General features: G+C 39.8%; 49 protein-coding genes, 1 tRNA gene, 2 pseudogenes and 1 riboswitch (2 of these 53 only partly in view). Of the genes and pseudogenes, 37 read left to right on the top strand and 15 right to left on the bottom strand.

Annotated elements, in window-relative coordinates; genetic code table 11:
• The 5 genes and pseudogenes from BSM4216_RS13685 to BSM4216_RS17170 all read left to right on the top strand — a co-directional run.
• Positions 1-926 carry the 3' portion of a PTS mannitol transporter subunit IIBC gene (locus BSM4216_RS13685; protein ID WP_048624067.1) on the top strand. Its footprint begins 574 nt before the window's first position, so the window shows 926 of its 1500 coding nt (coding positions 575-1500); its start codon lies beyond the left edge, outside the window; the stop codon is at positions 924-926.
• Positions 927-1095: 169 nt separating this feature from the next.
• A complete protein-coding gene (locus BSM4216_RS13680) occupies positions 1096-3201 on the top strand; it encodes a BglG family transcription antiterminator (RefSeq protein ID WP_048624066.1) in 2106 nt (701 codons plus the stop codon).
• 13 nt (positions 3202-3214) lie between these two features.
• Positions 3215-3652 carry a PTS mannitol transporter subunit IIA gene (locus tag BSM4216_RS13675; RefSeq protein ID WP_048624536.1) on the top strand — a complete coding sequence of 146 codons (438 nt, stop codon included), beginning with the start codon at positions 3215-3217 and terminating at the stop codon, positions 3650-3652.
• A 1-nt stretch (position 3653) separates the two neighbouring features.
• Complete coding sequence (locus tag BSM4216_RS13670) at positions 3654-4817, top strand: mannitol-1-phosphate 5-dehydrogenase (protein ID WP_048624065.1); 1164 nt, start codon at positions 3654-3656, stop codon at positions 4815-4817.
• Positions 4818-5138: 321 nt separating this feature from the next.
• Positions 5139-5252, top strand: a pseudogene (locus tag BSM4216_RS17170) (IS1595 family transposase); the annotation flags it as partial.
• An 87-nt stretch (positions 5253-5339) separates the two neighbouring features.
• Here BSM4216_RS17170 and BSM4216_RS17370 read toward each other — a convergent pair.
• The 4 genes from BSM4216_RS17370 to BSM4216_RS13650 all read right to left on the bottom strand — a co-directional run bounded on the left by BSM4216_RS17370 (position 5340) and on the right by BSM4216_RS13650 (position 8790).
• Positions 5340-5570, bottom strand: coding sequence for a tubby C-terminal domain-like protein (locus BSM4216_RS17370; protein WP_048624064.1), 231 nt, complete (start codon positions 5568-5570; stop codon positions 5340-5342).
• Entirely contained in the window at positions 5567-5857 is a 291-nt protein-coding gene (locus tag BSM4216_RS13660; RefSeq protein WP_048624063.1) for a tubby C-terminal domain-like protein, read from the bottom strand. The genes BSM4216_RS17370 and BSM4216_RS13660 overlap by 4 nt, the downstream gene beginning before the upstream one ends.
• A gap of 283 nt (positions 5858-6140) precedes the next feature.
• Positions 6141-7433 carry an aminotransferase class I/II-fold pyridoxal phosphate-dependent enzyme gene (locus BSM4216_RS13655; RefSeq protein WP_048624062.1) on the bottom strand — a complete coding sequence of 431 codons (1293 nt, stop codon included), beginning with the start codon at positions 7431-7433 and terminating at the stop codon, positions 6141-6143.
• A gap of 313 nt (positions 7434-7746) precedes the next feature.
• Positions 7747-8790, bottom strand: a complete 1044-nt coding sequence (locus tag BSM4216_RS13650) for an IS30 family transposase (RefSeq protein WP_048622401.1) — start codon at positions 8788-8790, stop codon at positions 7747-7749.
• Between the two features lie 444 nt (positions 8791-9234).
• Between BSM4216_RS13650 and BSM4216_RS17365 the strand changes: the two are divergent.
• The 7 genes and pseudogenes from BSM4216_RS17365 to BSM4216_RS13615 all read left to right on the top strand — a co-directional run bounded on the left by BSM4216_RS17365 (position 9235) and on the right by BSM4216_RS13615 (position 17047).
• A pseudogene (locus BSM4216_RS17365) lies at positions 9235-10429 on the top strand (ISL3 family transposase).
• 159 nt (positions 10430-10588) lie between these two features.
• Complete coding sequence (locus BSM4216_RS13640) at positions 10589-11500, top strand: methyl-accepting chemotaxis protein (protein WP_053083258.1); 912 nt, start codon at positions 10589-10591, stop codon at positions 11498-11500.
• Between the two features lie 13 nt (positions 11501-11513).
• On the top strand, positions 11514-11840 hold the full coding sequence (locus BSM4216_RS13635) for an STAS domain-containing protein (RefSeq protein ID WP_048624061.1): 327 nt from the start codon (positions 11514-11516) through the stop codon (positions 11838-11840).
• On the top strand, positions 11833-12678 hold the full coding sequence (locus tag BSM4216_RS13630) for a PP2C family protein-serine/threonine phosphatase (protein WP_048624060.1): 846 nt from the start codon (positions 11833-11835) through the stop codon (positions 12676-12678). Before BSM4216_RS13635 ends, BSM4216_RS13630 begins: the two co-directional genes overlap by 8 nt.
• Positions 12674-14770: a FapA family protein gene (locus BSM4216_RS13625; protein ID WP_307190438.1), complete on the top strand. Its 2097-nt coding sequence runs from the start codon at positions 12674-12676 to the stop codon at positions 14768-14770. Before BSM4216_RS13630 ends, BSM4216_RS13625 begins: the two co-directional genes overlap by 5 nt.
• Positions 14771-14781: 11 nt before the next feature.
• Entirely contained in the window at positions 14782-15093 is a 312-nt protein-coding gene (locus tag BSM4216_RS13620; RefSeq protein WP_048624058.1) for an STAS domain-containing protein, read from the top strand.
• Between the two features lie 436 nt (positions 15094-15529).
• The gene (locus BSM4216_RS13615; RefSeq protein ID WP_048624057.1) at positions 15530-17047 is read left to right on the top strand and encodes a DHA2 family efflux MFS transporter permease subunit; all 1518 of its coding nucleotides are present in this window, start codon (positions 15530-15532) and stop codon (positions 17045-17047) included.
• 767 nt (positions 17048-17814) lie between these two features.
• Here the strand turns inward: BSM4216_RS13615 and BSM4216_RS13610 are convergent.
• A tRNA-Pro gene (locus BSM4216_RS13610) sits at positions 17815-17888 on the bottom strand.
• A gap of 229 nt (positions 17889-18117) precedes the next feature.
• Here BSM4216_RS13610 and BSM4216_RS13605 point away from each other — a divergent pair.
• The 3 genes from BSM4216_RS13605 to BSM4216_RS13595 all read left to right on the top strand — a co-directional run bounded on the left by BSM4216_RS13605 (position 18118) and on the right by BSM4216_RS13595 (position 22612).
• Complete coding sequence (locus tag BSM4216_RS13605) at positions 18118-19671, top strand: multicopper oxidase family protein (RefSeq protein ID WP_048624056.1); 1554 nt, start codon at positions 18118-18120, stop codon at positions 19669-19671.
• A 505-nt stretch (positions 19672-20176) separates the two neighbouring features.
• Positions 20177-21451 carry a GntP family permease gene (locus tag BSM4216_RS13600; RefSeq protein ID WP_048624055.1) on the top strand — a complete coding sequence of 425 codons (1275 nt, stop codon included), beginning with the start codon at positions 20177-20179 and terminating at the stop codon, positions 21449-21451.
• An 18-nt stretch (positions 21452-21469) separates the two neighbouring features.
• The gene (locus BSM4216_RS13595) at positions 21470-22612 is read left to right on the top strand and encodes a glycerate kinase (RefSeq protein ID WP_048624054.1); all 1143 of its coding nucleotides are present in this window, start codon (positions 21470-21472) and stop codon (positions 22610-22612) included.
• A 237-nt stretch (positions 22613-22849) separates the two neighbouring features.
• Here BSM4216_RS13595 and murB read toward each other — a convergent pair whose 3' ends face one another.
• Positions 22850-23794 carry a UDP-N-acetylmuramate dehydrogenase gene (gene murB, locus BSM4216_RS13590; protein WP_048624053.1) on the bottom strand — a complete coding sequence of 315 codons (945 nt, stop codon included), beginning with the start codon at positions 23792-23794 and terminating at the stop codon, positions 22850-22852.
• A 649-nt stretch (positions 23795-24443) separates the two neighbouring features.
• Here murB and BSM4216_RS13585 point away from each other — a divergent pair.
• The 3 genes from BSM4216_RS13585 to BSM4216_RS13575 all read left to right on the top strand — a co-directional run bounded on the left by BSM4216_RS13585 (position 24444) and on the right by BSM4216_RS13575 (position 28658).
• Entirely contained in the window at positions 24444-25553 is a 1110-nt protein-coding gene (locus BSM4216_RS13585) for an AbrB family transcriptional regulator (protein ID WP_048624052.1), read from the top strand.
• A gap of 308 nt (positions 25554-25861) precedes the next feature.
• A complete protein-coding gene (locus tag BSM4216_RS13580) occupies positions 25862-26926 on the top strand; it encodes a tartrate dehydrogenase (RefSeq protein WP_048624051.1) in 1065 nt (354 codons plus the stop codon).
• 313 nt (positions 26927-27239) lie between these two features.
• Positions 27240-28658, top strand: coding sequence for an amino acid permease (locus BSM4216_RS13575; protein ID WP_048624050.1), 1419 nt, complete (start codon positions 27240-27242; stop codon positions 28656-28658).
• Between the two features lie 81 nt (positions 28659-28739).
• Here the strand turns inward: BSM4216_RS13575 and BSM4216_RS13570 are convergent, their stop codons facing one another.
• The 5 genes from BSM4216_RS13570 to BSM4216_RS13550 form a co-directional block, all read right to left on the bottom strand.
• The gene (locus tag BSM4216_RS13570) at positions 28740-30599 is read right to left on the bottom strand and encodes an ATP-binding protein (protein WP_244878014.1); all 1860 of its coding nucleotides are present in this window, start codon (positions 30597-30599) and stop codon (positions 28740-28742) included.
• A 31-nt stretch (positions 30600-30630) separates the two neighbouring features.
• Positions 30631-31038 carry an anti-sigma regulatory factor gene (locus tag BSM4216_RS13565; RefSeq protein ID WP_048624048.1) on the bottom strand — a complete coding sequence of 136 codons (408 nt, stop codon included), beginning with the start codon at positions 31036-31038 and terminating at the stop codon, positions 30631-30633.
• 294 nt (positions 31039-31332) lie between these two features.
• Positions 31333-33156: an APC family permease gene (locus tag BSM4216_RS13560; protein ID WP_048624047.1), complete on the bottom strand. Its 1824-nt coding sequence runs from the start codon at positions 33154-33156 to the stop codon at positions 31333-31335.
• Positions 33157-33274: 118 nt separating this feature from the next.
• Positions 33275-33424, bottom strand: a riboswitch (cyclic di-AMP (ydaO/yuaA leader).
• Between the two features lie 410 nt (positions 33425-33834).
• Positions 33835-35253, bottom strand: a complete 1419-nt coding sequence (gene bcaP / locus BSM4216_RS13555; protein WP_048624046.1) for a branched-chain amino acid transporter BcaP — start codon at positions 35251-35253, stop codon at positions 33835-33837.
• Between the two features lie 188 nt (positions 35254-35441).
• The gene (locus BSM4216_RS13550; protein WP_048624045.1) at positions 35442-35768 is read right to left on the bottom strand and encodes a hypothetical protein; all 327 of its coding nucleotides are present in this window, start codon (positions 35766-35768) and stop codon (positions 35442-35444) included.
• A 411-nt stretch (positions 35769-36179) separates the two neighbouring features.
• On the opposite strand from BSM4216_RS13550, the gene BSM4216_RS17260 reads away from it, so the two are divergent.
• From BSM4216_RS17260 to BSM4216_RS17150, 3 genes are all read left to right on the top strand, one after another.
• The gene (locus tag BSM4216_RS17260; protein ID WP_255287966.1) at positions 36180-36302 is read left to right on the top strand and encodes a hypothetical protein; all 123 of its coding nucleotides are present in this window, start codon (positions 36180-36182) and stop codon (positions 36300-36302) included.
• Positions 36303-36336: 34 nt separating this feature from the next.
• A complete protein-coding gene (locus BSM4216_RS17155; RefSeq protein WP_244878013.1) occupies positions 36337-36477 on the top strand; it encodes a hypothetical protein in 141 nt (46 codons plus the stop codon).
• Positions 36478-36946: 469 nt separating this feature from the next.
• On the top strand, positions 36947-37174 hold the full coding sequence (locus BSM4216_RS17150; protein WP_244878012.1) for a hypothetical protein: 228 nt from the start codon (positions 36947-36949) through the stop codon (positions 37172-37174).
• A gap of 117 nt (positions 37175-37291) precedes the next feature.
• Here the strand turns inward: BSM4216_RS17150 and BSM4216_RS13535 are convergent, their stop codons facing one another.
• On the bottom strand, positions 37292-38566 hold the full coding sequence (locus BSM4216_RS13535; RefSeq protein ID WP_244878011.1) for an MFS transporter: 1275 nt from the start codon (positions 38564-38566) through the stop codon (positions 37292-37294).
• Between the two features lie 423 nt (positions 38567-38989).
• Positions 38990-39178 carry a YjfB family protein gene (locus BSM4216_RS13530; protein ID WP_048624043.1) on the bottom strand — a complete coding sequence of 63 codons (189 nt, stop codon included), beginning with the start codon at positions 39176-39178 and terminating at the stop codon, positions 38990-38992.
• 184 nt (positions 39179-39362) lie between these two features.
• Here BSM4216_RS13530 and hag point away from each other — a divergent pair, with 184 nt between their 5' ends.
• The 16 genes from hag (at position 39363) to pseC (ending at position 55942) form a co-directional block, all read left to right on the top strand.
• Positions 39363-40208 carry a flagellin Hag gene (gene hag, locus BSM4216_RS13525; RefSeq protein WP_048624042.1) on the top strand — a complete coding sequence of 282 codons (846 nt, stop codon included), beginning with the start codon at positions 39363-39365 and terminating at the stop codon, positions 40206-40208.
• Positions 40209-40393: 185 nt separating this feature from the next.
• Positions 40394-40993 (top strand): DUF8042 domain-containing protein, encoded by a 600-nt coding sequence (locus BSM4216_RS13520; RefSeq protein ID WP_048624041.1) that lies wholly within the window; start codon positions 40394-40396, stop codon positions 40991-40993.
• The gene (locus BSM4216_RS13515; RefSeq protein ID WP_048624040.1) at positions 40980-42836 is read left to right on the top strand and encodes a motility associated factor glycosyltransferase family protein; all 1857 of its coding nucleotides are present in this window, start codon (positions 40980-40982) and stop codon (positions 42834-42836) included. Before BSM4216_RS13520 ends, BSM4216_RS13515 begins: the two co-directional genes overlap by 14 nt.
• Positions 42837-43012: 176 nt before the next feature.
• A complete protein-coding gene (gene pseB / locus BSM4216_RS13510; RefSeq protein ID WP_048624039.1) occupies positions 43013-43990 on the top strand; it encodes a UDP-N-acetylglucosamine 4,6-dehydratase (inverting) in 978 nt (325 codons plus the stop codon).
• 69 nt (positions 43991-44059) lie between these two features.
• Positions 44060-44893, top strand: a complete 834-nt coding sequence (locus tag BSM4216_RS13505; protein ID WP_048624038.1) for a glycosyltransferase family protein — start codon at positions 44060-44062, stop codon at positions 44891-44893.
• Positions 44894-45140: 247 nt separating this feature from the next.
• Positions 45141-46310 carry an FkbM family methyltransferase gene (locus BSM4216_RS13500; protein WP_048624037.1) on the top strand — a complete coding sequence of 390 codons (1170 nt, stop codon included), beginning with the start codon at positions 45141-45143 and terminating at the stop codon, positions 46308-46310.
• 84 nt (positions 46311-46394) lie between these two features.
• Positions 46395-47609, top strand: coding sequence for a glycosyltransferase (locus BSM4216_RS13495; RefSeq protein ID WP_048624036.1), 1215 nt, complete (start codon positions 46395-46397; stop codon positions 47607-47609).
• Between the two features lie 68 nt (positions 47610-47677).
• Positions 47678-48844 (top strand): glycosyltransferase, encoded by a 1167-nt coding sequence (locus tag BSM4216_RS13490; RefSeq protein ID WP_082142341.1) that lies wholly within the window; start codon positions 47678-47680, stop codon positions 48842-48844.
• A gap of 139 nt (positions 48845-48983) precedes the next feature.
• Positions 48984-50027, top strand: coding sequence for an IS30 family transposase (locus tag BSM4216_RS13485; RefSeq protein WP_048622401.1), 1044 nt, complete (start codon positions 48984-48986; stop codon positions 50025-50027).
• Positions 50028-50309: 282 nt separating this feature from the next.
• Positions 50310-51251 (top strand): ATP-grasp domain-containing protein, encoded by a 942-nt coding sequence (locus BSM4216_RS13480; protein ID WP_082142340.1) that lies wholly within the window; start codon positions 50310-50312, stop codon positions 51249-51251.
• The gene (locus BSM4216_RS17145; protein WP_048624034.1) at positions 51248-51634 is read left to right on the top strand and encodes an HAD family hydrolase; all 387 of its coding nucleotides are present in this window, start codon (positions 51248-51250) and stop codon (positions 51632-51634) included. The genes BSM4216_RS13480 and BSM4216_RS17145 overlap by 4 nt, the downstream gene beginning before the upstream one ends.
• Positions 51631-51909 carry an HAD family hydrolase gene (locus tag BSM4216_RS17140; protein ID WP_048624033.1) on the top strand — a complete coding sequence of 93 codons (279 nt, stop codon included), beginning with the start codon at positions 51631-51633 and terminating at the stop codon, positions 51907-51909. The genes BSM4216_RS17145 and BSM4216_RS17140 overlap by 4 nt, the downstream gene beginning before the upstream one ends.
• Before the next feature lie 45 nt (positions 51910-51954).
• On the top strand, positions 51955-52677 hold the full coding sequence (locus BSM4216_RS13465; protein ID WP_048624032.1) for a cytidylyltransferase domain-containing protein: 723 nt from the start codon (positions 51955-51957) through the stop codon (positions 52675-52677).
• 8 nt (positions 52678-52685) lie between these two features.
• Positions 52686-53726 carry a UDP-2,4-diacetamido-2,4,6-trideoxy-beta-L-altropyranose hydrolase gene (gene pseG / locus BSM4216_RS13460; RefSeq protein ID WP_048624031.1) on the top strand — a complete coding sequence of 347 codons (1041 nt, stop codon included), beginning with the start codon at positions 52686-52688 and terminating at the stop codon, positions 53724-53726.
• A 10-nt stretch (positions 53727-53736) separates the two neighbouring features.
• Positions 53737-54783, top strand: coding sequence for a pseudaminic acid synthase (gene pseI / locus BSM4216_RS13455; RefSeq protein WP_048624533.1), 1047 nt, complete (start codon positions 53737-53739; stop codon positions 54781-54783).
• Positions 54784-54796: 13 nt separating this feature from the next.
• Positions 54797-55942 (top strand): UDP-4-amino-4,6-dideoxy-N-acetyl-beta-L-altrosamine transaminase, encoded by a 1146-nt coding sequence (gene pseC, locus BSM4216_RS13450; RefSeq protein ID WP_048624030.1) that lies wholly within the window; start codon positions 54797-54799, stop codon positions 55940-55942.
• 404 nt (positions 55943-56346) lie between these two features.
• On the opposite strand, the gene istB is transcribed toward pseC, so the two are convergent.
• A complete protein-coding gene (gene istB / locus BSM4216_RS13445) occupies positions 56347-57111 on the bottom strand; it encodes an IS21-like element helper ATPase IstB (RefSeq protein ID WP_048622405.1) in 765 nt (254 codons plus the stop codon).
• Positions 57108-57671 carry the 3' end of an IS21 family transposase gene (gene istA / locus BSM4216_RS13440; RefSeq protein WP_082142214.1) on the bottom strand. Its footprint extends 699 nt past the window's final position, so 564 of the gene's 1263 nt are visible here — the last part of the coding sequence; its start codon lies beyond the right edge, outside the window — the gene reads right to left on this strand; the stop codon is at positions 57108-57110. Before istA ends, istB begins: the two co-directional genes overlap by 4 nt.

Raw genomic sequence — 57671 nt, 5'->3', positions numbered from 1 at the left:
TGTTGTTCTTAAACAATGCGATCAACCATGGTATCTTAAGCCCGCTTGGAATTGATCAGGCAGCAAAAGCCGGGAAATCAATGTTGTTCTTATTAGAGCCAAACCCAGGTCCTGGGTTGGGAATACTGTTAGCCTACTGTTTATTTGGAAAAGGATCGGCCAAACAATCAGCTCCGGGAGCCGTTATTATTCATTTCTTTGGTGGAATTCATGAGATTTATTTCCCGTATGTATTAATGAAACCGATTCTCATTCTTGCGGCTATTGCAGGAGGAGCAACGGGTGTATTTACTTTCCAATTATTCAATGCTGGTTTAGTGGCGGCACCGTCACCTGGAAGTATTTTTGCACTGATCGCTATGACACCGAAAGGTCATTATTTGGGTGTTATTGCCGGAGTACTTGCAGCAGCTGTTGTATCTTTCTTGATCTCTTCGGTTATCTTAAAAACATCGAAAGAATCCAGTGAAGAGGATTTAGTAAAAGCGACTGAAAAAACTTCTGCGCTGAAAGGAAAAGAAAGCAGAGCTGCCGCTTTAATCAAAACAGGTGAAGCGAATAAGCAAACAGCAGCAGCAGAGCAAACAACGGCAGAAGAGCAAACGGCAGTAAATGAAACAACATCTGTTCAGGATGAACTGCCTGATAAAGTCAACAAAATTATTTTTGCTTGTGATGCAGGGATGGGCTCTAGTGCGATGGGAGCTTCTATCTTAAGAAATAAAGTACAAAAAGCACAATTAAATATCACGGTATCAAATACTTCTATTAATAATCTTCCTGATGATGCCGATATTGTCGTTACGCATAAAGATTTAACGGATCGTGCGAAGGCTAAGCTGCCGAATGCCTATCACATTTCTGTAGAAAACTTTTTAAACAGCCCGAAATATGATGAGCTTGTCGAAAGCTTAAAAAGAAAATAAGCCATTTAATCTTAGCCAGTGAAGAATCTAAACAAGATCTTTAAAAATGGCAACAATACTGCGGACAAAATGATGTTTTTCTATTGTTGTCATCAGTGATGAAATCGTTTTATTTTAATAATGAAAGAAATGGATTGGAATTCACAAAGTTCCTAGTGGAGTGAACATTATGTATGTTTCCGCAAGAGAAAGACTGATACTGGAAATGTTGCTGGAAAAAAAGGAAGAAGTGACGGTCAAGGATCTTGCGAAGGAAATGGATGTAAGCGTGCGCACCATTCATCGAGACTTAAAAGGAGTCGAAGACATTTTAAAGGACTACCATTTGAGTTTAGTTAAAAAATCGGGTGTGGGCATCCAAATTATAGGAGAAGAAGAAAAGATGGAAGAGTTAAAGAGGGCTCTTTTCCATTTAACTAGCCAAGAATATACACCTGATGAACGTCAAACGTTTATTTTATGTACTTTATTAGAATCGCCGGAACCAGTTAAGCTCATTTCTTTGGCCAATGATTTAAATGTGACCATTGCTACCGTCAGCAACGATATTACGAAGCTGGAGGATCACTTAAGGGTTTTCGACTTGTCCATTCTGAGAAAAAGAGGCTACGGTGTTGAATTGATTGGTACTGAAACCGCCAAAAGAAGAGCAATGAGAAGCATTATTGCGGATAATCTCAATGAAGTAGAATTCTTATCCTTGGTGAGAGAGAACATTCAAAAAAAATCAACTCAACAATCGGATATTATCTCTGAAAGATTATTAGGTCTGGTTGAGAAGAAAAAGCTTCTCATTGTGGAGAAAGTCATTGAAGAAATGAAGGATGAACTGCCGTATCAAGTTGCCGACAGCGCCCATATCGGATTAGTCGTCCATTTAGCATTGGCCATTGAGCGTATTTTACAAGGGCAAAACATTCAGATTGATCAAAAGTATTTAGAACGTTTAAAGGCAACCAAGGAATATCGATTAGCGGAGAAAATCATTCGCAGATTGTCCGAAATTTTTAAAGTTCCCATTCCGGCGGCTGAAGTGGGTTATGTCACGATGCATCTGCAAGGAGCAAAATTAAGACATGACAAAGAGTACCCTATAGAAGAGTCCAGTATCAAAGTTGCGATAAAGGCGAAAAGCCTTATACATTTTGTGGAAAATCAATTGCAGGTTGATTTATCGAGTAATGTCTCCCTTTTTCAAGGGCTGGTGATACACTTAAAACCAGCGCTTTATCGAATAAAACAAAATATGGGAATTACCAATCCATTGTTGCCAAAAATTAAAGAAGATTACGAAGATCTATTCATGATCGTTCAAGAAGGAGTAGAGAAAGTTTTTTCGGAATTGTCCGTGCCGGATGAAGAAATCGGTTACTTGGTCATGCATTTTGGCTCAGCCTTATTAGGCAGGAAAGCAAAGGATTTAAGCGCTTTAATTATTTGTTCAAGCGGAATCGGAACATCCAAAATGTTGGCGACAAGGCTTAAACAGGAACTGCCCGAAATCAAAAACTTTCAAATTGCTTCAGTATTTGAATTGAATCAATTGCCAATAGATGATTTTGATTTAGTGATTTCAACGATAGAGCTGCCTAGTTTTCCAAGTGATTATATTGTCGTCAGCCCGATATTGACCAATGAGGAAATGAAAAAGCTTAGGAATTATATCCGTCATCAAATGATGAAGAAGGTTCATAAGGAAACCCCTCAATTGGACAGGCAGTTCCTTGATTCTCAACAGGTGGATAAAACCATTAAAAGAATTGAAAACATATATGAATATTCCGCCGCCATTTCGACGATTTTAAGAGGATTTCAAGTGTTAGCAGTCAATGATCCTCAAACGGTTGAACAAGTTCTAAAGGAAGCTTGCCAGTCCTTATATAAACAAGGGGTCATACAGGATGTTGGATTCATCACACAAGCTTTATTGGAGCGGGAAAAAAGAGGCGGATTAGGCATTCCCAACACAAAGCTCGTATTGTATCACACGAGAAATGAAAGGGTCTTACATCCTTCTTTCACCATCGTCAGTCTGAATAAACCGCTTCAAGTCAAAGCGATGGATCAGTCAGAAATACAAGCAGAGAGCTTCCTTTTGCTGCTGTCGCCTGAGCAGCTGCCAAGCGAAGGGTTAGAGGTCCTAAGCTTTATCAGTACAGTCATTATTGAAAACGAACAAAGTATAAAGATATTTGAATCAAATAATGTTCATTCCGTCTCATCCTATTTGGCCGCTAAGTTCGAGCAGTTTCTTGATGAAAAAATCAAAAAATAAAGGAGTGTACAACATGACTTTGCCTATCTTATCACCAGACAATATTTTATTAAACGCAGAAATTGACAACAAGGAAAGTGCCATTCGATTAACAGGAAGTGTGTTAGCGGAAAATGGGTATGTAGATGATGACTATATTGAAAAAATGCTGGAAAGAGAAGAATTAAGTTCCACTTATATGGGAAACTTTGTTGCGATTCCACATGGAACGGATGATGCAAAAGAATCCGTAAAAGAATCCGGAATTGCCATTATTCAAGTGCCGAATGGTGTAGATTTTGGCAACGGCAATATCGTGAAATTATTAGTTGGAATCGCCGGAAAAGGTGGAGAGCATTTAGAAGTGCTGTCCAAAATCGCCATTGTTCTTTCGGAAGAAGAAAATGTGCAAAAGATTGTCAACGCTTCTTCAAAAGAAGAAATCCTAGCGATCTTTGAAGGAGTGAACTAACATGCTAGCTGTTCATTTTGGAGCAGGAAATATCGGCAGAGGTTTCATCGGCAATCTCTTATATCATTCAGGTTATGAAATTTGTTTTGTGGACGTAAACAGTGAAATTGTTGATTTATTAAATGAAAAACGGGAATACCGCGTAGGGATTGCGGACCATTCCCAAGATGAATTGGTCATCAAAAACGTCCGTGCCATTAATAGCCAAAAAAATATGGATCAAGTGGTAGAGGCCATTGCCCAGGCGGATTTGGTTACAGCAGCTGTAGGTCCGAATATTTTGCCGCATATTGCGGGCGCGATTGCGGAAGGGCTTAGAAAAAGAATTCAAACCACCGATAAGCCACTCAATATCATTGCGTGTGAAAACATGATCGGAGGCAGCACCTTCCTTAAAGAAAAGGTATATGAAAAATTGAACGAAGAAGAAAAAGAATTGTTTAATCAACGATTCGGATTTCCGGATGCGGCCGTTGATCGAATCGTGCCGAATCAATCCCATGAAGACAAATTGAAAGTGACGGTTGAACCGTTTTATGAGTGGGCGGTAGATCAAACAAAAATCGTGGGAGAAAAACCTCCTGTGGAAGGAATTACGTTTGTAGACGACTTAAATCCTTACATTGAAAGAAAACTATTCACTGTTAACACAGGGCATGCTGTGGCCGCCTATTTAGGCTATTATGCCGGAATTTCGACAATAAATGAAGCAATGGAAAAAGAAGAAATCAGGACTCTTGTTGAGAAAACTCTTCAAGAAACAGGAATGCTGCTTGTAAAAAAATACGGTTTCGACATGAAAAAACACCAAGAATATATATCCAAAATTATGAATCGTTTTTCGAACCCTTATATTTCGGATGAAGTAACAAGGGTAGGACGTTCTCCGATTCGTAAGCTTGGTCCGAATGATCGGCTCGTCAGCCCGGCTAAACAATTTGCAAGTGTTGTAGGAGAACGGCCGGTTTACTTAGCCAAAAGCATTGCAGCTGCCCTAATGTATGACTATCCGCAAGATAAGGAAGCTGTTGAAATTCAAGAAAGCATTCAAAAGAATGGGTTAGAATCCACGATCGAACATTATACGAAGATCGACAGAAAATCGGATTTAGCCGCCTTAATCGTGGAACAATACCAGTTATTAAAGAACAAGCAGCTTATATAAAAATTGATTTCTTCAAAAAAATTTCATCATGAAAAAATCATACGCTAAAAGTTTTTTTCTGAACCTCTTTTGCCATCCGGCAAGAGAGGTTTTTTTCCTATTTAGAATTTAACCGCTCAATAGTTCCCATAAAAAATGAGTGAATGAGGCAATACGAGAGATGCAAAAGAGGGAGCGGACTAAAGAAGGGAAAAATTCTTTCCTCCTCTAACGTTCTGCTGTTTTCAATCAAAACTTAAAGGGAGTGAAGTGAGGTCTTTTTAAGATACTATTTCAATTTGGGCTTTATTAAAGAATAATGTTGATATTGCAAATTGTTTAAAAGGAGCGCTGCAAAAATATCTCGACAATTATCTTGCTTGGTTCTTGTTTGTAGTTAATCGCAGTCATGAAAGTACTGAGCAACATATTAAAGAGCTTCTGTTGACATCATAGTGTTTGAAATGCAGAATATGATCGTTTGAGTTGATTTAAATCTTTTTTCGACTATGGGAGTAGATGATTAACAGAATAACTACCCTTTTAGGCACCGTAATAATAAAATGTATGGAACAATACAGCAGAGAGTGAAGCCGTTTCTTCCGTTGTTGAGGCAATGTTAATGGTATCAACCGTCGAAATCTTTACCGAAAAAAGATTAGAAACCCTCGCAATTTCCTTATTATCACATTTTAAGTAACCAGTACCTGTATAATCTTTTTCGAAATAATAATCGTGATCAGCTATTTTAAACGAATACGCTGTTTCAATCAATTGAACTCTTTGGCGTGCAATCGGTACTGTCTGTGAGGATAAATGGTCAGTAATTTATAACGAATTCCAGGAAACGCGCAATCAATGCTATACAGAGGTTTTCCAGATAAATTGGTAATTTTATAAGTATAAGGCAAACCAAAACGTAACGTCGCATTGAAGACATTTGCAGGAAATTTATGTGGCTGTTTTTGCAACAAAAAAATGGTTTTACCTTGTTCGTCTATTATTGGCATTTTTGTTGAAAGAAGCACCGATTTAGGTACTTGATAAGTAAAGTGTTGCACCTTGATACTCCTTACCTTTGTTAACTCAATGTTTCGTTCGTTTGCTATGTTGGTCGCAAATTCTTTATTGCACGTTCAAATCTCTCTTGTTCGCTGATGTCGCGGATATTCACTGTAAATCCAACGATACAGGTATTTAGAATAAAAAAGCTATAGGCAATACGCCAATAGCTTTTTTGAGATGATCAAACCTACAAGAGGTAAATTTCTCATTAGAAACAATGAACAGCCCGGTACAGAATCCAAAGCAATCTCTTCTTTGCTGTTATTGGATCCATCCGTATTAACTCAGATCTTTCGCTGCTTGATAGATCAGTTCAAACAAATCTTCCAGCTGATCTTCTTCTACGCAGGAGAAAGCGATTCTTAAATCGGTGGAATTGATCGAAACCGTACCGACCCCATAGTTTTCCAACAAGTGGATGCGAAGTTTTTCGGCATCGATGTTCTTTAATTTCAGGCACATAAAATAACCGGAATTAAAAGGATAGAAAGACCAAACTTCATTGTATTTCTCGTTATTCAATAAAAATTCTTTAACTTTATTGGCCCGTTTTTTCATAATTTGAAACTTGGCATTTTTTTGCTCAACAAATTGAGGGGATTGGATTGCTTTTAAAATAAAGGTTTGCGAAGGATGCGATGCACTGGAGATCGTCCCGCGAATGATTCCTTTTGTTTTTTCTTCCAGAACTTCCAACACCTTTGGACTGGAGCTTGCATAGGTGATAAAACCTACTCGAAATCCCCATACGAATTCTTCTTTAGTGGCTCCGTCAATTTTGATTGCCAAAACACGATCATGCAAGCCGGCCAGTTTAGCGAAGAGAGATTCTTTAATCGAGTCTTCATAGAACAATTGAAAATACGCATCGTCCGTCATGACGACAAGATTCATTCCTAGGTTAGCGCATTCTTCGATCACCGATACAATTCTTTCTGCTTCTTGCTCGGTAGGAGTATACCCGGTTGGATTATTAGGGAAATTCAACAAAATAACCGCTTTGCCGTGATCTTTTTCTTTCAGAATGGCTTCTCGCAAGGCTTCTGCATGAAAGCGTTGGTTTTCGTCAAATAACGGGTAAGTTTGTATTCTGGCTCCTCTTCTGATGCCAAATACGAATTTGTAATTGCCCCAGTATTTATCCGGTACAATGAGGGGATCATTTTGATCGACAAATAAATCCGCTACAATACTTAATCCATGCGTGAGAGCATTTGTAACGATAGGTTCGCCTATTGATTTCCCTTGTAAAGAAGGGTTTTCGATGATCATTTTGTCTTTCCACGCAGATCGAAGCTCAGGCTTGCCTGCCGGTGGAGCGTATGTATATAAATCTTCAGGTTCATATGCGGAAAGAGTATCTTGAATTACCGGAAGATACATCGGTCTATTGCCTTCCGTTGCGATGCCAATGGTTGCATTATATCGATAAGCCTTTTTTTTGGCTTCAGCAGACTGGCTAAGGATCCCTTTAGGATAATATAAAGATTTGCCCAAGTCAGACAGCATATCGTATACATGTTGATTTTCGGCAATAAGAGCGTTGTTTAACACGTTCGCAGCCTGATCCAATTCAACTCATCCCTTTCTTACTTTTCTCAATATTAACATATCGAACTGCCAAATTCACTACCATTTTACTTGCTGTTTTTAAAAAAATAAAATCTTAAATTGCAATATTAAATGCAACAAGTATTGAAAGACCAGATAACCCATGATTAAGTAGAATCGGGACACTCTGCGCGACTTGACGTGGAGTGGCGGGCATGGTAGCCTGGTTGGCCCAGCCAGTACCGTATACCTGGCTTCATGGCTGGTAGCCATGCCCGCAGAGGCTCTTTGTCAAGTTGCTAAAAACCAACCCTTTGGGTTAGCTGGCTTAAGGTTAAGAAGCTAAGCCAGCTAACTCTATTTGGAAACACTCCTCAGGTGTACGATAATTGAGGATCTTCCTTGGAAGATGGTTACACCAATTTTCAACATAGGTAATGGTTTCGTCTGCCACAGAGGAAATGGGTCTCCCCTTTGGTATGAAGCGCCTAATAAGGCCATTATGACGCTCGTTGGTTCCTCGTTCACAGGATGTGTAAGGGTGTGTAAAATAAACCTCTGTTAGATCTTTTTCAACACTAAGGCCGAGGTCAGCAAATTCAGAACCGTTATCAGCCGTAATGGTTTTAAACACTTTAGAGAACCGATTACCATAAGACACTTTCAACTGAGATATGACTTCTGAAACGGATAGACTATCCTTGGCTGTCACTCTCAAAATTATTTCTTTACGGGTTTTGCGCTCAGTAAGAGTCAATAAGGCCTGATCTTTAGTCTTCTTGCCTATAACCGTATCAATTTCCCAGTGACCAAACTCTTGGCGTTCATTGACTTCAATTGGTCGCTCATCGATACTGCGTCCTAAGATCTTCTTATTCTTCCGGTTACGTTTTTTCTTGGTGTTCAGGGTAATTTTCATAGGTAGGTCAATGTTTTTAACGCCTATAAGTCCTAGATCAATATAGTTATAAAGGGTCTTGGTGCAAACCATTTTGTCTTTGAATTTCCCATCACGTTTGGCTCTCCCACATACCGCATCAGGAGACCATTTCTTATCAAGGATCTGAGTTTCGGCATACTTAATAAACTCGATGGCATCGTCTAGTTTTAGCTTGCGGCCACAGGCTTTCCTGTTTCTCTCATAGAGAAGTTGACCTGTGTCTGGAAAATAGACATGAACAATTTTCCCGTTGCTTTTTCTTTGTGGCACTGTACCTCTTCTTAACTCACGGGAGATGGTGCTTTTGTGACAACCAACATAATCTGCAATCTCCTGTTGAGTCTTACCAGCAGCGTGTAAGGCCGCAATTTTCCCACGGTCATAAGCCGTTAAGTGTTTGAAATGCCGAGCTCCTATGGTAGAATTAGTAATTGCCATAGATAAATCCTCCGTATCGATATTGTTTTAGTCGACTTAATCATACGTGGTTTATCTATGGTTTTTCATTTTTTATGCTTGTTGCATTTGATTATACAACTAGCCAAAAAAATAAAATGGCGATCTTGTTAAAACTTTGTCAGCGAAATCGTTTATTAGGTCGATCACTGTAAGTACAAAACTCTTTATAGCCAAAAAGATTTTATTCGATAGGTTTTAAATATTCTGAATATATTATAAATCCTTATATAAAAGCAAATGAAATTTATCAATTCACAAAAAAGGTAGGTCCCGACTCTTGGATCAAAAAAATGATTGAAAAGAATAACTTTATTAAGGAAGATTCATCATCACATTTTGTGATGTTAGACAAAAAATAAGAAAACACCAACAGATTCCTGGCAATAATGTTAGCGTCACTAAACATAACAGGAGGTTCTGTCAGTGTTTTCCGTATCACTAGAATTACCAGAATTTGAAGTTGTTAATCAAGAAATTTTGCCCACTCATTATCTTGTTCATGTTGAGAAAAAAGATGAGGAGGAACGATGTCCTCATTGTGGGTTTCTCACATCATTTGTTCATGACAGAAGGACAAGGAAAGTTAGAGATTTATCCGTGTTAAATAAACCATTATATTTACTGGTGCTTGTAAAACGTTATCGTTGCCGAAACTGTAACGAAGTCTTTACGTCTTCCTTTGAATCGATTGGTTCTCATCAACACTATACGAAGCGTTTTTTGTCTTTTCCTTTATGAACAGGTTCTCGGCACCACCATTCAAGAGATTCGTCGAAAATACCAGATTCCTTATTCCACGGTGGAGCGAATTTTTTATTCCGTCGCTCATGATAAAGCGAAGGAACATGAATCTGTCATCCAAGAAACTCAAAGCGATCAAGACATGACTTTGAGTATGGACGAAGTCGCTGTTCGAAAAGGACACAGCTATGAAACGGTACTATATGATGCGAACCTCGGTGCTGTCATGGGGATGCATCACAACCGTGATTTCGATTCAACGTTGGAACTTTTATCTTTAAAGGTCCTTCATCCTGAAAAGGTGAAAAACGTGGTCGTAGATATGTGGGATCCCTTTCACAAAGCCGTTCGCAAAGCGTTTCCTCATGCCCGTATGATCGTGGATAAATACCATGTTGTTCAAAAAGTGACTCAGGCGTTCGATCAAGTTCGTAAGAAAATCCCCGGATTAAAAAAAGCACGATTTATCCTACTGAAGGGCTATGAAAATCTGAAAGAAGAGAAACGAGAACGACTAAATGAACTATTAGAAAAACATGAAAACCTAGCCTATGGATATTATCTAAAAGAGCTATTTCGAGACTTTTATCGATCACCAAACTATGAGACAGCAAACCAGTATTGAAAAGAATGGCTTCAACTGGCTTGGAGTAGTCCTTTTCCTTCCTTCCATGAAGTGGCAAAAACGATCGAGAATTGGAAAGACCAGATTCTTCAATACTTTAAAACACCTTACACGAATGGACGAACAGAAGGCACCAACCACAAAATTAAGAACATCAAACGACGAGCTTATGGGTATAGAAATCTTGATCGATTTAGAACACGTGTATTTTTGGAGTGTACAGGAAAAACTTATAAAAAACAGGTGTCCTAGCCTCTCCTTCTTCATCACTTTGATAATCATAGTTGGTGGAAAAGAAGCCGTCAAGGAAAGCACTTGACCGCTTCTTTTCCACCAACTGGCTGGTCTGTAAGATGAAGAAGGAGAGGGTTTGAGTGTCCCCCACTCTAGCTAACTGATTGTCAGAATTCTGTGCTAGTCACAAAAAATGGTGAAGGACTTAAGGAAATTGCTGTTCTTGATCCACGTGTTTTCCAAAATCCTGAATTAGAAACGAAATTATTCCCACCTTTAAAAAAAGTAATCTATGGTAATTACAGTTACAAAGATTCGAAAGATACAAAGATATTAATCGGTATGGAGGAAAATAAATTACAAAAATACCATTATATTGAAAAATATAAAAATGAAAAGATTTATAAATTATTCATTAAAACTAAAGATGGACAAGTCATTTATATAGCCCTAGATTATGGAGCTTTAAGCGGACCACTTTACCGCCATTCAATAATTCTTCTTGTTACAGGTGTAATTTCTTTGATAGTTTTATTTCTACTAACGGCACGATTTTTTAATCGTATATATGAAAATATCCAAAAAATAAAACGTCAGATTCAATCACTAGAAAAGGGAGATTTAACGGCTAAAAGCAATGTAAATGATAGAAGCGAGTTGGAAAACTTATCGCAAAGTACAAATCGAATGGTGGACAAGTTAAATCAGCTTGTCAAGGACACACAAGAACAAGCAACCAAAGCGCAAAAACTTTCTGTATTGTTAGAAGCGGAAACCTCTCAAACGATAGAAAAAATCTATGCTATAACTACCGAAACAACGATGAAATCGAGGGAACAGCTGGACGAAATCATTTCGTTTTTAGATGAACTTGTCAAAACATTACAGCCGTATAAAAAGAATGAACAGGTCCTTCATATCATTGAGAAAGTAGAAGATATGAAACAGATTGCCAATGAACGAACTGCCGCTACTACAGACATGACCATTACTTTGTCGGATTTGATTCATTCTTTGCATGGGCAGTCAAGGGAGTTATCTGAAATTTCGAATGCATTGCTTGAATCTATGAAGAAATTCAAATTATAGGAGTGGGAATGTAATGTCCTTAAAAATTAAAAAAAAAGTAAAAGAAAAAGCTGTGATCCTTCATATAGATGGAATTTTGGATATATCGACCACTCATCTGTTAGAGCTTTATTTAAAAGAGTTGGATGATAATGTGGAAACATTAGTATTTGATTTTACAAATCTGGAGTTTATTGATTCGACCGGCATCGGCTCTATCATGAATGCGATTTATTTATCTCAAGAAAAACATTTTAAACTAAAACTTCAAGGGATTAATGACCTAACGAACCAATTTTTTGAGATGGTTGGATTGTATCAAATATTAGAAGAGATACAGGGGAGTGAGATGGATGTGTAAAAGCGTACAAACTTATACCCATCAACAGCTCCTTGAAGCGAATCCAGAAATGGGGAAAACTTTGCAACGAGAGATCAATTTAGCGAGAAATATTCAAATGCAATTATTAAATGGAAAAACCCCGAAAGTGGAAGGCGGTGAAATTGCCGGCTTTTCCCTTCCCGCACGGCTGATTGGCGGAGATTATTATGACTTTTATCCTTTAAAAAATGGAAAAATCAGAATGGTGATAGGCGATGTCATGGGAAAAGGAATCCCTGCGGCTATGCTGATGATTCTAACAAGAGGCGCTTTTCGAAGTACCGCTGAAAGTACTCGAGGTCCCGCGGAAACACTAACTTCCATAAACCAAGCATTGTATGAAGACTTACGGACATTAAAATCTTTTGTGACGTTGTTTTGCGCTGATTGGGATCCTAAAACAGGAGCTTTTACTTACGCGAATGCGGGTCATCACCTTCCTATTTATATTAGTGGGAAAGATCGAACGGTGAAAGAACTGCCAAAGGTACAGGGAATTATGGTTGGAGGGCTGCCTAAGCAAGTATATAAAGAGGCTTCTGTTCATTTAGTAGACCAGGATACAATATTCTTTTATACGGACGGTATTATCGAAGCCCAAAATAAAAGGGGGGAACAATATAAATTAGAGCGGCTTATTCGAACTTTGATCAAACATCAAGACCAAAACGTCCACGATATTCAGAAAAGTGTTTTAGAATCGGTCAATCGATTTATAGAAGACGTTCCTCAAAAAGATGATATAACAATGGTTCTGCTAAAAGTAAGTCAACCAAAAGCGGATATTTCAAGTTTAAACGCTCCAGTAATCAATTAGGGGGCAGATAGGGCGAAGCGTAGTTTCGAAAGGAAAAAATATAGAAGAAGCCATACAATTAGGATTAAAATTATTGGAAACGAAAAAGGAAGAAGTAGATATTGAAATTATTCAACCCGAAACAAAAGGTTTTTTGGGAATTGGAGCCAGAAAAGCAATTGTCAAACTGACGAAAGTTTACGCTTCCGTTAAAAAATTGAAGGAGAATGATAGGGAGGAAAGTGAAGGACACGATAAAGAAATAAATTCCGAAATGCTTAATGATATAATCAGTGAAACGTCCTCGTCGCAAGAGGAAAACGAGAATCATCCTGTTGCCGATGAAATGGACAAAGAGGGAAAAGTATGGGTGAAATCTGGGAAATTATTTTTTACGACAACGCCAACTTTTTATCCAACTTTGACCATTGGCAAAGGGATTAAATTATATAAGAATAATGAACTTGTTAAAGATAAAAACATCGTTCTTTCAGAAACAGATCGGTATGAAGTAAAGTGTGAGAACGACGTACAAGAAACCAAATGGAATATTTCGATCGATAAGCTGAAATTAAAGGCGCTTCTCCATGTTGAACCTGGTTATAAAATGACAAGACGTATACCGGATATAGAGCCTAGCAAACATATTGAATTAATCGCTGAGGAATTGAAAGAAATTCAAAATACATTAAGCTTCGCAGAGGTCATTGAGGAGTTGGCTTCATTAGGAGTAATCTATGGAATCAATGAAGATCAAATTTTGAAAGCGATCGAATCTCGGCAACCAGGTACATTTGAAATTGCCACAGGTAAAAAAGCCACTCATGGTCATGATGGTTGGATAGAACCCAAAGTTCCTTTAACGATGCAAAATGGTCTAAAAGAAGACGAAGATGGGAAAGTAAATTATCGAGAAATAAGGGCTATTCCGACTGCGGAAAGAGGAGAAGTCATTGCCGTCATTCATCCTCCTGTTCCTGGACAGCCCGGTATTACCATTACAAATGAACCTCTTCCTCCAAAGCCATCCTTTCCTATCAAGCTTCGAGCTGGTAAAGGAGTTGTTGTCGTGGATGATAAAATCGTGGCGATGGAATCGGGAAGACCGCATATTGAACAAAGAGGACAACTCGTTAAAGTAGATATTCTTCCAAAAATAACCCATAGTGGAAACGTGGATTTATCGTCTGGAAATATTCGTTTTGTAGGAGATGTCGATATTTTAGGCGATGTAGATGTTAGGATGACGGTCGAGGCGGCGGGCGCAATCTTTGTTCAAAAAAATGTAAATATGGCGACTTTAACAGCAGCAGGTGCAATTGTTGTTAACGGCAACGTCATAGGTTCTAAACTTTCAGCCGGAAAACATAACAGGCTCATCGCAGAACTGGGGCAATTACTCGAGGAAATGCATGTTCAAGTGAAAGGCATGATCGAGGTCATTACACAACTCATCCATTCTCCTGCATTTAAATCAAGCGACTTTCAACGCGGCGGCATGCAGCCTTTGATTCGCATTTTGTTAGAGAAAAAGTTTAAGAATCTACCTCCGCTTGCTAAAAAATATATAGATACAGTGCAAAAAGGGGAGAAAGACCTCGAAGATGATGACTGGAAAGAAGTAGCTGTCTCTATAAAAAAGACATTTTTATCCTTAACGAAGGAAATCACTTCCCTGGAGCAGATGGAACAGTTAGCCCAAAAAATGAAACAGCTTTCCGAATTTAGCAAAATACCTGTTGAACCCGATTCTTATATTATCATATCTAATGTTTTGAATAGTGAGATTTATTGTAGTGGCGATATTATCGTAAGTGGACAAGGTTGTTTGAATACAAAAATTCATGCAGGAGGAAAATTGGAAATACGCGGAATAATGCGCGGAGGGGAAGTATATGGTAAATTAGGTGTTGAAATCCATGAAGCAGGAGCGGAAAGTGGGACTACAACAATCATCGCTGTGCCGGTTGGCCAAACGATCAAAATCAATAAAGCGCTGGAAGGCACTATCTTAAAAATAGGCAACGTGAAGCATACTTTAAAAGAAAATCAATATTCGATTGTTGCTCGTTTGGACGAGAATAATAGAATGATTTTTGAAAAGAAAGCCTAGGTGAGTGTATCATGATCAAATATTTTTATAACGAAGTAGAGGATCGTTTAGATGTAAAACTAGAAGGAGATTTTGATATTGAAGGAACTGAAGTCGTGGAAGAAGAGTTAATTCCGACTATGCTCAATTATAAAACAGTGAATATTGATTTTGAAAATGTTCCGTTTGTAGACTCATCCGGAATGGGCTTATTGATCGATATAGTGAAAACCCTAAATGATAAAGGAATAAAGGTTACAATTTCAAAAGTAAGACAAGAAGTTTTTGAAGTATTTGAGATCATACAACTACCCGAAATTTTAGGCGAGGAAGTCTTTGTTTAAACCCAATACAACCCGCAAGTTTCCAATACATCTTTGATTAAACTTTAACGCATTAAAGGGGTCTGGCCCCTTTAATGCGTTATACTTGACAAGGACAATGGTGAGCGTATAGACTACAAAACATCATGAAAAAATGTTGCCTGCTCCGATTCGGCTCTTTTTATAAAGTTGATGTTTGAATCACCTTTATTGTGTTCTGGAATAAATAGACTTGTGCCATAAAGTTTTGCCGGTCTTGACACTTTGTGTGCCGATTTTCTAAAAGAAAACAGACTTTTTGAACTCCCGCTTTTAACTGCGGGAATTTTATTTGGCCGAGACGGCTGTGCTTATATGGCAATGCGTTAAGGGATGTTGGTTTTCTTTGTTTCAAATAGATAAAGAAACACGGTTATTAATAGCTGTGTAAAAAATTTTAAGGAGGGGTTGCTGCAGAATGAACGTTGAAAACACATCAGTTCAATCCTATCGGAAAGCTCCTATATTGGGCGTTATGATGATAGGAGCTTTGATCGCGTTTTTAAATCAAACGTTAATTAATGTGGCTGTGCCGCAAATTATGGACCATATGCACGTTTCCGCGGCTACCGTAAACTGGTTAATCACGATCTTTATGCTAGTGAATGGGATCATTATTCCAATCACCGCTTTTTTGATGAATCGATTTACGACAAGGCAATTATATATCTCTTCAATGGGGCTTTTTGCCGTTGGAACTCTTATTTGCGGCATTGCTCCTAGTTTCTCCGTGCTGTTGGTCGGCCGGGTAGTACAGGCGGCTGGAGCGGGCATTTTGTTTCCGTTGATCACGAATGTGATTTTTACGTTATTTCCGCCGGAACGCCGTGGTTTTGCGATGGGGATATTTGGCGTAGCCATGAACTTTGCACCGTCAGTGGGACCGACATTATCGGGATGGATTTTGGAACACCATTCGTGGCGGGTTCTGTTTTTCATTATATTCCCCATTGCTCTTGCTGATTTGATCGTTTCTCTGTTTCTCGTAAAAAATGTGACGGAAACGAGCCGACCAAAACTGGATACCATTGGCGTGATACTATCTACTATTGGCTTTGGCGGGATTCTCTATGCTTTTTCAACAGCAGGAACCAAAAGCTGGGAAAGTCCGGATGTCATGGCGCTTTTGATCGTTGGCGGAATCAGCTTGATTTTGTTCGTATGGCGCCAATTGGTGGTGGATGAACCGATATTGGAGTTCCGTATTTTTCGGTATCCGATTTTTACACTTACCACGATTATTAATATTTTAGTGACGATGGCTATGTTCTCAGGGATGATTTTGATGCCGATTTACATGCAAAATATTCGTGGATTTACTCCGTTGGAATCGGGCTTATTGCTTTTGCCGGGTGGTATAGTCATGGGATTGATGTCGCCTATTACGGGCAAGCTTTTTGACAAATTCGGAGCTAAATGGCTGGCCGTTGTCGGATTGGCGATTACGATCGTCACTACCTATATGCTTACCCGGCTTCAAACGAACACGACTTTTGCTTATGTAGTGGCCGTTTATACTGTACGGATGCTTGGCATTTCCTTAGTGATGATGCCTATTTTTACGGCCGGTTTAAATGAATTGTCGCTAAGTTTGAATAAATATGGAACGGCGATGGTAAACACGCTGCGAATGATCGCAGGCGCTATTGGAATGGCCTTCTTTGTCACGATTATGACGAATGAAGGAAAAGCGCATATACAAAATATTGTCGCTTCTCAACATATTTCTCCTGCCGATAAAGTGCATATGGCGATGGCGATTCACCAAGGAAGTGCGATGGGGATTCAAGATGCCTTCATGGTAGCTACCGGCTTGACCGTCATTGCTTTTGTCTTGTCCTTCTTTATTCGGCGGGTGGAACCAAAAGAAAATAGGATAACGAATCGTATAAGAACGAGAAAAAAACCAATTGCCGATGGAAATTTAGCTAAATAGTTCAGCTATTTATAATGAAAAAAGGCGGGAAATCACTTGCTAAAAGGATTCCCGTCTTTTTTTCGCACATTAATGGACAGCAAATTCTGAAATACAGGGCTGAAAGAAAAGATAAATCTTAAAAGCGCTAGGGATTGAATGGAAGTTTTATACTATTGGCATGAATGAATGGAACAGTAATGGAAGAATAAAAGAGACAGAACGAAAAACTCTCGATTAGTTCCGGAATGTTGATGGCAATTAAGAGATGTAGTGTTTGGTAATTAAGAGTTTGCATAAAATAGTGCATATTCACCGCTTTACATGGAGTGACGGGTCTGATAGGCTAATCTGCCTATAAAAGCCATACGGACCGACACTTTGCGATGAATTATACCCGCGGAGGCTCCATGTCAAGCGACTTCGCTTATGAAAATTTATACAGTGAGATGAATATAATTATTTGCCATTTGATGCATTTTTTGATTGCCAAAAACATCCGTAAAAAATCAGAATTTTCATATTTTATCTAAATGTTAGGAAGAGCGGCACCTAAATCATTTTCATGATGAAATTCAGGTTACTCTCACCATCATCAAAGAGAAAGGAAATACGATCTTTCTCCGCGGTTCTATCATCCTGTGATGAAACATAGTCGAAAATGGGTGGAAAGCGTTTCTCAAATGTTCATACTTAGGAGAAAAATAGAAAAAGCACCTGCAAAAAGCAGATGCTTCAAAAGTAAAATGTCGAGTGAAGGAAGGTTATTGAAAATCTGTATGGAACGATCGGGATGACAGGATTTGAACCTGCGACTCCTAGCACCCCATGCTAGTGCTCTACCAAGCTGAGCTACATCCCGAAAGACACAAGATTATTATAGTACGATTTTTTTCGGGTGACAATAGACATTCCTTCATTTCAAAAAGAAAATGTTTATCGATCTGTCGTTCAAAGATAAAAGCTCCAACATCTGGTGTTCTCTTATCGAAAAATTTTTCATTCAAAAAAGGAAATTCATGAATTGTTTACACTCTCTCCGTTCAATCTGTCATTTTTTATATTATGATATACGGTAGGGAGGTATAAAAATGAAAAAATTGGGGTTCATCATGATTCTATCTATTTTGGTTGTCATCGCTGCCGCTTGCTCAAACGCCAATGATAAAGCGAACAGTCATGATACGTCCAATATGGATAGCAAGAGTACGGAAAACAGTGATCATTCCCAAATGTCCGGTAGTCAAAAAGATTATTCGAATTTGCCTATGACCACTGCTACAAAAGAACTAGCGGGAAATAACATTACCATAACAGCAAAAGAAGCAGTGAATTCATTTGATTCTAAACATAAGTTTCCCGTTTGGACTTTCAACGGTTCTGTACCAGGACCTATTATAAAATTAAAACAAGGTCAAACCGTGAATATCACGCTTAAAAATGAATTGCCACAACCTGTGACCATTCATTGGCATGGGCTTCCGGTTCCTAACAGCCAAGATGGCGTTCCGGGGGTGACCATGAACTCAGTGCAACCCGGCCATTCTTTTACTTATCATTTTACTGCCACTGTACCGGGTACATATTGGTATCATTCCCACCAAGATAGTGTGAATCAAATCGATAAAGGTTTATATGGAGCCATCATCGTGGAGGGGGCAAACGAAGAAAAAGTCGACAAAGACTATACTCTTATGTTGGATGAATGGAATTCATCCGGCATAACGATGGATGAAATGAAGAGCGGCAAGAATCATACGGATATGAACGGCGATAACATGGGAACGTATGATTTGTACACGATCAATGGAAAATCCGGAGATTCCATACCGCCATTAAAGGTTCGCAAGGGCGATAAAGTACGTATTCGATTGATCAACGCCGGATATATCACTCATAATATTCATTTGCATGGCCATGCGTTTAAGGTGGTTGCCACCGATGGAAACCCGATTCATAATCCGCAATTAGTGAAGAATAAGCTCATCCCTGTCGCGCCGGGTGAACGATATGATATTGAATTTACAGCCGATCATCCCGGAACATGGTATATCGATTCTCATGATCACAATAAAGCGGACAAAAACATGGTGGCCAAAATCGTTTATGAAGGGTCAAACCGCCATGCAGATAAGCCGGATTATAAGACTTCATTGCCGCAGTTGGATATAACAAAATACGGCGAAAAGGGACCGTCCAGATTTACTTTGAATCAAAAATATGATGTAAACTACACCATGGATTTAGGCGTAAAAGTGGACAAGAAAGGCACCACGCATTATACCATCAACGGAAAATACTATCCGAAGACGGATCCGATTTATGTAAACAAAGGAGATTTAGTCAAAATCACGTTGCGAAATATTTCAACTGTTGATCATCCGATGCATTTACATGGCCACTCTTTCCAAGTATTAAGTAAAAACGGAAAACCGCTGACAGGATCGCCTTTGATAAAAGATACACTCAATGTCAAGCCGGGAGAAGTATATGTCATCGCTTTTCAAGCGAACAATCCCGGTGATTGGATGTACCATTGCCATGAATTGCATCACGCTGCTGCCGGTATGATGATAGACGTGAAGTATCGAGGATTTAAGCCTTCTTTTAAGGTAGACCCAAATGCCGACAATCGTCCGGAATAAAATGTGAAAATAGATGGCTGATTGGCAAACCCGTTTCCGATTGAAATCGGAAACGGGTTTGCTTTTTTGGCTTTATAAGCATCGGATTGCTGTTTCTTTCGTTTAAGAACGCGAAAAACCCTCGATTTTTAACAAAGAATGGTTTTCAAATGGATAGTGAATCTTTAATATAAAAAGTAGATAAAGTTAGCTTGCTTACGGATTTTTGTGAAAATTCGCTCGGATAACACTGAAGAAATTGAATCTGAAAGGTGAATACAACATTGGCCGTTGACTACATATTTTTGCAGCCCCGTACATATTATTGAAGTTGCCGGCAAGTTGAAAGAAAAGGCAAGTTTACAAGGTTTGGGGTTTCATTGTGAAAAGCATTTAGAACGGTAGATATCCTATCTTCATAAGCTTAACACTTCCTTGGAAGGAAGAAAGGAAGGTTGTTAATACTCATACGGCTTCAAAACGAAACCGAGGCGGCAATTAAAAGGACAATCAAAGGGGGGAGATTATGGGGGTTCAAGTAAGCGCTTTAGGTGCGATCGTCGCTTTAGCGATGGCGATCGTGCTTATTTTGCGCAGAGTTTCACCTGCTTACGGAATGATGGCAGGGGCTTTCATTGGCGGAATCGCTGGAGGAGCCGATGTGACCAATACGGTGGATGTGATGATGGAAGGAGCAGAAGGGATGGTCCCTGCTGTCCTGCGTATTTTAGCCGCAGGGGTGTTGGCAGGAGTGCTGATTGAGTCTGGAGCCGCAGCGTCGATTGCGGAAACGATCGTACGAAAGCTCGGAGAAGCAAGGGCGTTATTAGCGTTGGCTATTGCGACCATGATTTTGACGATGGTTGGTGTGTTTGTGGATGTCGCTGTAATGACGGTTGCGCCCATTGCGCTGGCGATTGCCAGTCGGGCACAGTTATCCAAACCCGCCATTTTATTGGCGATGATTGGCGGAGGAAAAGCGGGGAACATTATGTCGCCTAACCCGAATGCGATCGCTGCCTCAGATTCCTTCCATGTTCCGTTGACGTCTTTAATGGCTGCCGGGGTGCTTCCGGCTTTTTTCGGAATGGTGGTCACTTATCTTTTGGCGAAGAAATTGATGCGAAAAGGGACAATGATTGCGGAACAAACGGAATCAGCCGGCCATGAACAGAAAGAATTGCCCGACTTTTTAGCTGCGATTACGGCTCCCATAGTAACCATTGCGTTGCTGGCGCTGCGCCCGACTTTTCATATGGATATTGATCCTATGATCGCACTTCCGGCCGGTGGAATAGTGGGGGCCATGGCGATGAAACAATCCAAGAAGATCAATGCTTATGCCATTTCCGGTTTATCGAAAATGTCCGGCGTTGCCATTATGTTATTAGGGACAGGAACGTTAGCTGGAGTGATTGCGAACTCGTCGTTAAAAGAGGGGATCATCAGCGGCTTAACTCATTCAGGATTGCCGGCCTATTTATTAGCGCCGATTGCCGGAATCTTTATGTCAGCTGCTACCGCTTCTACAACGGCAGGGACAGCGGTCGCCAGCAGCGTATTTGGAGGCACGATTGTGGGGTTGGGTGTTTCTGCGTTGGCGGGTGCGGCCATGGTTCATGCGGGGGCTACCGTGTTAGACCACTTGCCTCACGGGAGCTTTTTCCATGCGACAGCGGGCAGTGTTCATATGAAAATGAAAGAACGTCTCAAACTGATGCCGTATGAATCGCTTGTTGGAATGACATTAGCGGTCGTATCCACTTTGATTTATGGAGTATTTCACCTTTTCGGATCATAAAGAAACGGAGATGAAATGATGAAAATTGTGATTGCACCTGATTCGTTCAAAGAAAGTTTGTCTGCCTTACAAGCCGCTCGTGCGATCGAAAAAGGATTTCGGGACGTATTTCCGGAAGCGGAGTACGTGTTAATTCCAATGGCAGATGGGGGAGAAGGGACTGTTCAGTCATTAGTGGACGCGACCGGAGGGACCGTCATCGAAAAACGAGTGACAGGACCATTAGGAGAACCGGTAGATGCGTTTTTTGGTTTGCTTGGTGACGGAAAAACAGCGGTCATCGAAATGGCGGCTGCTTCCGGATTACATCTTGTTCCGAACGAAAAACGAAACCCTCTGCTCACAACGACCAGAGGAACGGGAGAATTAATTCGAGCCGCTCTGGATAAGGGTGTAGAACATTTGATCATTGGAGTCGGCGGAAGTGCTACGAACGACGGCGGTGCCGGAATGATTCAAGCGCTGGGAGGCCGGCTTTTGGATCAAAAGAGACAAGAAATTGCCCCGGGGGGAGGGCATTTGTCGGAATTGGCGGAGATTGACCTGTCATCGCTCGATTCAAGGTTGAAAAAGGTGAAAATCGATGTTGCTTGTGACGTCGATAATCCTTTAACGGGCCCGAACGGAGCTTCAGCTGTGTTTGGCCCGCAAAAAGGCGCCACACCGGAAATGGTCCGACAGCTGGACGAAAATTTAAGCCGCTTTGCTGATGTGGTGGAACAAACATTGGAAAAATCGATTCGCCATGTTCCCGGTGCCGGAGCGGCAGGCGGGCTCGGCGCCGGCTTGCTTGCGTTTCTGGATGCGGAATTAAAGCGAGGGGTCGAGATTGTGCTGGAGGCTGTTCAATTTCAAGAGCACGTCAAAGATGCTTCTCTTGTGATTACCGGGGAAGGACGCATAGACGGTCAAACGGTTTCGGGGAAAACGCCTATCGGTGTCGCCAAAGCCGCAAAACAATATGGTATTCCGGTGATCGGCATCGCCGGGTCGTTATCCGAAGACAGCGACATCGTGCTAAAGCACGGAATCGATACCCTTTATAGCATAGTCCCGGGGGTCATCCCGTGGGAAAAAGCCGTTCAACACGCTGAGTTTTACCTTCAACAAACATCCCGCCATATCGCACGGACGATAAAGATGGCTAAGCATATCGATTAGGAAGGATGCATCACATATGGGTATGAAAGAGGTTAAAAATCATCGCGTTAATCATTGATCCATAAAAAAATCAGAGGACTTGGATGACCGTTGTTGATCCAGATCATTGAATAGCACGAAAATGTGAAACCGGCCGGATCATAATGAGTCCAATCCTTCATTGATGTCTTCAAATACTGAAAAAAGGGATCATTCCCCGCTTGAATGGACGGGAAATGATCCCTTTCGCTTTTTGCGTTAGCATTGTTTCGAAGGGTCTGTTAAGTCTTCCCCGATGATTTTGACTTCTCTTTCGAGGTTGACGTTGAATTTCTCTTTGACGGTTTTTTGTACATGGCGAATCAAGGCGATATAGTCGGCTGCAGTAGCATTATCGATATTGACGATAAAGCCGGCATGTTTAGTGGAGACTTCTGCGCCGCCGATCCGTGTGCCTTGAAGTCCGCTGTCTTGGATCAGTTTTCCGGCGTAATAACCGGGCGGCCGTTTAAACACGCTGCCGCAGGACGGATATTCCAAAGGCTGTTTGGACTCGCGGCGCTCTGTTAAGTCATCCATTACTGCTTTGATTTCTTCGTAGTCGCCGGGCTGCAACGCAAAGGCAGCTTCCAGCACAATATAGCCTTTTTCGGCCACATTACTTGTACGGTAAGAAAGATCGAGGTCAGAAGCCGGCAGTTTTAATAAGTTTCCGTCGCGATCCACGACCATCACATAATCGAGCACATCTTTTATTTCTCCGCCGTAGGCACCGGCATTCATAAAAACGGCTCCTCCGACCGTACCCGGTATTCCGCACGCAAATTCCAGGCCGGTTAACCGGTTTTCCAAGGCGTATCTAGAAGCATCGATAATCGCAGCGCCGCTTTGTGCGCGGAGCTGATTTCCTTCCACAACGATTTTGTTCAAGTTTTTTAAACAAAGAACAATGCCGCGTATTCCACCATCTTTCACGATTAAATTGGACCCATTGCCGATCAAAGTGAAAGGAATTTGTTCTTTTTTCGCAAATTGAACCACTGCTTGAACTTCCGCAAAAGTAGTAGGTGTGACAAAAAGGTCCGCTTTACCACCTAACCGTGTATAGGTGTGTTTTTTTAGACATTCGTCTACTTTGATATTGTCTTTCATGACCACTTCTGCTAATTTATCGTAAAATTGCCGATAGTCATCCACTTGCATCATTCCTTTATTCGTAATCTTCGGATGTCGAAATCATCGTTTATCCATCTGTCGACAGATCAGGAGTTTCTATATTGCATTATAGCAGTTTTCGTGTCGTTTCAGAATAAAGAATCTCTAATCGCCAAAAAAGTTTCTTGAAATCCTTGACAAAGAAAATGATAATCATTATCATTGAAAACGAAGGAACTAAATGAGAATCATTTTCGTTGAATGGAGTTTTCGATAGTTTAGAAAACTTTCTCGTTCCTGTTTAGAAATTTCCCCCTCTTTTTCTGCAACATCCTAGATGAAACTGAATTCAGCGGTCTGCTGTGGAAAAACCAGCAGGCCGCAGCTTTTAGTTTATATATTCAAACCGGGCATTAAAAGGAAGCAGACCTAGATCAAGGATAGAGGAAAAACTATTTATACTGTATTTTTCAGAACAAACATTCGCCCACTCCCTTATAAGAGGGATGGGCGAATGTTTCTTTTGGACTGCTTTTTTGTGGGTCAGACACACAAAAGCGAACGGGCATAGCCAATCTTCGAGTACCAATTAAAAGGAACTTCCCTGTTATAATAGAGGAGGCATATGTTGGCTATCATGAGAAATGAAAAGCGATTGGAAAGCAAAGAAGACGGGGACTGAAAGAGGATGGTCGTTATGCAATCAACAAAAAAGATTCTGCAAAACTTATGGTTTATTTTGGTTAGCAGTATCGGCGGATTTTTATTGTCGCGGACGGGAGTTTCCATCGGTTGGATGATCGGATCATTGATGTTAGCCGGCGGGCTGGCCCTTTGGAAACCGGCGTTTGTTTCTTTTCAGCAAGTGGAAATCAAGCTGATGAAACATTGGATGTGGATCGGCCAATTTATATTAGGAATTCAATTGGGACAACAAATGAATTCCACTGTATGGCGTGTCTTTCATGAGGACGGCTTGATTGTGCTTGCCATGCTGCTTTTATCGATCAGTTTTTCGCTATTGTCTGGATTCATTTTATGGCGGTTCAGCTCAACCGATTTCATCACGAGTTTTGTGGGAACGGCTCCCGGAGGGCTTTCCGCCATGCCAGGCATTGCGAGCGAGTTGGGGGCGAATGTAGCGGTTGTCAGCCTTACTCAGATGGTTCGGGTTCTTCTTGTAACGGGGACGGTTCCTTTTTTTGTTTCGATGTGGGCGCTGCATTCTTCACACTTTGTCGGTAAAGGGACGCGAACGATAGCCGTTCTTCAAACGACCGATCCTCATCTAGCTTGGACGGCAGTTTTGGTGGCTGTGGCGGCGGCTGGAGTTTTTGTCGCAAAATGGATCAGAGTCCCCTCTCCTTGGCTTGTTGGAGGAATGATCTTTGTGGCGATCGCGCAAACGTTAGGCGGAGTGCTGAAAGGGCACGATTTGAATGCATGGTGGCCGAGTTGGCTGATGATCGTTGCGCAAATTCTCATGGGAGCAAGCATTGGCTCTTCTTTAAACAAGGAAATGTTTCAAGGTGCACGGCGTATTTTTCTTGTGGGATTGGCCGGATCGGTTGGACTGGTGATGGCTACAACTGTCTGCGCCTATATTGTTTCTCGGTTTACGGATATCGGATTGGCCACTTCGGTTTTGGCATTTGCTCCGGGAGGGATTGCCGAGATGGCCGCGACAGCCGTGATCCTGCACGCGGATTCTACTTTTGTGGTCGCCGTTCAAGTGATCCGCGTCATCATTGTCGTCGCTATCCTGCCATCGTTTTTTAAATGGGTGAACCGCAAATACGCTATGTAAGATCTATCGCTAAGCGAAGAATTCAATAGCAATGATTCAGCAGGGAAGGCACTGCCATAGAGCGGGGCGTTCCTTTTTTTATGACCATGGTTTTTCTTCTGTATCAACCATCATTTGCCCTCATCTTGAAATGGGCGTAAAATTCAGAATAGATGAATATTTTTGCCGAGGAGGATTTGACTTGTCGATTAGATGAAATCAATCATGGGGAAAGCATGCACGGTTCTCAGGTGAAAAAGACGAGTGACATGATTTAGTTTGATCGTTTAAGTCTTATCGGGCCAGAAACAAGGGTAGGAGGGTTCAGGATGAAAACAAAGAAAATAGCCGTGATACCAGGAGATGGGGTCGGCAAAGAAGTAGTTCCGGAAGCATTAAGAGTAATGGAAGCTTTGTCTCAACTGCATGGAGGCCTTTCCTTTTCTTACGATACATATCCCTGGAACTGCGAATATTTTCTGAAGCATGGAAAAATGATGCCGGAAGATGGTTTAAGCCGACTGGCTGACAGCGATGCCATCTTTTTAGGAGCGATTGGCGATCCTCGATTGGTGCCCGACCATGTGTCATTATGGGGGATTCTCATTAAAATCAGGAGAGAGTTTGAGCAGGTGATCAATGTCCGGCCGGCTAAACAATTGAAAGGGATAAAATCGCCTCTGGCTCATCCGGCCGGTTTTGATTTTATCGTCGTTCGCGAAAACAGCGAAGGCGAGTACAGCGAAATCGGCGGAAAAATCCACAGCGGGGAAGACGCGATGGCGATTCAAAACGCCGTGTTTACGAGAAAAGGAATCGAGCGAGCAGCGACATACGCCTTTGAACTCGCAAGAACAAGAAGAAAGCGAGTGGCCAGCGCAACGAAATCGAATGGCATTGTCCATACGATGCCTTTTTGGGATCGCGTCGTTCAAGAAGTTGCGGCGAAATATCCTGATGTCGAAATGAAGTCCTATCACATTGATGCGTTGGCTTCCTTTTTTGTGACTCGACCGCAGGAGTTTGATGTCATTGTCGCGAGCAACTTGTTCGGAGATATTTTGACTGATCTTGGAGCGGCCATCATGGGCAGCATTGGCATCGCTCCGTCAGGAAATATTCATTTAAACGGAAAATACCCGTCCATGTTTGAACCTGTCCATGGCTCCGCGCCGGATATTGCCGGAAAAGGAATTGCCAATCCAATCGGGCAAATTTGGACGGCGAAAATGATGCTGGACCATTTTGGCGAGCAGGAATCGGCTGATTTGCTATTGGAAGCCATTGAGGCGGTGCTGGAAGCAGGAATCAAAACACCGGATTTAGGCGGAAAGAACACGACGAAAGAAGTAACGGATGCGATTATCCGAAAAATGAAGGAACTTGCGGAATGAAGAGAGGCTGTTTCATTTACGCTTAGGAGTTCAATGAATCTATGTTTTCGAATATCGGGGGTCGACTGTAAAGGGCCATGACTATGGCTTGTCAGTCGGCCCCATTTTTTTATGCCTGTTCTCAAGAATATATGGAGGACTTTTGAACGGTGGGATACATTTCCTCTTTCTTTATCATTCTACCACTTTACTAAACTAAAGAACTTGTTGTAAAATAGTAAAGTCAAATCAAGATCCCGATGAAAACGATCGTTTTTTCTTAATAAAGGAAGAAGGATTGGTTTTGAGATAATGAATCAAAAAGGTGAGCAGAATGAACAATAAAAAATGGGGATTATGGATTTTAACCATGTTTGTTGTTGGAAATATGGTAGGAGGCGGTGTTTTTATGCTTCCGACTAATTTGGCCCAAGTGTCCAGTCCGTGGGGGGCCACTCTCGCCTGGATAGCAACCGGGCTGGGGGTTTTTATGATTGCGCTCGTATTTGGAAATTTGTCTATTCGAAAACCGGAGCTGAAAGCGGGGCCGCAAAGCTACGCGCAAGCAATGTTTTCTTCGCCTAATGCCGGACGGGTTGCCGGCTACAGCATGGCGTGGGGTTATTGGGCAGCCAACTGGGCTGCGACCGCTTCAGTCATCATTTCTTTTGCCGGTTATTTAACTACCTTTTTCCCGATCATGCAAAGCAAAAAGCTTTTATGGTCAGCCGGGTCTTTTCAATTGGAAGTCGGCAAACTGATCACCTTTTTAGTGTGTACGGTGATGCTGTGGGGAATTCAATGGATTCTGACTCGCAGCTTTGACGGTGCCGGGAAAATCAATTTAACGGCGACTGTTGCGAAAGTGCTTGGATTTACCTTATTTGTCGTTTTGACTATTTTTGCTTTTGATCAAAGCAATTTGGGAAATGCCAAACATTTTGTGGATTCGACCGGAAAGGCAGTGTCTTTGGGCGGACAAATCAATGGTGCAGCTATTTCCGCGTTGTGGGCTTTTATCGGCATCGAATCGGCCGTAATGCTTTCCAACCGGGCAAAATCGCAAGGAGATGTAAAGAAAGCAACCCTTTTAGGATTGTTGATTTCGATGCTGATTTATATCGCGATTACACTGTTAACGATGGGGGCTCTCTCTCAAGATGAACTGAGAGAATCGCAAAAACCGCTTGTCGATGCTTTAGGGCAAGTGATTGGAAGCGGCGGTACTTATATTATGGCGATTTTAGCCTTAATTTCTTTGTTCGGATCGACTGTGGGCTGGATTGTCGTCAGTTCCGAAGTGCCTTATCAAGCGGCAAAAACGGGCCTATTCCCTGCTTTTTTCGCCAAAACCAATGGAAAGGGAAGTCCAAGAAACTCTTTAACCCTCACCAATTTGATGACGCAGATTTTCTTGTTTTCGACCATATCCCATACGGTGAACCGAGCCTATAACTTTGTCATTGTAGTGGCGACGCTGGCCTATTTGATTCCATATCTTGTGTCTGCCGTCTATCAATTAAAGTTGGTGATTACCGGAGAAACTTATGGCTTAGCGCAAGGAGCACGGAGAACAGACGGCGTGATTACCGTTCTCGCATTGGTGTACTCTATTTGGGTCATTAAAACAGGAACGGCTGATATGAGAACTTTCTTGCTAGGCATCGGTTTATTTGTGGTCGGATTGCTGCTATATCCATTCATTATGAGAAATCCGCAGCCGATCAACAAAGAAGCAGAAAGCCGGTTATAACATTGCCATGAAAGCCGTATAGGAGAAAAGAATGACCGTCATCAGTTGGCGGTCATTCTTTTTAGTGTGATTCCAATTTCTTTATCTTTTTGTTTTCATATGGTTCGAAGCATGTTCAAAGCCAAAGCCGATTTCTTGGAGTGCCTGTTGAAGGTCGGAGCGGGTTTCCAGCCCTTCTCCAATTTCGATGCCGAGTTCGATCATCGTATCGGCGATCTCCGGACTGATTCCGGTTAAGATGGTGGAACATCCCAGCAGTTTAATCCCTCTCACAATTTTAAAAAGATGATTGACGACAGCGGTGTCAACGAATGGAACTCCGGAGACGTCAATGATTAATTTGCGCGCTTTAAACTCTTTCACTTTAAAAAGAGTCTTCTCGCGAATTTTTTTCGCTCGATATGTATCGACAGTGCCCACAATCGGAAGAATACATATTTTATCGGTGATAGGTATAACGGGCACGGACAACTCATCGACGGTCTCGCGCTGGCTTTTCAGCAATTCGTCTTTATATTGAACATAATAAGCTGTGTAGGAGTTAATCATCATATCAATAATATTATTGACTTTCCGTTCGAGTGAAAAAAACTCATCGATGACCAGACTGGTGCCGGTTTGTTGATAAAAGGAATGAATGGCCTCCCAAATCATGCTTCGGGAAGATTGGAAAAATTCCCAAGCCAGATGAATGGGAAAATCGGTTTTGGCCCTTGATGTACCAAGCTCTTTCGACCAGTCCATGATTTCTTCCGCTTTAATTTCCGGAATGCTTCTCACGACGAGGTTGATAAAACGCTTACATTGATTGAACTGTTCCTCTTCCGCGTCTTTGCTTGCGTCAAAGTGATTATAATAGCTTTTATGCTCTTGCAAATATTGAACCCATTGTTTCGCATATTGATCGATGTTTTGGATCAAAAATTCGGTTAATTCTTTTTCTAAAGAAATCGTTTTCGCCATAATATCCCTCCTGGAGAATGGATCTAAATGCCGGATGCCTTTTGGAAAGTGCAAACAAAAAGCAGTCCCTTTTCCTTCTTCGCTTTCTACTTGAACGAATGCATTATTGTTTTGCATGGCTGAAAACACTTGCGCCACTCCCATTCCCGTTCCGTCTTCTTTTAAACTGAAGAAAGGGGTGCCGAGCATTCGTAATTTATCCTTCGGGATGCCGACGCCGGTATCCGCAATTCTAATATGGACTCCCTCATGATCTTCATACTGTTCAATCGTCAAGATTCCGCCTTTGGGCATCGCTTCGATCGCATTTTTCACAATGTTGAAAAGCGCTTTTTTGATTTGGCCCTTTTTCCCCGTAATAACGGCGCTTGGATGTTCCAATTTTTTGACGACTTTAATGTTATAAAGTTGGTTTTGAAACAGCAGCAAAATCGATTCAATTTCAGCGGAGATGGAAAACGTGGTTCGTTTTTCTTGATCAAATTCCGGTTTGGAAACGCTCATGAGCTCATTTAAAATGGTAATCGCCCGTTCCAGTTCGCTTTGAGCAATTTCGATGTACTCTGGTTTATAGGATTGATTCAATAATTGCAAAAATCCTTTTACAGCTGTTAAAGGGTTTCTTACTTCATGAGCGATGCCGGCTGACATCTCACCGATGGAAGTTAATAAGCTCTCATTCCAATTATTGTGATTTTCTACATTCTTCAGCTGATCAAGGCTGAAGATATACAAATAATGACTTGAGGGCGGATGACCAATGCCTTTATGGAACAAAAAAAGATGAGGTCTTGAGTGAACATGAGCGACAAATTGTTCGCAAGTCCCATCCATACAGTCTTGAAGCTTTTTATTGATGTCCGGATGAGCAAAGCACTGAAAAATATTTTTCGGTTCGGACTGGCTTTTATGCCCTATTAATTTCTGGGCCTTATTGTTCATATATTCAATTTGGCCGTCCGGCTTAAGCAGAATCAAACCATAGTGTACTTCTCTAAATTTCAATTGTTTATAAATGATGGTTCCCCTGCCTTTCATTTAACCATTTCACGGCGCGGATTCTCGTTCCAAAGTCTTCTTTGCTGGTTATCTCAAATTCATCCATTAACCGCTGAACTCCTGATAAACCGAGTCCAAGCCCTTTTTTGGAACGAATCTCACTTTTCAGAACTTTTTCGATCTCTTTGATGCCCGGCCCATGGTCGATAGCCAAAATTTCAATTCCGTAGTCAGGAAAGGGAGTAATAAAAATTTCCCCCTTTACTGCGTAATAGATGATATTGCGTGCCAATTCCATGATCGAAACAACCAGCTTGGTTTGTTGAATTTTGTCCAGTCCAAATTCTTCCGCCACTTTTTTTCCGATGGAACTGGCCATGTACACATCTCTTTCATCATCAATCGCTATTCTGTACACATTTTCTTCGTCCTTTACTCTTACTAGTAATCGATCAAAGTGTAAGCGGAAGTCCTCACTGCCGCTTACTGGAAACTACAGATCAAGATTAATTCTATCAAAATAACTGGTTTTATCTAGTATTTTTTTGAAAAAATCGAAAAATAAAATCATGATCGTGCAGTTTCAATGTGTAGCCTCTATAGATGGTTTTAATTTTGCTTTATAAGTGATAGCTAGAAGAATGGAGGCAGGTGGAAGCTGTAGTTTGATTCCAAAAAGAAAAAGCCCCTTTCGAAGGTTAGGGGCTTTTGGCTATTTCTTGAAATGGTAAGGAACAGTGGAGACGACAACGTTTTTTGTACGAAGCAAATAGGCTCTAAGCAGCAAACTCGACTGGTTATGCAAAATATGGTGCCATCTTTTGCGCGGCAAAAACTGCGGTATCAAAACGGTTACTTGATAATTGTGATCTTCTGCTTTGTCTTCGATAAAATCAACGAGCCTTCCTATCGGATGAACCAAACTTCGATATTGAGACACAAAGGTTAAAAGCCGCACATCAGGCTGCCATTCTTTCCATTTTTCTTGCATGGCTTCTTCGCTTTCGCGGTCGAACGCCACATAGACAGCAATGACATAATCGCCGATCGATTGGGCATATTTTAATGAGTTTTCCACTACTTTCGTGATTCCGGCGACCGGAACGATGACGACATTGCCCGCAATAGGCGGAGTTTGTTCATCAGGGTTGATCCGCAATTGTTCTCCCACGTTGATATAATGATGCTTAATTTTATAAAACATGGTAATGATTACAGGCAAAAAGACGAAAACAACCCAAACATGAGTAAATTTTGTAATGAACAACGTCAGAACGACCGTAAAGGTTATAAACGCTCCGACAAAGTTAGTCACAAGCTTCCATTGCCATCCTTTTGGTTTTTCCCGAATCCATTTCACAATCATCCCGGTTTGAGAGAGGGTGAAAGGAATGAAAACGCCAACCGCATATAAAGGAATTAAGTTTTCCGTTTTTCCTTTAAACGCGATAATCAGAATCATGGAAGCAATGCTTAAAAACAAAATGCCATTTGAATATCCAAGTCGGTCGCCACGAATGGTAAACATACGCGGCAAATATTTATCTGTCGCCAAGTTGACCGCGAGAAGAGGAAAAGCAGAAAAACCGGTATTCGCTGCCAACACGAGAATTAAGGCGGTCGTTCCTTGTACAAAGTAATACAACGGCGTTCGGCCGAATGTTTCATCCGCAATTTGAGAAACGACGGTTTCGTCCGCTTTCGGACTGATACCGTACCAATAAGCTAAAAAGGTAATGCCGGAAAACAAAATTCCGAGCAAAACGCCCATCATCATAAGCGTGCGGGCCGCATTTTTTTCGGCGGGATCTTTAAAATTCGGAATCGCGTTCGAAACGGCTTCGACGCCTGTTAACGCAGAACATCCGGATGTAAAAGCTTTTAACAATAAAAACATGCTGACGCCATCCACCCAATGTCCCATCGGTTCATGGGCAGTAGCCGGGATTTGGCCGGTGGCGACTTTCTGAATTCCGACCGCAATTAATACAAGCAAGGCCAATACGAACAAATAGACCGGATAGGACAACACGGTTGCCGACTCAGACAGCCCACGCAAGTTTAAAATGGTAATAAAGAGCACAAGAAGAATAGAAATCAGCACACTGTGGGCATGCAGGGAAGGAAATGCCGAAGTGATGGCGTCCGTCCCTGCGGAAATGCTGACGGCAACAGTTAAAATATAGTCGACCAAGAGCGATCCGCCGGCGACGAGACCAGTTGTTTCGCCCAAGTTGTTTCGAGATACGATATACGCTCCACCGCCGTGAGGGTAGGCGTAAATAATTTGCCGATAGGAGAGGATGAGCGCTATGAGCAGTATCAAAATCCCTACTGCGATTGGAATGGAGTACCAGTAAGCCGCTGCTCCGACAGTAGCTAAGACGATCAGCACTTGTTCGGGACCGTATGCAACGGAAGATAAAGCATCGGATGATAAAATGGCCAGCGCTTTCCTTTTGCTTAATTTATGCTCGCTAAGGGCATTGGTTTTCAGTGGCTTTCCTATCAGCAATCGTTTTAATGTCATATACATAATGGTTCTGCACCTCTTGTTTGAAAATATTGATAAAAGTGGAGATTTCATTTTGCGCAAACAAAAACCGCAGAGGGGAAAATGACTCTGCGGCACTAAAGAGCATAGGCAAAGAGACATCTCCTCTTTTCAAACGCCTACGAGGTTAGCTGTCGGATTAGGGTGGAAAGAGTCACCCCTCCTAAATATTAGGATTCACCCCATGCAGCCCATAAGGCCGCGATTGGTTTCCCCCGCTTCATCATCATGAATTAAGCGATAAAAGATGCTTGGATTAACTTTATTATTTTTAGAATGTTCATATCTTAATCCTGGAAGAGTGAGAATGTAAAGGGAAAAAAATGAAGAGAAAAAACTGTTTTCAGTTATAAAAGCGCTTACAAATAGACTTATCTTTCAAATTCGCTTTTTCTTATGGACTGTCTGGCCGATTTATAAAAGGATTCCCTCTTTAAACGTTGTAACGCAGAGAAAAAACAAACTGTTTTTTCCATTCAAATGGCCAGCCTTCCAGCTGGCCCATGATCCAAATAAGGTCATCTTTTTCCAAAATGGTATTGATCTTGAAAAAAGAAGTTCCCCTCCTTCAAAGGGAAAGGAGAGAGCCTGTTAAACAAGATCAAGGGACTCACACGCCACAAGGTTCGGAAAAGGATGGGGCCATGACGAGCCGCGTTTCTAGACAACCTCTTTTTTTGATTGATGAATGTCGTGGCGTGCTAAATGGCTGTGGTTTCTGGCGTAGATATAGTAAAAGAACGTTCCAATGGCCAGCCAAATCAGAAAAGAGATCCAAGTGATTCCCGGCAGGCTTAGTGACAAGTAAATGCAGATGATGGCGCTGATCGCCGGGAGCACCGGAACAAATGGAACACTGAATGATGGTTTTAAATCAGGGTATTTTTTCCGCAGCACGATAATAGAGATAGAAATTAACGTAAAAGCAGCAAGGGTTCCCATATTGACAAGATGGGCAAGGGTCGTTAAATCCACAAAGCCTGAAATAGCAGCGGCTAAAATACCTGTGATCCAAGTGTTGATAAACGGCGTTTGAAAAGTCGGGTGAACGCGGCCAAGCACTTTTGGAAGCAGACCGTCCCGGCTCATCGCATAGGAAAGCCGGACTTGTGCATAGATTAAAGCGAGGAGAACGGTCGTAATTCCGGCGACGGCGCCCACGGATATAATCCCAGCCATCCGGTCTTGGCCAACAAATTTAAGAGCAAAGGCTACCGGGTCGGCAACATTTAATTTTTGATAAGGGATCATTCCCGTTAGGATTAGAGAAACTCCTATATACAAGATCGTGCAAATAGCTAAGGAAGTGATGATCCCGATAGGCATATCACGCTGCGGCCGTTTCACTTCTTCAGAAGCCGTTGCAATGACATCAAATCCGATATAGGCAAAGAAAACCGTTGCGGCGCTTGTAACAACTCCGCTAAAACCATATGGCATAAACGGCGTCCAGTTGTCCGGTTTTACATAGCCGAGTCCGGCAGCGATAAAAGCGATGATGACCGCCAGCTTGATAATGACCATGACATTGTTAAAACGAGTGCTTTCCTTTACTCCTCTGCTAACTAAAGCAGTAATAAACAAAATAATCAGAATTGCCAGTAAATCAACGGCTCCTCCATGCCCAGTGCCGGGTGCCGAAGAAAGAATAGTCGGTATTTTCAGTCCAAAACCAGCCAAAAGGGATTGAAAATAAGCTGACCACCCGGCTGCCACCGCTGAAATCGCCAGCACGTACTCCAACATCAAGTCCCAGCCAATTAAGAAGGCAAAAATTTCACCCAGTGTGGCATATGTGTACGTATAAACACTTCCTGAAATCGGCACTGCTGAGGAAAACTCGGCATAGCAAAAAGCAGCCAACGCGCATGCAATTCCGGCTAAGATGAAGGAAAGAATAATTGCGGGACCTGCGCTTTGAGCTGCTACCACTCCCGTTATGACAAAAATGCCTGTTCCAATCACGCAGCCGACGCCAAGAAAGATTAAGTCCAGCAATCCAAGAGATCGCTTCAGCTCTTTTTTCTGGCTTTGTGCCAGCATTTCATTGATCGATTTTTTTCGAAACAGTGTACTCATGATGTCCTCCTATCTTCTAAAATAGTTGAATTTTCTGATATTTCAATGTTGATACGTTTTGAGTATAATGTCGGATAGTGTCGAAGTCAAGACAAGAGCTCTCATGAAAACGGTTAAAAAATAAAATTTAAAAAAGGATGCCGATTTTCGACATCCTTAAGAGCTGGCCTATAGAACAGAAAGGATATTTATGGCTGGCTTGGTGCCTTTTTTCTTTGAGTTTTCAAGACGCTAAATAACTTCTTCGCAGCTTCCGGTGTTTGCTTCGCTGCTCTCACAGCTGTTTCCACCGACTTTTTCGTTTGTTCAAGATCTTCCTGAATTTTCTGCTGATGTTCTAATAGTTTGGCGGCTTCTGCTTGGATTATTTCTGTTTGCTCTCGCATACGCTTGAGCACGGCTTGTATATGTTCGGCTTTCGGCCAGGCAGAGCGGTACGTTTTCACGGCAACGCGGTCCAAATAAATTAGAACGCCAATAAAAAGAATCAGACTTGCATATAAAATGAAGATCATGAATTCGTTTTCCTCCTTTATTATTTGCCTCATCTGCGTTTATGAAAAGTGTAGCGGATTTTGGCGAAATAGAAAAGAGAAAGGAAAGGAATTTTTTTCTAAAATGAATGGCAGTTCTGATTGGAGGACGGAACCCAATGTACTCATCGTCCATTTTTTGAATGAAATGCCGTCAATGCCAAAGAATCATAAATGCGGACAATCCATCATAAAAATCATACAAAAGGCAAGGCCGGATTCTTTTTCAAGCGGAAAGGGGATTCGGCTTTTTTCTTGGACATCGCTTTTTTCAGGAGAATGTGCGCCTTTGGAAGATGGGCTTGTTTTTCCGGCCTTTTGGGAAAAAGAAAAGAACGAATGATTTTAATTAAAAGAAAACGAGGACCGTTAATTCAAACGGGGAGTGATGGAATGGCAGAACAAGAGCCGCTAATGCAGCTGTTGCATTCGCAATTTTGGACGTACATGGGGGAAGCCATTGGGCAATCCGAACAGCCCCATGATATTCCTTTACCACTACACCAATTTGGATAGCTTTATGGGAATGATTGACAACTGAAGCATATGGATGTCAAAAGGAAATTTTTTAAACGATTCAGGCGAGCTGGTCTATATTCGTCATATCGCCCGCCATGTGCTCGAATTATTGGAACAAAAGATCAATGAAACGTATGGAAAGGATAAGGAACTGGAAAAATGCCGGAATTAGTTTGTTGGAAAAATGAGATGGGCTCTTTCAAAATTTTTGCATGAAATTCATTTGGATTATTTGGAAGTGTATGTGTTGTCGCTGACCCCCAACCAAGATTCGCTGACCTTTTAGTGCAGCTGCTCGCGAGGAGATGGATACAATATCGGCTTTTCTTCCCGCGAATTGTTGGAAAAAATCAACAGTCTTTCGGAAAGCATGGGAAAAGAAGTCAGCGTTGTCTATGGAAATGTGATATACGAAAAAGGAAGCAGTAGCAGATTCTCCTACATTCGCTGCTCCGATCCTTTGAATTCCTAAGGCAGCGCCGCGGACAGTTTGACGATAAGAAAGCGGCGGCCGAACTGCCGACTCATTTTCTTGAACTGATTACGTCCTGTTCGATTTTTTTCAAGCATGAAGCCTTTAAAAATGAAGAAGAATACCTGCATTTAAACGAAGAAGAAGAGCGGACACCGGCGACACACAAATGGCCTTTCGTTCAGTCAACGGCATTATTATTCCGTATATTTCCATTCAGCTGCCAGAAAAATTGCCGGTCCGGTATGTCCCCATCGGCCCGAAACATAATACCGACATTGCCAAAAACGGCGTGGAATACTATTTGCGAAGCAAGGGATACCATTTAGACCAAATACCGTCAGCAAATCCGTTGTCTCGCTCAGGTATTAGAACGATAGCGGCGAGGATATCTTAGATGGCGGCCAAGGCTGTGCCAACTGAAAGAAGGATTTTCTTTTTTCAAGAAGGGGGTATTTGCCAATAAAAAACCCTTCTCCGACAGGGAAGGTTCAAACGCCGGAGAAGGACGGCACTACATGGTGGGCTGGGTTTTTTGCGTAAGGCGAAGTGCGGAAAGCATCGCGCCAAATAAGCAAATCGCAAACGCTGCCCAGAAGACCGTATGCAAAGCCTGCATCATCAGCGCCGGGTCGCTGTCGTGGGCGGAAACTTGTCCAGTATGCCCGCTCAGCTGATTCATGCGGAATGTGAGCAACGTAACCGAAAAGGAAACGCCTAATACCATTCCGGCATTGCGGACAAGGGCGTTCAAGCCTCCCGCTGTCCCCAGCTGCGGACGGGGAACAGCGCCCATTACGCTGGAATTGTTCGGTGACTGGAATAAACCGTGGCCAAGCCCAAAAATCGCTAAGTGAAGGGCTACCATCCACATGCTTTCTTTCATCGACAATGTATTCAATAAGGCGAACCCAAGCGCATTCACCAGCAACCCCCCGGTCGTTAAATACGCCGACCCGATTTTATCGGAAAGCCAGCCAGCAAACGGAGCCACAACCGCCATCACCATTGGATACACCATCATCATATAACCGGTTTTTTGCGGGGAGAACCCGAGGATGTTTTGCAAATAAAACGGCATCATCACGTTCGAGCAAAAAAGGGCGACAAACGACAATAACGCCGTGATATTGCCGATGCGGAATGCGCGGATCCGGTAAAGAGAAAAGTCCAGCATCGGAAACCGCGTTTTTCGTTCCCAAATGTAAAACGTGAGCAAGAAGAGGATGGCCAACAGTCCGAGCGAAACCGTTCTGATTGAACCCCAGCCCCAGTCTTCTCCTTTGGAGGCGGTGTATAAAAAGGCCACCATTCCAATCATAAACAAAACCGAACCCGCATAATCGAACGGCTCCTTATCTTTGTTGAGTTTCGTGCGCGGCAAAATAAACCAACCCGCGATAAAGCCGAGAATCCCAATGGGAATGTTAATAAAAAAGATGGCCGGCCAGCCGAAATGGCCGATTAAAATCCCGCCGATCCCCGGGCCTGTCAGCGATCCGATCGAAACCATCGCTCCTGTAATACCCATCGCCCGGCCGCGGCCGCCGCTTGCGAACGTCACCGATACAATTGCTTGGTTGTTCGCCATCATACAGGAAGCGCCTATCGCTTGAACAATCCGCGCGACGATCAATCCTGCAAGCGAGTGGGCAAGCCCGCACCATAACGACCCCAAGGTAAAAATGAGAAACCCATAATTATAAATCCGCGTACGCCCCACCATATCGGAAATCTTTCCGACAATCGGCAAAAGAGCGCAAATCGTCAACAGATAGGCGTTTAACACCCACTGCACATCTCCCATGGACGTATGAGTGTCGCGCGGGCTATCGACGGCAGCGCCACATTGGCAATGCTGCCATCCAGCGTGGCCATAAACGTTCCAAGCGACACATTCGCCAAAATCCACCAGCGCCTTTTCGTAAAGGCATCCTGCCCCTCCGCACGGCTTCCCTGTCTTTTTTCTTCCATACTCCATAACCCTTTCTATGTATGAATGATCAGCGTTCTTTTCAAAAAGATCGTCCTTAATTGAACTAAAAATATCATGAAAGGAAATCGAATATCAACTGATCGGCTCGGAACATTCTGAAAAGACAAAAAAGGGCTGTCCCGTAAGTGTCTGGTTCTCACCATCACTAGATTATGCAAACTTGCGTAGGGGTAACAGACACTGGACAGTCCTTTCTTGAAGATTACATGTTAAACATTAAACACTGACATCAATCTTATGTCCGGACGTCGGATGGGGAGCGGGAACCGCCGACTGTTGGATCATATTGATCATCGCTTGGCTTTGAACCTGCGCCGCATCCATCGCTTTCTTTGTCAAGGCAATCCCGACGCTTTGCTGCAGCTGGATCTGATGCAATCCAACCGATAATGCGGAAATATCCATAGAATACCCTCCTTTCAACAACTTCAACCCATTTTAGCACAAAAGCGAAAAAATTTTTTAAAAACTATTAAACTATCTCTCCCAGCGCCGATATAAAACACGAGTGAGGAAATAGGGCGGCCGACCTATCATCCTCACGTTCACACGGATGTGAACCAAAACCAATTTCAAGGAGGAAAAACACATGATTATCAATCACAATATCGCAGCGTTGAACACGTTGAACAGATTAAACTACGCAACTAATGCCCAATCGAAATCGATGGAAAAATTGTCTTCCGGACTTCGCATCAACCGCGCCGGAGACGATGCTGCAGGACTTGCCATTTCCGAAAAAATGCGCGCCCAAATCCGCGGCTTGGACCAAGCTTCCCGCAACGCTCAAGACGGTATTTCTTTAATTCAAACCGCTGAAGGTGCATTAAATGAAACGCATTCCATTCTTCAACGTATGCGGGAATTAGCTGTTCAATCAGCCAACGATACCAATGATAGCAATACTGATCGTAAAGCCATTCAAGATGAAATGAATCAATTGGCTCGTGAAATCACCCGTATTTCCGAAACCACTCAATTTAACGGAAAAACATTATTGAACGGTACGTTTAGTGGTACTGGACTTGTATTCCATATCGGTGCTAATCAAGACCAAGAAATTACACTAACAATTTCGAAAATGGATGCATCTTCTCTTCTAGTGGGGAGTGGAGACAGTAAAACAGGTACGGGCATCAACGTAAGTACACAGTCTGGTGCTAACGCGGCAATTACTGTTATCGATAACGCGATAAAAACAGTAGCTACAGAACGTGCAAAATTTGGTGCAATGCAAAACCGCTTAGAACATACTATTAATAACTTAAGTACATCTTCCGAAAACTTATCAGCTGCTGAATCCCGTATCCGTGACGTAGATATGGCGAAAGAAATGATGGAACAAACGAAGAGCTCTATTCTTGCTCAAGCTGCCCAAGCAATGTTGGCTCAAGCAAACCAACAACCGCAAGGAGTTCTGCAACTTCTTCGTTAATAGGTATGAAAAAAGTGGTCTTCTCTTTGGGAAGATCACTTTTATTTTTTTCTCCTCTTATTATTTCCATATAGTTCTTTCGACAAAATTTGAAGATCACGTCGAAAATACTCAAACTTTCCCTTTTATGTCCGATAATATAAATAGAAAAGTTCTTTTTATGATGGTAAGTCGGAGGACAAAATATGATTTTAAAAATTAACGAGAAATCATGGAATTTGAATCAACCAAGTGTTAATGATGTTATAGAAAAAATTAATGAAGAAACGAACGACCATTACTTTTTTAGCCATTTCATTGCTGACGGAAAAGAAATTTATGAAGATCATGAGTTGTTTTTAGAAGATCATCTTACAGAAATCAGTGAATTGGAGATTGTTCTGAAAACAGTGAAACAGTTTATTAATGACATACTCCTTTCTGCCAGTGAATATATCCAAAGAGCCAAACCAGAACTTCCTCATTTAGTTGATGAATTTTATCATCATTCCGATCAAACGACTTGGGATCGATTTATGGACTTTCTTGAGGGTTTAGAATGGTTGAATCAAATGATTGCCACGATTGATAGAACAAAGCAGCGGCCGGAAAATTGGGATCAATATTTAAACATAGCTGCAGCGCTAAAAGAGCATTTAAAAAGTTTGCAAGAAGCGTTGGAAAACCAAGATGAAGTGCTTATTGCGGATACGATTCAATACGAACTGCTTCCGCTGTTAGAAGAATTGGGGAAAGAAATTGATTCAACAATCGATCAAGAGGGATACCGCTATGATATTAGTTGATAATCGCATGTATTTAAATTTACATCATCGAGAATTGTTTCAAAAATTGTTGCCGCTGGAATCTCAAGAGAGCGATCAAGTTATAGTGGAGCCAACCAAAAAAGGCTCTTTAACAATGAAAATAAAATGGAATGACAAAATTCGTTATCTTCACAGCAAATACGATCCGGAACATGAAGCAGCAAGGCTGATTGAAAAATGGACAAATGTTGAGCAATATGAACAAGTTCTTTTTGTAGGAATTGGGCTAGGGTACCATATAAAACAATTCGCCAATCAATATCCAGCTATGAAATTTTCTATTTATGAACCAAATCCAGAAGTGTTGGTTCAATTTTTTACGCACATCAACATAAAGGTTTGGCCTTTAAAAAATGTACAGTCTATTTTTACTGGAACTGACAAGCAACAATTAACAATCGAGATTCAAAAATTGTTGAATAACGGGAAAAATATACTCGTGATTCCTCTAACGGCTTATGAAACAATTTACGTGAATGAATTAACGTTTATTATGAAGGCATTGAAAGAACAATTGTTACATGAAAGAACTAATGTAGCAACGAATGCAGCGTTTCAAAAGCGATGGACGATCAACTCAATTAAAAATTTTCCATACGTGATGAAAACACCCAATATTTTACATGATGTCAATCCATCGATTTTTAAAGACAAACCAGCTATTATTGTGTCAGCAGGTCCTTCTCTTTCGGAGGAATTTGAAAACTTAAGATATATTAAAGAACATGGTTTGGCCTATATTTTTTCAGTTGGCTCAGCAATCAACGCCTTAATAAATCAAGATATTTATCCGGATGCTGCATGTACATATGATCCGCAAGCTCACAATTATCGTGTCATCCAAATAATTAAAGACAAAGGAATTACAGATATTCCACTAGTATTCGGGAGTACAGTAGGATATGAAACGTTGGAAAACTATCCAGGCCCAATGCTGCATATGATCATTAATCAAGATACTGTTTCTTCCTACTTATTAGGTCGCAGCGAGAAAAAGAATCTAGAAATCTTACAGGATGCCCCTTCTATTGCAGTTGTCACTTTTGAACTATTATGCCGGTTAGGAGCAGGTCCCATTATTTTGGTTGGACAAAATTTGGCTTATTTACATAATCGCCACTATGCCGAAGGAATCAGTTATGGAAATGGTTCGGATTTTATTTCAGACGAGAGACTTAATAACTTACCAACTGTTAAAAATGTTTACGGTGAAGAAGTCCCCACAAATGAGGGATTTAAAGATATGCTTCGACATTTTGAATTTTATATAAAAAAGTATCCTCATATAAGGGTAATTAATACAACGAAAGCAGGAGCGAACATTGCTGGAACCGATTTTATAAATTTGGATCAAGTGATAGAACAGTATTTAAAAGAAAAAATAGTTGAAAACGATTGGTATAAATCTACCAATCAATACCAAAAAAAGGATCTATCTTCTCATATTATAGAAGTGGAACGAGACTTTTTAAGTTTGGAAAATCTTTTTTCAAAGCTTTATGGAGTGTTGAGCAATCTAGAGCGATTAGCAAAATTGAATTCAAATAATAACCTGGAGAATGAGTTAAAAAAATTTGATAAAGCGTTTAGTAAATTAAGAAATAATCTTTTTTATCAAGTTTTTATACATCCAATGATGAGGGTTCAAAATAAACGGCTTGAAGGAACGTTCCAATCGATTCGTTTTCACAAAAATTTAGTTCAAAAAGCAGAAATTATCGTTAATGAAACAAGAAAGTTTTTAATGGATTGTCATGCGCATATTCAATTTGTTGAACCTTACTTTAAAGAGCTAAAAGAATTTATTGAAAGTGAATGTTAGATATCTCACTTGGTCAAGTTTTAGATTTCCTTTTGTACGATGGCAATAAATTTGGTTTTTTTTAAGGATTTGAAGTTAAAATACTTAGTTTATGGATATTGGTGAATTTGAACACTTTATGTAATGGTAGATATATACTTGGATTAAACAAAAACAACACAGAGAGGTTTAGAATAATGACATTTAGCTTAAGTGGAAAATCTGTTTTAGTTACAGGTGGAACAGGATCATTTGGCAAAAAGTTTGTAGAAAAAGTATTAAAGTATGATGTGAAGAAAGTTATTGTCTTTAGCCGGGATGAATTAAAACAATATGAAATGGCACAGGAATATAAAGACCCAAGAATTCGCTTTTTCATTGGTGACGTACGAGACAAAGAGCGTCTGTATCGCGCGTTTGATGGTGTTGACTATGTTATTCATGCAGCGGCAATGAAACAGGTACCGGCTTGTGAATACAACCCATTTGAAGCGGTAAAGACAAATATTTATGGTGCTCAAAATATTATTGAAGCTGCTATTGACCGTGGGGTAAAACGAGTTGTTGCGCTAAGTACCGATAAGGCTGCTGCACCAATTAATTTATATGGTGCGACAAAATTAGCATCCGATAAACTATTTGTGGCGGCTAACTCTTATGTGGGAGGAAAAGATACTCGATTTTCCGTCGTGCGCTATGGAAATGTGGTTGGGAGCCGTGGAAGCGTTGTTCCATTTTTTAAAAAAATGGCCGATAAAGGGAAGAAGTTGCCAATCACAGATGAACGGATGACTCGCTTTTGGATTACGCTTGACCAAGGTGTTCAGTTTGTCATTGATTCCCTTTTTAGAATGAAGGGCGGTGAAATTTTTGTTCCGAAAATCCCCAGCATGAAAGTGGTGGATCTTGCAAGAGCTATTGCTCCAGCAGCAGAATTTGAAATCATTGGCATCCGTCCTGGAGAAAAGCTTCATGAAACGATGATTACCGAAGATGATGCGAGACATACAGTTGAGTTTGATGATTATTATGTCATTACCCCTGAGTTTCCGTGGTGTCCACAAGAATATTTGAAACGCGGAAGAAGCTTGCCGGAAGGATTTAAATACACAAGTGATACGAATGCAGAATGGTTGTCATTAGAGGAATTACGAACATTAGTTGATGAAATGTAATTATCTGTTTTTTAATTAATATATTAGTTTAGACTTTTATTAAGTAAGTATGAAAGGAATGAGGAATATTTGAACATATTGTATGGGTTGATATCTATTTGTGGTTTAAATACCACATTTGCAAAAGCTATTGATGAGATTGGACATTATGCTAAATCAATTTCATTTCTAAAACATCGATTTGAGAAAGCAGATATTGATTTCGATATTAATATGTTTACAAAGCCTGAAAAGATTAAAATTCGTCAAAAATTATTTGAAGAGCATAAAGACAAATACGATATTTTTCATTTCTTTTTTGCGCATACATTTTTATATGATCAGGAGGATTTACCCTATTTATCATCAAAGGGGAAAAAATTATTCATGCATCATAATGGAACAGATGTAAGATTACCAAGTGTTTTGGAAAAATTTAATCCGTACGCTGAATTGATGTACAAAGATTTTTTTGTAGATGAAGATCAGGTAATAAAGTATGTGAAAAATTGTGCAAAGTGTATTCCAACAGCAATCGTACAAGATTTGGAATTAGCCGAATATGTAATACCATTCTATGATAATGTTGAAATATTACCTTTGCCAATAGATTTAAGTTTAGGTAAATATTGTATTGAGAATTATGATTACAAACCAATTACTAAATCATTGAATAGGAAGTTGAAAATTATACATGCTCCGACGAACAGAAAATTTAAAGGCACAGATTACATTATTGATGTAATGAAGAAATTATTGTCAAAAAGAAATGATATTGAGTTTACTGTAATAGATAATCCCAATCATAATGATTTTCTTAAAGAGTTAGCACAAGGAGATATTATCATTGATCATATTTTATATGGAACTTACGGTATGTTATCAATTGAAGCAATGGCTTTAAAAAAGCCGGTTATTACTTAATATTAATGATTTTGTTAAACAAGGGTATCCAAACGATTTACCTATCATATCTGCAACGGTGGATAATCTTGAAGAAGTTATTGACAAATTAATAGATGACAAAGAAAAGATTGTTTATCTAGGTGAACAGGGTAGAAAATATGTAGAGAAGTATCATGATTTAAAGAATGTTATTCTACCAAAATTAATTGATATATATAAAAAATATTAAAAGTATAAAAATATTATGGAAGAAAGGAATAAGTCTATGATAGAAAGATACAAGATACAAGAAAGAATATTAAATTTGTTTGAACAGTTAGACGATGAAGATAAAGTGATGATTTGGGGAGCTGGAGAACATACTGTCGCTTTGTTCAACTTTCTTAACGAGAAAAATATTTCTTTTCATTATATTCAAGGAATTATTTCTAGTTATCAAGAACATCAACAAATTATGGGGGTAAAAGTTTATTCTATCCAAGAAGCTCTTAATTTGGTTGATTATATTAAGTATATTATTGTTTCTTCATATTCCTTTCAAGAAGAAATTTTGCATGAGTTAGAAAAGTTAGGTTTACGTTCGAAGGCATTTGTTTTATATAATATGGAGGATTTTGACCCATTGTTTTATTGGAAGGTAAGGCAACATTATTACTATAACTATGAAGATATTCCGGCAGATCCAGTTATTCATAATGTAAAAATGGATAATATTGCATTTAAAATGAAGCTTAATTTAAGGGAGTTTATTCAAAATACAATTTATAATTATGGATATTATGAGAAGAACGAAACTCAATTTTTATTAAAAAAAATTCAAGCTGGTCAAACTGTTTTTGATTTAGGAGCGAATGTTGGTTATTATACTTTAATGCTTGCTCAAAAAGTTGGAAGTAGCGGGACAATTCATTCTTTTGAACCGGATAGTAAAAATTTCAGACAATTGATTGAAAATATACATTTAAATCAATTATTGAATGTGGTGGCCAATCAAGTAGCAGCTTCAAATAGTAATAGTTATGTGACTTTATATTCTAACTCTGATGAGCATGGTGGAATGAAATCGTTTATGCAACAGTTTGAACATGTTTATGCTCAAGAAAAAGTGGAAACAATTCGTTTAGATGATTATATTAAACAAAACAAAATCGATAAAGTAGATTTTATTAAATCAGATATCGAGGGGGCAGAAATGCTTGCTTTTCAAGGAGCGGAAAATCTCCTTTCTTCTTCCGATGCGCCGGATATTATGTTAGAAATTAATCCTATAGGCTTATCAAAATTAGGATTTTCTGATATAGAACTTCAAAAGTTATTAATTGACTATGGATATAAAATATACTTGATAGAGGATAGTGGTACATTAAAACATATTCAATCCAAAATAAAGGTTGAGAAATCTATTAACGTTTTTGCGACAAAAAAAGAAATTTAATTTAAAGGGAGAATGCAGTGATTATATTGAAATATATGACATTCAATTATGGAAAATAAAAGAATAGTTTAAAGGATGTTAATAATGAAAAAGTTTAGAGTTGCTGTTCTATCAGACAATCCAAGCACAAAAGATCCTAGAATATGGAGAATTACTAAGACATTAGCAGAATTAGGATATGAAGTAACACTTTTTTGTCAAAAAGAAAAAGGTGACCGAGAATATGATTACGAGGAAAACGTTCATATTAGAAGAGTATTAGACTATAAGTTAGGTACCTCGGTTTTAATTGATAAATATTTAATTGCGCATTTTCAATTAAGAGAAGCTTTGTTGAAAGAAGAGCATTTTGATATTTTTCATTGCCATGATCCGGAAACGTGGCCAATGGGCTATTTAATGGCAAGAGAGCAAAAGGCAAAATGGATTGCAGATTCTCATGAGTATTTTCCAGACTATATTGAAAAGAAATATTATGGAAATGATGTGAATAAATATAAGACTGCTGTTCAATTAACTAAAAACCGTGGAAATTATATACTTTATGCAGACGGGGTTGTAGCTGTTAGTGAAGAAACTTTAAATGTTCTTTCAGATGAGTATTCCCTTACTTGTCCCAAAACTGTAATTTATAATACTCGTCATTCGGATGATGTAATAAACGACTATAAACAAAAAATACGTCAAGAACTTGGCTTAAATAAACAATTTAAATATTTGGTGTTTGCTGGTAATGTTATGCCTGATCGAGGTATAGATACTATTATTGAAATGGTAAAGCTTATGCCGAATCATTATAAGCTTGTTATTATTGGAGATGGTTTATCAGTCGATTATGTGGAAGGAGAAAGTAAAATTTTCGATAAGATTATATATTTGGGTAGATTAGAATATAAGGATTTAATTAAATATGTATATGCTTGTGACGGTTACTTGTATTTTCCACATCACTATGGGGAAAATATGTTGGGAAACTATAAATATACCATTCCAAACAAATTATTCGATGCCATCTTTTCTGACATACCTTTTTTTACATATGATGGTTTTGCCTTTTCTGAATGTGTGAAAAAGTTTGGCATAGGAATTGTTTATCCGGTTGAATTAGACTTAATTTCTATCGCTAATGATATTGTTGATAAGTTAGAAAATCATACTTTTGCGAAAGAATCTTTTAGTGAGGCTAAATCATACTATTCGTGGGAAAATCAAAAATATAAGTTAGACAACTTATATAAACAAATACTTTTAGACAAATTTGAGAAGGAAGAGCACAATGAAAAATTTGCGAGTACTTAATAAACTGTTTGAAGTGAAATTTTATTAAACATGAATCATTAATTTAAAATTATTACTGGTGATAAATAATGGCTACTATTTGTGCAGTTGTTCCAACCTTTAACTCAGAATTATATATTGAACAAACGATTAATAGTCTTTTAAATCAGACAAGACCACTTGATAAAATAATTATTGTTGATGATTGTAGTCAAGATAGTACAGTACAGGTAGTTAATAAAATGATAAAGAAAAACAAAAAATTAAAACTTATTCAATTCGAGGGAAATTTTGGTGCTGCGCATGCGCGGAATGTTGGAGTTGAGCAATCAAACTGCGAATGGATTTTGTTTATGGATTCTGATGATATTGCCCATCCAACGTTAGTGGAAGAACTCGAAACATATTTGGATGATTTAAATAAAAAAATCAATGAAAAAGAATATTTTCTTGTTCATCCGAACTATCGTCATATCGATGAGAATGGAGTAGTTGTTGATGAGTTACAATTTGGTCGTCAATATAAAAAAGAAGAAGCACTTGGTTTTTTGTTATTGAGAAATACAATTGCTACCAGCAGTGGCGTGTTAGTTAGTCGAGAATTGTTTCAACGAGTCGGTGGTTTTAATACAAATTACCGCTATTCGGAAGATTGGGATTTATGGCTGCGTATAAGTGAACATAGTGGAATAGCTCATCTCAATAAGTATTTAGTAGACGTTAGGAGACATTCTAATAATTTATCAGCTAGCCTGTCAAAGATGCATGAACATGAAATGAAAGTTTTATCTTCTTATTCTTTAGAAAAAATAAGAGAAGCTATATTTAGACGGTCTTTATCTTATTCCCAAAATATATGTGATTATGTCTCTCTTCTTTTCCGCTTAGAAAAATGGCAAGAGGGATATAGAATTTTAATAAAATTAGAAGATGATAAAGATAATGAGATGGTTTTATTTTTAAAAGGAATTTATTTTTTAAAAACGAAAGACCTTCTAGAGGCTGAACACTCTTTTATAAATGTCATTAATATTAGTCCGAACGATGGGGCTTCATTGAATAACTTAGGAGCTATAAACTTAATTAAAGGAAGAGTAGAAGAGGGTAAAAGGTTCTTATTAGAAGCTGTTGAGTTATATCCTAATTATATTGATGCGAATTACAACTTACAGATAAAAGCTCCTTATACTTGGGAATCCGTGAGGTTTACATGGAGAAAGCTGCGTTCTAAATTAATTTCCTATAGCCAACAATAAAGATTTAAACGATAAATATTAACCAAAGCTGTTCGGCTAGTTGTATAATCAAATGCAACAAGCATAAAAAATGAAAAACCATAGATAAACCACGTATGATTAAGTCGACTAAAACAATATCGATACGGAGGATTTATCTATGGCAATTACTAATTCTACCATAGGAGCTCGGCATTTCAAACACTTAACGGCTTATGACCGTGGGAAAATTGCGGCCTTACACGCTGCTGGTAAGACTCAACAGGAGATTGCAGATTATGTTGGTTGTCACAAAAGCACCATCTCCCGTGAGTTAAGAAGAGGTACAGTGCCACAAAGAAAAAGCAACGGGAAAATTGTTCATGTCTATTTTCCAGACACAGGTCAACTTCTCTATGAGAGAAACAGGAAAGCCTGTGGCCGCAAGCTAAAACTAGACGATGCCATCGAGTTTATTAAGTATGCCGAAACTCAGATCCTTGATAAGAAATGGTCTCCTGATGCGGTATGTGGGAGAGCCAAACGTGATGGGAAATTCAAAGACAAAATGGTTTGCACCAAGACCCTTTATAACTATATTGATCTAGGACTTATAGGCGTTAAAAACATTGACCTACCTATGAAAATTACCCTGAACACCAAGAAAAAACGTAACCGGAAGAATAAGAAGATCTTAGGACGCAGTATCGATGAGCGACCAATTGAAGTCAATGAACGCCAAGAGTTTGGTCACTGGGAAATTGATACGGTTATAGGCAAGAAGACTAAAGATCAGGCCTTATTGACTCTTACTGAGCGCAAAACCCGTAAAGAAATAATTTTGAGAGTGACAGCCAAGGATAGTCTATCCGTTTCAGAAGTCATATCTCAGTTGAAAGTGTCTTATGGTAATCGGTTCTCTAAAGTGTTTAAAACCATTACGGCTGATAACGGTTCTGAATTTGCTGACCTCGGCCTTAGTGTTGAAAAAGATCTAACAGAGGTTTATTTTACACACCCTTACACATCCTGTGAACGAGGAACCAACGAGCGTCATAATGGCCTTATTAGGCGCTTCATACCAAAGGGGAGACCCATTTCCTCTGTGGCAGACGAAACCATTACCTATGTTGAAAATTGGTGTAACCATCTTCCAAGGAAGATCCTCAATTATCGTACACCTGAGGAGTGTTTCCAAATAGAGTTAGCTGGCTTAGCTTCTTAACCTTAAGCCAGCTAACCCAAAGGGTTGGTTTTTAGCAACTTGACAAAGAGCCTCTGCGGGCATGGCTACCAGCCATGAAGCCAGGTATACGGTACTGGCTGGGCCAACCAGGCTACCATGCCCGCCACTCCACGTCAAGTCGCGCAGAGTGTCCCGATTCTACTTAATCATGGGTTATCTGGTCTTTCAATACTTGTTGCATTTAATATTGCAATTTAAGACCAAAGCTGTTCGGTAGCAACGACGATAAAAGAGTTGATAAAAATAAAATGAGGGTTTTTCATGAACGTTCTTATCACTAGTATTTCCGGAAAGGTACCATTGATTCAATTAGTTAAAGAAGCTATGAATCGTCTAAATAAAAAAGGGAGATTGTTTGGAGGGGATGTAAATAAGCAGTGTATAGGTCAATATTTTGTAGACCATTTCTGGCATATGCCCTTGATTCAAGAGTTGTCAATCAACGAAATTGTGGAATACTGCCATTCTCATAATATTTTTGCTATTATTCCTACGCGTAACGATGAACTTTTGTATTTTGCTCGAAATGCTCGCTTTTTGAAAAATCAAGGCATCAAAATTATGAACTCGAACCTTTCTTCGTTAGAAAAAACTTTGAATAAATTATTATTTTTTAAGGAAGGAAAAAAGCTAGGGTTCCCAATGATTTACTCTTCAAAAAATGTAGATGCAATTTGTGCAGATTCTTTTGTTGTAAAGGAATGTTTTGGATCAGGTTCTAAAAATATTGCTGTTAATGTTTCAAAGGAAGAGGCAATTTGTCATTCAAAATTGCTAACTTCGCCAATCTATCAACCTTTTATAGATGGAGAAGAATATAGTATTGATGTTTATGTTGATAAAAATGGAAAAAGCAAAGGCGTGATTGTAAGAAAGCGTGTTCTTGTTATTGACGGAGAATCCCAAATTACACAAACAGAAAGAAATCTTGAACTTGAAGAGCTTGGTAAGAAAGTGGCTGAATCTTTTGAACTCTATGGACACGTGATGTTTCAAGTCATAGTCGACAAAAAGGGAATTCCTCACATAGTGGAATGTAACCCCCGCTTTGGTGGTGCGTCTACATTAAGTGTTGCAGCTGGTTTGGATAGTTTTTATTGGTTTCTTCTTGAATCATTAGGGGAGAATATTGCTGCTTACCCATTTAATAGGAGTGTTCGAGAGCTAACGTTAATTCGGCATGCAAAGGACATGATAATATGAAAGTAGTTGTATTTGACCTTGATGATACACTATATGCTGAACTAACATTTGTGAGAAGCGGTTTTCGAGCGGTAGCCGCTTTTTTATGTAATATAATTAGCGTAGGTGAAGAAGAATTATTCGAATGGATGTGGACGCGTCTACAAACAAATGGTCGCGGAGCTATTTTTGATGATTTATTACATCACTTTGGTGTTTATTCTAAAACAATGGTGCGAAAATGTATATCTATTTATCGAATGCATAAGCCGAATATTGTGCTTCCTGAAACAACCATGATGTGTCTTGAACAGCTTAAAGATCGTCCCCTATATATTGTAACAGACGGAAACAAAATCGTTCAGCACAATAAATTGGGGCACTTCACCTGTATGAAAAAATGAAACATTGCTATGTAACTCATCGATATGGTATTCATAATGCTAAACCTTCTCCATATTGTTTTATGCATATAATAGAGAGGGAAAAGGTTAACCCACATGACGTTGTTTATATTGGAGATAACCCTAAAAAAGATTTTGTAGGTATCAAACCCCTCGGATTTAAAACGATTCGAGTAATGACAGGTCAGCATCGATCTATCGAAATGCCAAAAGAGTATGAAGCAGATATCCGTATTGAATCTTTAGCACAATTAGAAGATGTGCTAAGTGGATAAAAATAGTATTTTAATTGAAAAATAAAAATATTTGGAAGTGATCGTATGAAAACCATTGTCATCATCCAAGCACGAATGGGTTCATCTCGTTTGCCGGGAAAAATTTTAAAACCTTTAGGTGAGCATGATGTTCTTACATATGTCGTAGAACGTTGTAAAAAAATAAAGGGTGTGAGTGATGTCATTGTTGCGACTTCTACTTTGTCCCAAGATGACCAAGTAGAAGATTGGTGTAAACATCATGGAGTTTCATTTTTTCGTGGTTCGGAAACAGATGTGTTAGATCGATATGTTCAATGTGCAAAAGTTTATAAACCTGACTATGTGATGCGTGTTACTGCAGATTGTCCATTCGTTGATTACGAAATGGCTAATGAGATTATCAAACTAATGGAGAAGGAAAAAGTCGATATTATTGATTTAGCTGGAGAATTACCAAGGGGACTGGCTGTTGAATTAATCTCCTATCAGGCTTTGCAATATATTCATCAACATGGTCATGAACCTCGACATCGAGAGCATGTAACCTATTATGCTTATGAATTTAAAGAAGAATTTGAACGGATTTCCTATTCAGTACCAGCTAATCGTCGTCACCCAGAGTTAAGAATTACTCTGGATACAGAGGAGGATTATGCCCTTTGCAAAGCAGTGGCAGATCATTTTAAAAATCCAATAGTTTCTAGTGTTGACGTTATTGATTTCTTATTAAAGCATACTGAAATTGCAAATTTAAATAAACATATCCAACAAAAACCTGTCGTTTGAGGAGCATTATGAATGTTTTAATACGAACAGATGCATCTGTACAAATAGGTACAGGTCATGTAATGAGATGTTTGACGATTGCCCGTGAAATGCGAAAGCGTGGTCATCAAATTACTTTTGCCATGAGAAATCTTCAAGGTCATTTAGCGGGTGTTGTTAAAAAACAAGGTTTTCATGTTGAAATGTTGCACTACGAAGGTGATTTTCAATTTGAGAAAGATGTAATGAAAACTCGGCAATTGTTTTTAAGGCAAGATTACGATATTTGTGTCGTTGATCACTATTGGATTGATGAAAAATGGGAAAAAATGATTCATCCTTTTGTTAAAAGATTGATAGTCATTGATGATTTAGCAAACCGCTCTCATGATTGTGAAATATTACTTGACCAAAATGTCGTAAGCAATTATGAACATCGGTATGATCACCTCGTACCAAAGTATTGTAAAAAGTTACTGGGGCCTAAATATTTAATTTTACGAGAAGAGTTTACGAGAATTCGCAAAAAGATAATCCCTAGAAAAGGTGATGTACAGAATTTGCTTATTTTTATGGGAGGAAGTGACCCGACTGGGGAAACGTTAAAAGTAATGAAGGCTTTTGAAAACTTTGACGCTTCCTTTTATCATGTGGATGTTGTTGTGGGACAAGCAAATCCAGATAGAGAAGCTGTACGTACATATTGTGAAAAGATCGGTTTTGCATATCATTGTCAAATCGATTATTTGGCATCATTGATGGCTAAGGCGGATTTTTCTATTGGAGCTGGTGGTAGTACTACATGGGAACGTTGTTATGTCGGGTTGCCTTCTTCGAGCACGATTGTTGCAGATAACCAAGTGGAAGCAACGAAAATGGCAGCACGGCTTGGGGTCGTTATCAATCTCGGATGGCATGAAAATGTGACAAGCCAAACCTATGAAAAACTTCTTAATCAGATAATCGAACAAAAAGAAACTATTCAAAAGATGAGTATGAATGGCTTGCAGTTGACAGAAAATCCTGATGGACCGAATCCATGGGTGAATCAAATGTTAGAAATGTGGTGAAATAATGAAAATGATTAAAATAGGTCATAAAAAAATTGGTAAAGGTGAAAAACCTTTCATCATTGCCGAAATGTCAGGGAATCATAATCACTCTTTAGAAAGAGCTTTAAAAATCGTTGACCTTGCTGCGGAAGCAGGTGTCGACGCAGTTAAATTGCAAACGTATACCCCTGATACGATGACTTTGGATATTCATACAGGGGAATTTTTTATTAAAAGCGATACGAATCTTTGGAAAGGCCAATCTTTATATAACCTTTATAAAGAAGCGTATACCCCGTGGGAATGGCATGAAGCGATTTTTGAACGCTGCCAACAACATGGATTGCTTGCTTTCAGTTCTCCTTTTGATGAAACGGCAGTGGATTTTCTAGAAACGTTAGATGTGCCGGCTTATAAAATTGCTTCGTTTGAAAATATCGATATTCCGTTGATTAAAAAAGTAGCCGCAACAGGAAAACCGGTTATTATTTCGACTGGAATGGCTACTGTTGCAGAACTGGATGAAGCAGTTCAGGCTGTTCGCTCACAAGGAAATGATCAAATTGTATTATTGAAATGTACGAGTACATATCCAGCTACGCCAGAAAACTCAAATCTAGCAACCATTCCTCATATGCGGGAATTGTTTGGTGTTGAAGTAGGATTATCTGACCATACGATGGGGGTTGGCACTTCCGTTGCTGCTGTAGCGCTTGGTGCCAGCGTCATCGAAAAACATTTCACCACTTCCCGCGAAGAAGGCGGAGTGGATGCGGCGTTTTCACTAGAGCCTCATGAAATGAAAATGCTTGTGGAAGAGACAGAACGAGCTTGGCTGAGTTTAGGCGTGATCCATTACGGTCCAACAAATGCGGAAAAGCCTTCACTTGAACATCGACGTTCTCTTTATGTTGCAGAGGATTTAAAGGAAGGGGATGTCATCACAAAAGAAAATGTTCGTGCTATTCGGCCTGGACACGGATTGCCTCCTAAATATTATGATTTAGTTCTGGGAAAAACAGTGAAAAAAGACGTAAAAAAAGGAACACCATTAAGTTGGGATATATTGTTGTAATGAAGGTGGAAAAATGAAAAAAAGGGAGTCATTCCTTTCTTATGGACGACAATGGATTACTGAAGAGGATATCGAAGCAGTTGTAGAAGTGCTAAAATCGCCTTTTTTAACACAAGGACCTAAGATTCAAGAGTTCGAACAAAAAGTGGCGGATTACGTTGGTGCAAAGTATGCCGTGGCGTTTTCCAATGGAACGGCTGCTCTTCATGGTGCCTGTTTTGCAGCTGGTATCGGTGAAGGAGATGAAGTGATAACAACGCCGATGACATTTGCGGCTACGTCAAATGCTGTTCTTTATTGTGGAGGAAAGCCTGTATTTGCGGATATTGATGAACGGACGTACAACATTGATCCAAAAGAAATTAGCAAACATATTACTCCCCGAACTAAAGCAATTATCCCTGTCGATTTCACCGGTCAACCTGCTGACATGGATGCAATTATGAAGATAGCTGAAGAGTATGGTTTAGTGGTGATTGAAGATGGAGCGCATTCTCTGGGAGCTGAATATAAAGGACGCAAAGTCGGTACACTGGCGCATATGACGATGTTTAGCTTTCATCCTGTCAAGCCTGTTACAACGGCAGAAGGAGGAATCATCGTCACTGATTCAAAAGAGTATTATGAAAAACTAAAACGATTTCGCTCGCATGGCATGATAAAAGAAAATCTATCACGTGATGAAGGGCCTTGGTATTACGAAATGGTCGATTTAGGATATAACTATCGAATGACGGACCTTCAAGCGGCATTAGGAATTTCACAAATGGACAAATTGGATCGTTTTATTAAAAGAAGACAAGAAATTGCCAACATATATAATGAAGCATTTAAAACGATGGATTCTGTTATTCTTCCGCACCAGCTTGAAGGAGCTAAATCTGGATGGCATTTGTATATTCTTCAATTAAGATTAGAAAAATTAAAGAGTAGTCGCAGAGAAATATTTGAAAAACTGCGTGCTGACAATATTGGAGTTCATGTTCATTACATTCCGGTTTATTGGCACCCATTTTATCAAAAATTAGGATATAAGAAAGGCCTTTGTCCAACAGCGGAACAATGGTATGAACAAGCGCTAACGTTGCCGATCTTTCCGAAGATGACAGATGAAGATATTAAAGATGTTATTGATGCAGTTAAGAAACATGTAAAATAACATATTCTTTTATCAATATATAGATTCATAGGTTTTAGAAAAGTTTTCAGTATCGGTGTTTGTATCTAATCTATTTATTACTTTAAATTCATCTTTTTTTCGCTTGCAGAAAATAATATATTTATTCAATTAAATCAGTATATAATGGCTTGTTTTGAGGCCGGAAAAATCTGTCCAATTATCGTGGATAAACGACACAAGAAAGCAATTGTTAGATTTTATCTAAAAAAAGTTTTACAAAAGCATGAATGGACAAATCTTTTTAAAGACTCTCTAGGATGCGTCATCCTAGAGTTTAATTTTTTAAAGGTCGATATGGCTTATAACCTAGAAACAATATTCATTGTCAACACCGATTAAAAATTCCCCAATTTCAACGAAATGAAATTCCCCATTTTGAACGATTAATTCGATAACTGGGCAGGATAAAGACCTGCTTTTTTCTTTTCTCGTAGGCGGTAAGAATCTCCTTTAATGTTAAAGGTAATGGCATGATGTAAAAGACGATCTAAAATGGCTGTAGCTAATACATCATCGCCGAATACTTTTCCCCATTCGAGATAGGATTTATTCGATGTAAGAATCATCGCTCCTTGTTCATATCGTTTCGATATGACTTGAAAAAACACATTCGCCGTTAGTTCATCAAAAGGAAAATATCCTACCTCATCTATAATGAGTACGTCTGGGCGACCCCAACGATTGACTAAACGTTGGAGAGTCCCTTTTTTGTTTGCCTTTCGGCATTCTGCCACTAAATCGTCTGCGGTTAAAAATAAAGCGGTGTATCCTTGAGTAATGGCTTCGATCGCAAAGGAAATGGCTAAATGTGTTTTCCCAACACCCGGTGGGCCTAGTAAAATTCGATTTTCCCCGTTGGCAATAAACCGACAGGTAAGCGTTTCTTTTACTCTCTTTTCACTGATACTTGGTTGAAAGGAAAAATCAAAATCATGAATCGTTTTGATATAAGGTAGTTTTGCTCGTTTCATTCGCTTTTCTAGTTGCTGAGACTCTTGATATTCAATCTCTTGTAAAACAATAGTGTTTAGGAATTCAGAATATGATACATTATCTCTAGAAGCGTCTTCTAATAAATGATCCAGTTGGTGGGCTGTGTGGTGCCAACCAAGCTTTTGTAATCGTTCAATTAACATATCCTTCATCATACAGTTTCACCTTCTTCCAATGCTGCGTAAGCAGCGAGAGGACGTTGTTCTACTTTTGGAGATGGGGCAGAAGATGAAAGGTCGTTGGTCGCCAAACCTTGAACGCCTTTTATTTTCTGTCCTTTTTCGTTTGAATGAATCCCTTCATAATGTTCCATTCGGATCTGTGTGGATGCCTGCCCAATCCATATCGGATGTCTCGCGATACATTCCTGTTCATCATAAATCTCAATATGATGGTTAAGCGTTTCTTTTATTTTGACCGTTTGTCCTGCATAGCGATAGGGAACAGAATATTTTTTTCCTCTGTATGAAACAAAACAATCTCGACTGACCTCTCGTGTTTCCCAACGATTCGTAGGAAATAACGGTTTGACTCCCCATGATTGAAGGAACTTCTGTTCCTTCTCAAAACGTTGAATCGGTGGTTCCTTCGTTGTTTGATTCGGTTTTCGATTGGCCACTTGATCTAACCAAGTTCGAATGTCTTCGTTTAAGGCTTGAAGAGTAGATTCATGCTTTCGTTGAAAAAAATTCTCTTTTAAATACTTGACTACTCT

It is taken from the genome of Bacillus smithii (genome assembly GCF_001050115.1).
Classification (GTDB): Bacteria; Bacillota; Bacilli; order Bacillales; family DSM-4216; genus Bacillus_O; species Bacillus_O smithii.
Note: the sequence above shows the minus strand (reverse complement) of the source record. Positions and strands in the feature narration are given on the sequence as shown.

Excerpts from the sequence above, each read along its gene's own strand:
- BSM4216_RS13680 (WP_048624066.1), top strand. The coding sequence starts at position 1,096 with ATGTATGTTTCCGCAAGAGAAAGACTGATACTGGAAATGTTGCTGGAA.
- BSM4216_RS13675 (WP_048624536.1), top strand. The coding sequence starts at position 3,215 with ATGACTTTGCCTATCTTATCACCAGACAATATTTTATTAAACGCAGAA.
- BSM4216_RS13670 (WP_048624065.1), top strand. The coding sequence starts at position 3,654 with ATGCTAGCTGTTCATTTTGGAGCAGGAAATATCGGCAGAGGTTTCATC.
- BSM4216_RS13650 (WP_048622401.1), bottom strand. The coding sequence starts at position 8,790 with ATGGCAATTACTAATTCTACCATAGGAGCTCGGCATTTCAAACACTTA.
- BSM4216_RS13635 (WP_048624061.1), top strand. The coding sequence starts at position 11,514 with ATGTCCTTAAAAATTAAAAAAAAAGTAAAAGAAAAAGCTGTGATCCTT.
- BSM4216_RS13630 (WP_048624060.1), top strand. The coding sequence starts at position 11,833 with ATGTGTAAAAGCGTACAAACTTATACCCATCAACAGCTCCTTGAAGCG.
- BSM4216_RS13620 (WP_048624058.1), top strand. The coding sequence starts at position 14,782 with ATGATCAAATATTTTTATAACGAAGTAGAGGATCGTTTAGATGTAAAA.
- BSM4216_RS13615 (WP_048624057.1), top strand. The coding sequence starts at position 15,530 with ATGAACGTTGAAAACACATCAGTTCAATCCTATCGGAAAGCTCCTATA.
- BSM4216_RS13605 (WP_048624056.1), top strand. The coding sequence starts at position 18,118 with ATGAAAAAATTGGGGTTCATCATGATTCTATCTATTTTGGTTGTCATC.
- BSM4216_RS13600 (WP_048624055.1), top strand. The coding sequence starts at position 20,177 with ATGGGGGTTCAAGTAAGCGCTTTAGGTGCGATCGTCGCTTTAGCGATG.
- BSM4216_RS13595 (WP_048624054.1), top strand. The coding sequence starts at position 21,470 with ATGAAAATTGTGATTGCACCTGATTCGTTCAAAGAAAGTTTGTCTGCC.
- murB (WP_048624053.1), bottom strand. The coding sequence starts at position 23,794 with ATGCAAGTGGATGACTATCGGCAATTTTACGATAAATTAGCAGAAGTG.
- BSM4216_RS13585 (WP_048624052.1), top strand. The coding sequence starts at position 24,444 with ATGCAATCAACAAAAAAGATTCTGCAAAACTTATGGTTTATTTTGGTT.
- BSM4216_RS13580 (WP_048624051.1), top strand. The coding sequence starts at position 25,862 with ATGAAAACAAAGAAAATAGCCGTGATACCAGGAGATGGGGTCGGCAAA.
- BSM4216_RS13575 (WP_048624050.1), top strand. The coding sequence starts at position 27,240 with ATGAACAATAAAAAATGGGGATTATGGATTTTAACCATGTTTGTTGTT.
- BSM4216_RS13560 (WP_048624047.1), bottom strand. The coding sequence starts at position 33,156 with ATGTATATGACATTAAAACGATTGCTGATAGGAAAGCCACTGAAAACC.
- bcaP (WP_048624046.1), bottom strand. The coding sequence starts at position 35,253 with ATGAGTACACTGTTTCGAAAAAAATCGATCAATGAAATGCTGGCACAA.
- BSM4216_RS13550 (WP_048624045.1), bottom strand. The coding sequence starts at position 35,768 with ATGATCTTCATTTTATATGCAAGTCTGATTCTTTTTATTGGCGTTCTA.
- BSM4216_RS17260 (WP_255287966.1), top strand. The coding sequence starts at position 36,180 with ATGGCAGAACAAGAGCCGCTAATGCAGCTGTTGCATTCGCAATTTTGG.
- BSM4216_RS17155 (WP_244878013.1), top strand. The coding sequence starts at position 36,337 with ATGTCAAAAGGAAATTTTTTAAACGATTCAGGCGAGCTGGTCTATATT.
- BSM4216_RS17150 (WP_244878012.1), top strand. The coding sequence starts at position 36,947 with ATGGCCTTTCGTTCAGTCAACGGCATTATTATTCCGTATATTTCCATT.
- BSM4216_RS13530 (WP_048624043.1), bottom strand. The coding sequence starts at position 39,178 with ATGGATATTTCCGCATTATCGGTTGGATTGCATCAGATCCAGCTGCAG.
- hag (WP_048624042.1), top strand. The coding sequence starts at position 39,363 with ATGATTATCAATCACAATATCGCAGCGTTGAACACGTTGAACAGATTA.
- BSM4216_RS13520 (WP_048624041.1), top strand. The coding sequence starts at position 40,394 with ATGATTTTAAAAATTAACGAGAAATCATGGAATTTGAATCAACCAAGT.
- BSM4216_RS13515 (WP_048624040.1), top strand. The coding sequence starts at position 40,980 with ATGATATTAGTTGATAATCGCATGTATTTAAATTTACATCATCGAGAA.
- pseB (WP_048624039.1), top strand. The coding sequence starts at position 43,013 with ATGACATTTAGCTTAAGTGGAAAATCTGTTTTAGTTACAGGTGGAACA.
- BSM4216_RS13500 (WP_048624037.1), top strand. The coding sequence starts at position 45,141 with ATGATAGAAAGATACAAGATACAAGAAAGAATATTAAATTTGTTTGAA.
- BSM4216_RS13495 (WP_048624036.1), top strand. The coding sequence starts at position 46,395 with ATGAAAAAGTTTAGAGTTGCTGTTCTATCAGACAATCCAAGCACAAAA.
- BSM4216_RS13490 (WP_082142341.1), top strand. The coding sequence starts at position 47,678 with ATGGCTACTATTTGTGCAGTTGTTCCAACCTTTAACTCAGAATTATAT.
- BSM4216_RS13485 (WP_048622401.1), top strand. The coding sequence starts at position 48,984 with ATGGCAATTACTAATTCTACCATAGGAGCTCGGCATTTCAAACACTTA.
- BSM4216_RS13480 (WP_082142340.1), top strand. The coding sequence starts at position 50,310 with ATGAACGTTCTTATCACTAGTATTTCCGGAAAGGTACCATTGATTCAA.
- BSM4216_RS17145 (WP_048624034.1), top strand. The coding sequence starts at position 51,248 with ATGAAAGTAGTTGTATTTGACCTTGATGATACACTATATGCTGAACTA.
- BSM4216_RS17140 (WP_048624033.1), top strand. The coding sequence starts at position 51,631 with ATGAAACATTGCTATGTAACTCATCGATATGGTATTCATAATGCTAAA.
- BSM4216_RS13465 (WP_048624032.1), top strand. The coding sequence starts at position 51,955 with ATGAAAACCATTGTCATCATCCAAGCACGAATGGGTTCATCTCGTTTG.
- pseG (WP_048624031.1), top strand. The coding sequence starts at position 52,686 with ATGAATGTTTTAATACGAACAGATGCATCTGTACAAATAGGTACAGGT.
- pseI (WP_048624533.1), top strand. The coding sequence starts at position 53,737 with ATGATTAAAATAGGTCATAAAAAAATTGGTAAAGGTGAAAAACCTTTC.
- pseC (WP_048624030.1), top strand. The coding sequence starts at position 54,797 with ATGAAAAAAAGGGAGTCATTCCTTTCTTATGGACGACAATGGATTACT.
- istB (WP_048622405.1), bottom strand. The coding sequence starts at position 57,111 with ATGATGAAGGATATGTTAATTGAACGATTACAAAAGCTTGGTTGGCAC.